Annotated in this window: 45 protein-coding genes and 1 pseudogene (2 of these 46 cut by a window edge); 28 read left to right on the top strand and 18 right to left on the bottom strand. The window is 58.7% G+C overall.

What is annotated here, in order from left to right:
* Together HOP53_RS16565 and HOP53_RS16560 are read right to left on the bottom strand one after the other, a co-directional pair.
* Positions 1-554: the start of a substrate-binding domain-containing protein gene (locus HOP53_RS16565; RefSeq protein WP_234271045.1), read on the bottom strand. 562 nt of this gene lie to the left of the window's left edge; the window shows 554 of its 1,116 coding nt (coding positions 1-554); it begins with the start codon at positions 552-554; its stop codon lies off the left edge, out of view.
* Positions 555-722: 168 nt separating this feature from the next.
* Complete coding sequence (locus HOP53_RS16560) at positions 723-1,802, bottom strand: NAD(P)-dependent alcohol dehydrogenase (protein ID WP_234271044.1); 1,080 nt, start codon at positions 1,800-1,802, stop codon at positions 723-725.
* A gap of 210 nt (positions 1,803-2,012) precedes the next feature.
* On the opposite strand from HOP53_RS16560, the gene HOP53_RS16555 reads away from it, so the two are divergent.
* Positions 2,013-2,456 (top strand): YybH family protein, encoded by a 444-nt coding sequence (locus tag HOP53_RS16555; protein ID WP_234271043.1) that lies wholly within the window; start codon positions 2,013-2,015, stop codon positions 2,454-2,456.
* 26 nt (positions 2,457-2,482) lie between these two features.
* Here the strand turns inward: HOP53_RS16555 and HOP53_RS16550 are convergent, their stop codons facing one another.
* Entirely contained in the window at positions 2,483-3,049 is a 567-nt protein-coding gene (locus HOP53_RS16550) for an NnrU family protein (protein WP_234271042.1), read from the bottom strand.
* A 200-nt stretch (positions 3,050-3,249) separates the two neighbouring features.
* On the bottom strand, positions 3,250-4,740 hold the full coding sequence (locus tag HOP53_RS16545) for an FAD-dependent oxidoreductase (RefSeq protein ID WP_234271041.1): 1,491 nt from the start codon (positions 4,738-4,740) through the stop codon (positions 3,250-3,252).
* Between the two features lie 229 nt (positions 4,741-4,969).
* Here HOP53_RS16545 and HOP53_RS16540 point away from each other — a divergent pair, with 229 nt between their 5' ends.
* A complete protein-coding gene (locus HOP53_RS16540; protein ID WP_234271040.1) occupies positions 4,970-5,461 on the top strand; it encodes a YciE/YciF ferroxidase family protein in 492 nt (163 codons plus the stop codon).
* A gap of 77 nt (positions 5,462-5,538) precedes the next feature.
* Here HOP53_RS16540 and HOP53_RS16535 read toward each other — a convergent pair whose 3' ends face one another.
* From HOP53_RS16535 to HOP53_RS16525, 3 genes are read right to left on the bottom strand one after another with little or no spacing between them, the layout of a single operon-like run.
* On the bottom strand, positions 5,539-8,421 hold the full coding sequence (locus tag HOP53_RS16535) for a type III restriction-modification system endonuclease (RefSeq protein ID WP_234271039.1): 2,883 nt from the start codon (positions 8,419-8,421) through the stop codon (positions 5,539-5,541).
* On the bottom strand, positions 8,405-9,109 hold the full coding sequence (locus HOP53_RS16530; RefSeq protein ID WP_234271038.1) for a hypothetical protein: 705 nt from the start codon (positions 9,107-9,109) through the stop codon (positions 8,405-8,407). The genes HOP53_RS16535 and HOP53_RS16530 overlap by 17 nt, the downstream gene beginning before the upstream one ends.
* Positions 9,109-11,001 (bottom strand): site-specific DNA-methyltransferase, encoded by a 1,893-nt coding sequence (locus tag HOP53_RS16525; protein ID WP_234271037.1) that lies wholly within the window; start codon positions 10,999-11,001, stop codon positions 9,109-9,111. Before HOP53_RS16525 ends, HOP53_RS16530 begins: the two co-directional genes overlap by 1 nt.
* 296 nt (positions 11,002-11,297) lie before the next feature.
* Between HOP53_RS16525 and HOP53_RS16520 the strand changes: the two genes are divergently transcribed.
* The 6 genes from HOP53_RS16520 to HOP53_RS16495 all read left to right on the top strand — a co-directional run bounded on the left by HOP53_RS16520 (position 11,298) and on the right by HOP53_RS16495 (position 18,042).
* Positions 11,298-12,740 (top strand): uracil-xanthine permease family protein, encoded by a 1,443-nt coding sequence (locus HOP53_RS16520; RefSeq protein ID WP_234271036.1) that lies wholly within the window; start codon positions 11,298-11,300, stop codon positions 12,738-12,740.
* A gap of 84 nt (positions 12,741-12,824) precedes the next feature.
* Positions 12,825-14,504, top strand: a complete 1,680-nt coding sequence (locus HOP53_RS16515) for a methyl-accepting chemotaxis protein (RefSeq protein ID WP_234271035.1) — start codon at positions 12,825-12,827, stop codon at positions 14,502-14,504.
* 154 nt (positions 14,505-14,658) lie between these two features.
* Entirely contained in the window at positions 14,659-15,186 is a 528-nt protein-coding gene (locus HOP53_RS16510) for a helix-turn-helix domain-containing protein (protein ID WP_086510900.1), read from the top strand.
* Positions 15,183-15,929, top strand: a complete 747-nt coding sequence (locus tag HOP53_RS16505) for an AzlC family ABC transporter permease (RefSeq protein WP_234238491.1) — start codon at positions 15,183-15,185, stop codon at positions 15,927-15,929. Before HOP53_RS16510 ends, HOP53_RS16505 begins: the two co-directional genes overlap by 4 nt.
* On the top strand, positions 15,922-16,260 hold the full coding sequence (locus HOP53_RS16500) for an AzlD domain-containing protein (RefSeq protein WP_234271034.1): 339 nt from the start codon (positions 15,922-15,924) through the stop codon (positions 16,258-16,260). Before HOP53_RS16505 ends, HOP53_RS16500 begins: the two co-directional genes overlap by 8 nt.
* Before the next feature lie 51 nt (positions 16,261-16,311).
* Entirely contained in the window at positions 16,312-18,042 is a 1,731-nt protein-coding gene (locus HOP53_RS16495; RefSeq protein ID WP_234271033.1) for an ExeM/NucH family extracellular endonuclease, read from the top strand.
* 78 nt (positions 18,043-18,120) lie between these two features.
* Here the strand turns inward: HOP53_RS16495 and HOP53_RS16490 are convergent, their stop codons facing one another.
* The 3 genes from HOP53_RS16490 to HOP53_RS16480 all read right to left on the bottom strand — a co-directional run bounded on the left by HOP53_RS16490 (position 18,121) and on the right by HOP53_RS16480 (position 20,025).
* A complete protein-coding gene (locus tag HOP53_RS16490; protein WP_010629537.1) occupies positions 18,121-18,357 on the bottom strand; it encodes a hypothetical protein in 237 nt (78 codons plus the stop codon).
* A 727-nt stretch (positions 18,358-19,084) separates the two neighbouring features.
* A complete protein-coding gene (locus tag HOP53_RS16485) occupies positions 19,085-19,612 on the bottom strand; it encodes a metallophosphoesterase family protein (RefSeq protein WP_234271032.1) in 528 nt (175 codons plus the stop codon).
* Between the two features lie 17 nt (positions 19,613-19,629).
* A complete protein-coding gene (locus HOP53_RS16480; RefSeq protein WP_234271031.1) occupies positions 19,630-20,025 on the bottom strand; it encodes a metallophosphoesterase in 396 nt (131 codons plus the stop codon).
* A 542-nt stretch (positions 20,026-20,567) separates the two neighbouring features.
* On the opposite strand from HOP53_RS16480, the gene HOP53_RS16475 reads away from it, so the two are divergent.
* From HOP53_RS16475 to HOP53_RS16420, 12 genes are all read left to right on the top strand, one after another.
* On the top strand, positions 20,568-21,038 hold the full coding sequence (locus HOP53_RS16475) for a hypothetical protein (RefSeq protein WP_234271030.1): 471 nt from the start codon (positions 20,568-20,570) through the stop codon (positions 21,036-21,038).
* 43 nt (positions 21,039-21,081) lie between these two features.
* On the top strand, positions 21,082-21,831 hold the full coding sequence (locus HOP53_RS16470) for an AAA family ATPase (protein ID WP_234271029.1): 750 nt from the start codon (positions 21,082-21,084) through the stop codon (positions 21,829-21,831).
* A 27-nt stretch (positions 21,832-21,858) separates the two neighbouring features.
* Complete coding sequence (locus HOP53_RS16465; protein ID WP_234271028.1) at positions 21,859-23,514, top strand: GTPase; 1,656 nt, start codon at positions 21,859-21,861, stop codon at positions 23,512-23,514.
* Positions 23,501-25,237 (top strand): LeoA/HP0731 family dynamin-like GTPase, encoded by a 1,737-nt coding sequence (locus HOP53_RS16460; RefSeq protein WP_234271027.1) that lies wholly within the window; start codon positions 23,501-23,503, stop codon positions 25,235-25,237. The genes HOP53_RS16465 and HOP53_RS16460 overlap by 14 nt, the downstream gene beginning before the upstream one ends.
* 232 nt (positions 25,238-25,469) lie before the next feature.
* A complete protein-coding gene (locus tag HOP53_RS16455) occupies positions 25,470-26,111 on the top strand; it encodes a DUF2201 family putative metallopeptidase (protein WP_234271026.1) in 642 nt (213 codons plus the stop codon).
* 62 nt (positions 26,112-26,173) lie between these two features.
* Entirely contained in the window at positions 26,174-27,187 is a 1,014-nt protein-coding gene (locus HOP53_RS16450; RefSeq protein ID WP_234271025.1) for a helix-turn-helix transcriptional regulator, read from the top strand.
* Between the two features lie 253 nt (positions 27,188-27,440).
* On the top strand, positions 27,441-29,858 hold the full coding sequence (locus HOP53_RS16445) for a type I restriction-modification system subunit M (RefSeq protein ID WP_234271024.1): 2,418 nt from the start codon (positions 27,441-27,443) through the stop codon (positions 29,856-29,858).
* Complete coding sequence (locus HOP53_RS16440) at positions 29,851-31,113, top strand: restriction endonuclease subunit S (protein ID WP_234271023.1); 1,263 nt, start codon at positions 29,851-29,853, stop codon at positions 31,111-31,113. The genes HOP53_RS16445 and HOP53_RS16440 overlap by 8 nt, the downstream gene beginning before the upstream one ends.
* A gap of 57 nt (positions 31,114-31,170) precedes the next feature.
* Complete coding sequence (locus tag HOP53_RS16435; RefSeq protein ID WP_234271022.1) at positions 31,171-33,006, top strand: GmrSD restriction endonuclease domain-containing protein; 1,836 nt, start codon at positions 31,171-31,173, stop codon at positions 33,004-33,006.
* A 63-nt stretch (positions 33,007-33,069) separates the two neighbouring features.
* The gene (locus HOP53_RS16430; RefSeq protein WP_234271021.1) at positions 33,070-34,311 is read left to right on the top strand and encodes a PDDEXK-like family protein; all 1,242 of its coding nucleotides are present in this window, start codon (positions 33,070-33,072) and stop codon (positions 34,309-34,311) included.
* Between the two features lie 102 nt (positions 34,312-34,413).
* Positions 34,414-37,785, top strand: a complete 3,372-nt coding sequence (locus HOP53_RS16425) for a type I restriction endonuclease subunit R (protein WP_234271020.1) — start codon at positions 34,414-34,416, stop codon at positions 37,783-37,785.
* A complete protein-coding gene (locus tag HOP53_RS16420) occupies positions 37,782-38,483 on the top strand; it encodes a M48 family metallopeptidase (RefSeq protein WP_234271019.1) in 702 nt (233 codons plus the stop codon). The genes HOP53_RS16425 and HOP53_RS16420 overlap by 4 nt, the downstream gene beginning before the upstream one ends.
* A 649-nt stretch (positions 38,484-39,132) precedes the next feature.
* On the opposite strand, the gene HOP53_RS16415 is transcribed toward HOP53_RS16420, so the two are convergent.
* The 7 genes from HOP53_RS16415 to HOP53_RS16385 form a co-directional block, all read right to left on the bottom strand.
* Complete coding sequence (locus tag HOP53_RS16415) at positions 39,133-42,171, bottom strand: DEAD/DEAH box helicase (RefSeq protein WP_234271018.1); 3,039 nt, start codon at positions 42,169-42,171, stop codon at positions 39,133-39,135.
* On the bottom strand, positions 42,161-43,999 hold the full coding sequence (locus HOP53_RS16410; protein ID WP_234271017.1) for an EH signature domain-containing protein: 1,839 nt from the start codon (positions 43,997-43,999) through the stop codon (positions 42,161-42,163). The genes HOP53_RS16415 and HOP53_RS16410 overlap by 11 nt, the downstream gene beginning before the upstream one ends.
* Positions 43,996-44,760, bottom strand: coding sequence for an OmpA/MotB family protein (locus HOP53_RS16405; RefSeq protein WP_234271016.1), 765 nt, complete (start codon positions 44,758-44,760; stop codon positions 43,996-43,998). The genes HOP53_RS16410 and HOP53_RS16405 overlap by 4 nt, the downstream gene beginning before the upstream one ends.
* Positions 44,760-46,730 carry an anti-phage ZorAB system protein ZorA gene (gene zorA / locus HOP53_RS16400; protein WP_234271015.1) on the bottom strand — a complete coding sequence of 657 codons (1,971 nt, stop codon included), beginning with the start codon at positions 46,728-46,730 and terminating at the stop codon, positions 44,760-44,762. Before zorA ends, HOP53_RS16405 begins: the two co-directional genes overlap by 1 nt.
* Positions 46,731-47,105: 375 nt before the next feature.
* A complete protein-coding gene (locus HOP53_RS16395) occupies positions 47,106-47,588 on the bottom strand; it encodes a hypothetical protein (protein WP_234271014.1) in 483 nt (160 codons plus the stop codon).
* A 63-nt stretch (positions 47,589-47,651) separates the two neighbouring features.
* A complete protein-coding gene (locus tag HOP53_RS16390) occupies positions 47,652-47,858 on the bottom strand; it encodes a hypothetical protein (protein WP_234271013.1) in 207 nt (68 codons plus the stop codon).
* 7 nt (positions 47,859-47,865) lie between these two features.
* Positions 47,866-48,678, bottom strand: coding sequence for a hypothetical protein (locus tag HOP53_RS16385; RefSeq protein ID WP_234271012.1), 813 nt, complete (start codon positions 48,676-48,678; stop codon positions 47,866-47,868).
* A gap of 421 nt (positions 48,679-49,099) precedes the next feature.
* Between HOP53_RS16385 and HOP53_RS16380 the strand changes: the two are divergent.
* Together HOP53_RS16380 and HOP53_RS16375 are read left to right on the top strand one after the other, a co-directional pair.
* Positions 49,100-50,177: pseudogene (locus HOP53_RS16380) on the top strand (IS3 family transposase).
* A gap of 81 nt (positions 50,178-50,258) precedes the next feature.
* The gene (locus tag HOP53_RS16375; protein WP_234271011.1) at positions 50,259-50,663 is read left to right on the top strand and encodes a hypothetical protein; all 405 of its coding nucleotides are present in this window, start codon (positions 50,259-50,261) and stop codon (positions 50,661-50,663) included.
* 68 nt (positions 50,664-50,731) lie between these two features.
* Here HOP53_RS16375 and HOP53_RS16370 read toward each other — a convergent pair whose 3' ends face one another.
* Positions 50,732-50,902, bottom strand: coding sequence for a hypothetical protein (locus tag HOP53_RS16370; RefSeq protein ID WP_234271010.1), 171 nt, complete (start codon positions 50,900-50,902; stop codon positions 50,732-50,734).
* Between the two features lie 477 nt (positions 50,903-51,379).
* Between HOP53_RS16370 and HOP53_RS16365 the strand changes: the two genes are divergently transcribed.
* The 6 genes from HOP53_RS16365 to HOP53_RS16340 all read left to right on the top strand — a co-directional run.
* Entirely contained in the window at positions 51,380-52,312 is a 933-nt protein-coding gene (locus HOP53_RS16365; RefSeq protein WP_234271009.1) for a cyclase family protein, read from the top strand.
* A 53-nt stretch (positions 52,313-52,365) separates the two neighbouring features.
* Positions 52,366-53,343, top strand: coding sequence for a TRAP transporter substrate-binding protein DctP (gene dctP / locus HOP53_RS16360; protein WP_234271008.1), 978 nt, complete (start codon positions 52,366-52,368; stop codon positions 53,341-53,343).
* A 61-nt stretch (positions 53,344-53,404) separates the two neighbouring features.
* A complete protein-coding gene (locus HOP53_RS16355; RefSeq protein ID WP_086510894.1) occupies positions 53,405-53,863 on the top strand; it encodes a TRAP transporter small permease in 459 nt (152 codons plus the stop codon).
* Between the two features lie 4 nt (positions 53,864-53,867).
* On the top strand, positions 53,868-55,184 hold the full coding sequence (locus HOP53_RS16350; protein WP_086510893.1) for a TRAP transporter large permease: 1,317 nt from the start codon (positions 53,868-53,870) through the stop codon (positions 55,182-55,184).
* Between the two features lie 57 nt (positions 55,185-55,241).
* On the top strand, positions 55,242-57,398 hold the full coding sequence (locus tag HOP53_RS16345) for a thiamine pyrophosphate-dependent enzyme (protein WP_234271007.1): 2,157 nt from the start codon (positions 55,242-55,244) through the stop codon (positions 57,396-57,398).
* Positions 57,391-57,671, top strand: the start of a protein-coding gene (locus HOP53_RS16340) for an indolepyruvate oxidoreductase subunit beta family protein (RefSeq protein WP_234271006.1). The gene runs 1,303 nt beyond the window's last position; 281 of the gene's 1,584 nt are visible here — the first part of the coding sequence; its start codon is at positions 57,391-57,393; its stop codon lies beyond the right edge, outside the window. Before HOP53_RS16345 ends, HOP53_RS16340 begins: the two co-directional genes overlap by 8 nt.

Raw genomic sequence — 57,671 nt, 5'->3', positions numbered from 1 at the left:
ATGCCCACCAGCGCGGAATGGCCACGTACCGTCACGCCCTGGCCGTGTTCGGGGTTCCACAGGTCGGCATAGCTGAGGTTGGCGCGGTCGATATCGACGAAGCGGCGGTGCCAGGTGATCGCCTCGGTGCCCCAGTCGCTGGGGGCGAAGTAACGCTGGCCATTGACCACACCGCCTACTCTGGAACCCTCGATGGCGCTCTCCAGCGCCCCGTCCCAATTGATGCGCGACTCGTCCAGCGGCTGCACCAGGTCGTAATCCAGGTAGCCCGGTACCCGGTCCACGGTGGGCATGATCACGTCGAAGCCCGAGCCGTCGGCGGCACGCAGCGAGTTCATCAGCTCGTCGTTGGTACCGTACGGAGTGAAGGTGGCGCGAATGCCGGTCTTCTCGGTGAAGTCGGCCAGCATCTCATCGGTGAAGTAGCCCGCCCAGGCATAGATGCGCAGGGTCTGCTCCTGAGCCAACACCTTGTTGATGTAGAACGAAGGGACGGTGGCAACCGCGCCGGCAGCCAGGGTGCCTTTGAGGAAACGGCGGCGAGTGAACGACATGACGAGCTCTCCATGAGGAACTTGCACAGGTGACAAAGGCGGGGTTCTGCCCCCGCCCCTTATCGCGTGACTTCATGACGAGAGGATGAACATTGAATGACCGTTCAATCCCATGTAACGAAGAGTAGCAGCCTGTGCAGAAAAGAGCGTATGCCGTTTCAACGCTATTCAGCTTGCTTGTATCGCCACCTTCAAGACGCCATCGCGCTGATGCGAGAACAGGTCGTAGGCCTCGACGATGTCCGCCAACGCATAGCGGTGCGTGACCATCGGGCCGAGGTCGATGCGCCCGGTTTCGATCACCTGCATCAGCCGCCGCATGCGCTCCTTGCCGCCGGGGCAGAGCGAGGTGACGATCTTGTGATCTCCAAGGCCGGCGCAGAAGGCGCCCAGCGGCAGGGTGAGATCGCTCGAATAGACGCCCAGGCTCGACAGGGTGCCGCCCGGCTTGACCACCCGTAGCGCGGCTTCGAAGGTGGATTGCAGCCCCAGCGCCTCGATGGAAGCATCCACGCCGCGCCCGCCGGTGACGCGCAGGATCTCCTCGACCACGTCGACCTTGCGGAAGTCCAGGGTCACGTCCGCGCCCATCTGCCGCGCCATGGCCAGGCGTTCATCGACCCCATCCACGGCGATGATCAGCCCGGCGCCGCGAAGCCTGGCACCGGCCGTGGCGCACAGGCCGATGGGACCTTGGGCGAACACCGCCACGCTGTCGCCTATCTTGATGCCCGCAGACTCGGCACCGGCAAAGCCGGTCGACATGATGTCGGGACACATCAGCACCTGCTCGTCGGTCAGTCCATCGGGCACCGGGGCGAGGTTGGCCTGGGCGTCCGGCACCAGCAGATACTCCGCCTGGGCGCCGTCGATGGTGTTGCCGAAGCGCCAGCCGCCCATTGGCTTGTAGCCGTGGGCATGGTGGCCGCCGTCCTGGGCGCAGCAGCCGTCCTGGCAGGCGTAGGAAGTGAAGCTGGGACAGATGGCGCCGGCGATGACCCGTTGCCCCTCCTGGTAACCGCGTACGTTGGCGCCCAGCTTCTCGATCACGCCGACCGGCTCATGCCCGATGGTGAGCCCGCGCTCGACCGGGTACTCGCCCTTGAGGATGTGCACGTCGGTACCGCAGATCGTGGTGGTGGTGACACGAATCAGGGCGTCATTGGGCCCGATGTCGGGTATCGGCTTGTCGTCGATCTCGATTCGACCGGGTTCGACGAAGATGGCAGCTTTCATCATGGCAGGCATGGCGTGGTTTCCTGATGTCGTCTGGTCGTTGACGAAGAGAGATTCCGTAGGAGAACTATCCGTCACGGACGGCCTGCACCCCTTGATACAGATCAAGGTAGCCATGATCGCCAAAAAATGGGGTCAGCCGGGAGTCGACCCCAGCGCCACTCGAACGACAGGAAAGTGCCAGACTGAGAATTGACCCAGGCGAACCGAGGAGAGATCCCCATGACGACTCATGCCAGCCTATCCGCCGAGGCTGCGGTACTGGAACAGTTGGAAAGCTGGGCGGCCGCAGTGCGTGCCCAGGATGTCGACGCCATCGTCGCTCACTATGCCCCGGACATCGTCGCCTTCGATGCGGTGATGAAGCTGCAATTCAAAGGGGTGGCGGCCTACCGCGACCACTGGCAAACGTGCGTGGAGATGTTCCCGGGGCCGATGGTTCTCGAATTGCACGAGGTGACGATCCATGCCGATCACCAGGTGGCCTTCTGCCATGCCCTGCAACGCTGCGGCGGCACCGACGCCAAGGGCGAGTTCCAGGCGGGATGGCTACGCTTGACCAGCGGCTACCGGCGCATCGAGGGCGAGTGGAAGGTGGTGCACGAACACTTTTCCGCCCCTTTCGACATGGAAAGCGACAAGGCATTGCTGCACCTCACCCCCTGAGGCCGGCCCCAAGAGGGTGATTCGCTCTACATCACCGGCATGCCGGTCACCCAAACGTGCAGGTGGAAGGCGAACAGGTAGTAGGCGATCAACCCGCCGACGACGGTGATGGCGGTGCCGACCGGACGCGGCGTCACCGCAGGCGCCGGCTGACGGCGCCTGGCGGCACGGAAGTCGATCACCGCCCACAGCAGGAAGGCGCCGAAGAAGATGATGTCGCCGAGGCGGCCGTTCGCCAGCAGGTGAGACAAGGCCCACACCTTCACCGCCAGCACCATGGGGTGACCCAGCTTGGCCTTGATGTGGTTGTTGGGCACGTAGGCCGCCACCAGCAGAATGAAGGCGGGGATCATCAGCAGCGCCACGGCATGCCGCAGGCCCACCGGCGGAAACCACACCCAGATGGGGTCGAGCCGCATGCGCCCGAACCCCCAGATCGCCAGCGCCAGACCGACGATGGAGACGACCGAGAACAGCGCCTTCCAGCGCATCTCCCCCAGGCGGCGAATCTGCTCGCTGCGCCAGTCCTCGGCAAAGATACGAACGGAGTGGGCACCGAGAAAAATCACGAGGCCAAGGATCATCACGAGCATGGGCGGCTTCCTGTGCAAAGCGTATTGGGGCGGCGAGCCTCACGGCTACCGACAATGAAACATGATGCAGCTTAACCATACTGATGGGTTACACCAAGTTCGCTTGGCTGTGGCGTGAAGCCCTGCGACCAGCTCTAGGGGCTACGCCGCCCACGGCCAAGCGCGCAGGCGAAGAAGGGGCTGTGGATGCATGAGGATCGTTAACGCGGTTCTTCCAGCCGCTCCAGCGGCCTGAAGGCTGGCCCTTCGATCACCTCGCCGTCGGTATCGAAGCGGCTGCCGTGACAGGGGCAATCCCAGGTGGCTTCGGCGGCATTCCAGTGCACGATGCATTTCATGTGCGGGCAGATCGCCGAGAGCACCTTGAGTTCACCGGTCGTACTACGGTGGATGGCGAGTTTCTCTCCGTCGACGGTCGCCACCCGCCCCTCTCCCGCCTTGACCTCGCTGAAATCCGCCAGCTTCTCGGTACCCAGGTAGTCCTTGAGCATGTGCTTGGTGACGGTGACGTTCTCCTTGGCGTACTGCAGCGCCGATTTGCCCGGCGTGATGCGACGCGCGCCGAAGCGGGCCTGCCAGGGGTTGTCGTTGCCCTGGATCCGATCGGCAATGATCCTGCCGGCCAGCGTGCCCCAGATCAGGCCGTCGGCACCGAAGCCGGTGGCCATGTAGAGATTGTCGCTGCCGTGCATGCGCCCGATGTAGGGCAGCCCATCGGGCGAGCCGTACTGCTGGGCCGACCATTGATGAGTGAACGCCTCGATATCGAACCGGCTCTGGAGGTACTCGCGCAGCAACTGGTAGTGATCGCCCTGATGCTCGCCGGTCTTGTGCTTCTCGCCAATCACCAGCAGGTATGGCTCGTCGCCATGGCGATAGCTACGCAGCGAGTGGAACGGGTCGAGCACCCAGACGATGCCTTCGGGATAGTCACCGCTTCTCAGCTTGGCGCATACCGCATATTCGCGGGATACCAGCATGCCGGCCTGAACCAGGCTGATACCCTTGGGGGTGTGGGTGGCCTGGACGATGTCCTTGGCGGTGATGGTGGCGGTATCGGTCTTGACCGTGCCCTTGCCGGCATCGATCTCGCGAACCGGGCTGTGCTGATGGATCAATACGCCTTCGCCGATGAGGCGATTGGCCAGCCCCTGGAGATAATGCAGCGGATTGAACTGGGCCTGATTGGCGATGCGCAGCCCCCAGCTGTCGAACGGCAGCCCGGGGCCGTCGCTCATTTCGGCACCCAGCCCGGCACTGACCAGCGCATCGAGTTCGTCGTTCAGGTTGTGCTGGGTATGCTGACGATCCTCGGTCAGCAGCCGGTAGGCCGGCTGACGCTGGAATTGGCAGTCGATGGCGTAGCGCTCGACCAGCGCCTCGATGTGATCGAGGGCCTCCGCGCGGGCCCGTACCACGTCGGCCGAGACCTGGTCGCCCCACTTGCGCCGCAGCGCGGCCTGCCCGGAGGCCAGCGTGGCATACAGGTTGCCGGTGGAACCGCCGGTCACACCGGCTCCCACCCTGCCCGCTTCCAGCACCATGACGCGCTGGCCGGCTTCGACCAGCGCCTGCGCCGTCGTCAGCCCGGTGATACCGGCTCCGACGATGACGACATCCACCTCGACATCTCCGGCAAGCGGCGGGTGTTCGGCCACGTTGCGGCTTCCCAGCGTCCATATCGCATCCATAACGACTCCTTTCGTGGACAACTCGCACTCTGCCCTCAGTTATAGAAGCCCCGGCGTGATAGCGCTAAGGGTTCTACCTGCCCGAGGTGAAGACGTGCCTGGCCATCGGCCGGTTTGCACACCCTCACATATCGTCGCCGAATGGAAATAAATCCTTGTCTGCGTACCTGCTACGTTAGAAAGGCCGTGAAGGAAGACGGCCACGGAAACGATCCAGAGGAGGAGCCTCATGATGATCAAGGATGCACAGGAACTGTTCATGCGCCTGCTTTCGGAAACCAACAGCGCCGAGAAGCAGATGACCCGCGCGCTACCGAAAATGGCCCGCGCCGCCGACGACCAGAAGCTGGTCGAGGCCTTTCAGCATCACCTCGAGGAGACCCAGGGCCAACTGGAGCGCCTCGAGCAGGCTGCCGACTCCATTCCCGACATCCGCATCAAGCGCCTCAAGAGCCACGCCATGGAGAGCCTGATTCAGGAAGGGGAAGAGCTGATCGACTCCACGGAGAAGGGCCCCGTGCGCGATGCCGGCCTGATCGCCGCGGCCCAGAAGGTGGAGCACTTCGAGATTGCCGCCTACGGCACCCTGTGCGAACTGGCCGAGCAACTGGGCCATACCAAGGCCAAGGAGATCCTGGCCGAGACGCTCAAGGAAGAGAAATCGACCGACGACAAGCTGAGCAAGCTGGCCAAGCAGAACGTCAACAGAAAGGCTGGCTGAGCACGCCGCTAGACGAAAGGGAACCGGCCGGCGGAGATACCGGCCGGTTTTTTGTCTGGCGCCCCCGCTGGATGGCGTCACGCCCGCTCCACCTGTTTCACCGCATCCATCAATTCATCGAAGTCCGACACCACCAGATAGCTGAGCTCACCCTCGTCGCTGTCGCTGTCGCTGTCGCTGCCGATGGCATCGAAGAATTTCCGGGCGCACTCGACCTTTGCCCGCTCGATGTCACGCAGCGCCGTCAGCGATGGGCTGCCCTTGGTTTCGACCACGACATGGCGATGGGCACCGCTGCCTTCCCCCAAGCAGATCGCCCAGTCGGGGTTGTAGTCACCCATCGGGGTGGGGATGCGATAGCCGCGCGGAAGCTTGGCATAGACCGTCACGTCCGCGCTGGCCTCCAGCGCCTGGATGAATCTGCGCTCCACCTCGGAGTCGACGATGGCGTAGTCGTAGACGTGCTTATTCAGCCGGGACGTGGCACGGGAGAAGTCCTGCCCGCTCTGGGCAGCGGTGAAAATCCCCATGTCATAGCGTTCATCCACGGCGGCATAGGTGAGGTGGCGGGCGGTGATCGCCGCCTTCTGCTCGTGAATCAGGCGCGCCGCCTCGGCGATGAAGTGCTCGGGATTGAGCCGGTACTGCTCGAAGACGGCGGGAGCAATCCGCTGCAGAATGCCGGCCACGGTTCGGCGCGTGAGCCGAGCGCGCTCGGCCAGCCTGCCGAGCAGGTCGTAGCTGACCTGGGCGGGCGCGGCCTGCGCCCACTCCGTCACACTCTCCATCAGCGAGAAGCCTTCCCCCTGGCGCAGCGTCTCGTCGCTGAGGTCGTCCCGCTGAACGCCCCGCCGCACGCCGTACTGCAAGGAAGTGACCCGCAGCTGACGGTCGAGGGCCTCGGCGCACTGGCGGATCAGGGCGTCGGAGTCGAACTCGACGCGATAGACCGCCTGACGCCCGATGCGCCGCCACAGCGCCTGGAATTCCGCCGTATCGAAGTTGGCATTGAGTGGATTGGCTTTCGGCTTGCGCCCATCCTCGACCCTGGGCAGCTGCGCCTCGACGAACTCGCCGGGGCGCCCCGTGAGGGTATCGGCGATCTCCCGCTGCAATCCGGTAACGAAATCCTGATAGCTCTCGCTGGCGACCACGGTGAGCACGTTGATCTCGTGCACCACCGCCGGCGCGTCGATCCGCTCGCCCTGCTGGTCGACGCAGAGGCGCAGGCCGCGGCCGACTTCCTGACGGCGGGAGATGCTGTTGTCGCTGTGCTTGAGCATGCACATGACGAAGACGTTGGGGTTGTCCCACCCCTCCCGCAGCGCCGAATGGGAGAAGATGAACCGCGTGGGCTCGGTCAGCGACAGCAGACGCTCCTTGTCCTTGAGGATCAGATCGTAGGCTTCCACGTCGTCGGATTCGACGCTGCGCGCCCCGACGGCGGGATCCTTCAGCCGACGGGTTTTCCTGTCGATGGCGAAGTAGCCGCTGTGGGTGGCGGCGACCTCGACGCCTGCCAGATAGTGGCGATAGGCAGTGTTGTCCAGGGCCAGCTCAGCGAAATACTCGTCCTTGAGCTGCGCATACTCCTCTTCGAAGATGCGCGCGTACTCGCCCTTTTCGTCGGCCCGAGCGTAGTCGCGGTACTTCGCCACCTCGTCGATGAAGAACAGCGAGAGCACCTTGATACCCTGGGCGAAGAGCTGCTTCTCCTTGTCCAGGTGCGCCTTGATGGTCTCGCGAATCTGGATGCGGCGGATGTCGCTCTCGGCGACGTCTCCCCGCGCCTCACCGGCCTTCACCACCAGGCCGTTGGTGAACCCGACCGTGTCGCGATGACAGTCGATCTCGCTGATGGTGAAGCCGTCGCGATACTGTTCGAGCCTCCCAGAGGCCGCGAACAGATCGTCACCCAGCGTCAGACGGCGCAGCTTGCGCACGATGGCACCCGATTCCTGGAGCATCTCCAGCTCGATGCGCGCCACCGGGGCCGACCTGGTGACCTCGATGCCCTCGAGATAGAGATAGGCGTGGGTGCCCGCCAAGCCACGGGTCTGAATGCCGCGCACGGCGATCTTCTTGACCAGTTTCTGCTGGTAGGCATCGAGCGCATCGAGACGGAAAACCCGGTTGTGGCGGGTTCGGTGGGTGGCCGAATAGCGCAGAATCATCAACGGCTTGAACTGCGGCAGCGCCTCCAGGGTGGCCGCCCCTTCCATCTTCTGCGGCTCGTCGAGAATCAGGATCGGTCGGTTGGCGGCGATCACGTCGATGGGCTTGCGCGACTGGAAGTCGTCCAGCTCGTCGTAGATGCGGCGGTTGTCCTTGCCCCGCGCATTGAACGCCTGGATGTTCATGACCATGACGTTGATGCCGGCGTCCGACGAGAAACTCTCCAGTTCGTGCAGCAGCTTCGAGTTGTAGACGAAGCAGCGCGCCCTCTTGCCGTAGCTCTCGGCGAAATGTTCGGCGGTGATCTCCAGCGACTTGGCGACCCCTTCGCGAATGGCGATGGTGGGCACCATGACGATGAATTTGGACCAGCCATAGCGCTTGTTCAGCTCGAATATCGTCTTGATGTAGCAGTAGGTCTTGCCGGTGCCGGTTTCCATCTCGACATCGAGGTGCACCCCGGTGGCCGCCAGGGCATCGCGCCGGTAGGCCGGCTTGACGGGGACGAGCTCGCCCTTGGCATCCAGGGTGGTGAAATCGGTGAGCGACGACGGCACAGGCAGGTTCTGGCGCCGCGCCACCGCTTGCACGTTCGCCAGAATGCGCGCCTCGTCAATGGCGAAGTCGGCATTGGCGACGACCTCGTCGAAGGCCGGTGAGCGAGCCCCACGCCCCAGCTCGAAGCCGGGGAACCGCTCATCGACCCGGGGTTGACCGGCGAAGCAGTCGACCACGGCCTCGACGGCGCTGGTCTGATAGGGCTGAACTTTAAATCGGATCTTCATGTCGGCTCGCCAGGAGGTGCTCGGGTCGCTGTGAGAGAAGGAAGGCGTAGAAATCTTCCAGGCTTCCGGTCTCGCGGGAGTCGTCGTCGAACAGCACGTAATGTTCGATGGCCTTGCCCACCCGAACCGGCACGGGCTGGTAGCACTGGTTCGGGTCGGGCCGGATGAACACCAGCTTTTCGCTGGGACGGGCGTAGTGCAGGCAGATCCAGACGTGCTGCTCCGGGTGGTGCTGGGCATAGCTCAGCTTGTCGGGCCTGACCCAGTAGTCCGTCCCTCTTCTCACCTCGGTGCCCGACACTTCCAGGGCGCAGTAGGTCTGCCCCGACTGCTTGCCGCGAATGCTCAGATCGGGTTTGCCCGGCTCCTTCGGGTGCTCGGGAATGAAGTCGTTGGAGTCGGCGCCGAAGCCTTCCACCAGTACCTCGAGGCCCGAGAAGCGGGCCTCGATGATCGCCTTCACCCGCGCGATGCGCACCTTCTCCTTCTTCCAGGCCGCTTCGCCGTAGGCGTGCTTCCAGTGAAACGCCTCCCGACGCTTGATCTCGTCGCAGTCGATCCGCTGGCCCAGCTCGATGCCCAGCGCGGGAAAGGTGCGCTGTCTGACGCTGGTACAGTAGGCGCCGTCGACGAAGAGGCGGTATCGCCCGGCCTTGGCGTCGTAGCGGATCTCGGTCACGACGGGCATCAGAGCACTCTCAGCTCCGTGGCGGGAGAAAACTGCCGCAGCTGCTGCTCCACGTTGATGCGCATGGCGTCGGAATCGAAGGCGCTGTCGCGCAGTACCAGCCTGCGCGGCTTGTAGCCCGCCAGCTCCTCGATCAGGGCTTCCGTTATCTCCAGGTCGAAGCAGGCCAGCAGCGCATCGTCCGCCACGCGATACAGCGTCTTGCCCTGCACCTGCGCTCTGGCGATGGGCAGCGTCAGGTCCAGTCCCCAGTCCACCAGTACCTGGAACAGCAGGTCCTCGGCGCTGCGGCCGGGTTTGACGCTGTCCACGGCATCGAGCAGGTCGCCCTGGGCGAGCGCCTCCGGGCGTTGCCGCAGCTCCTTCATGTTGGTGCCGTCCACCTTCAGCACGCGAAAGCCCACGTCGCGGCGCCACTCGTCATGGCACTCCCCCTCCAGCACCTTGGCCGCCGCTCGCCGTATGCGCTCTCGGGACAGCTCGGCGATGGTGTGAAAGCCGCGCTTGGCCGCCTCGGAGCGCTCGTCGAGCGCCTCCGGCAGCTGCACCAGGATGTAACGGCGGTTGCCGCCGTCGCTGGCGTTGCACTCCATCACCGCCTGGGCGGTGGTGGCAGAGCCGGCGAAGAAGTCCAGCACCAGGGCATCGCGGGAGCCACCCTGCTCGATCAGGGCCTTGATCAGATCCACCGGCTTGGGGAACGAGAACAGCTTCTCGCCCAGCAGTTCCTTGAGCGCCCGGGTGGCGGCGCTGTTCATCGGCGAGACCAGAGTGCTCTGGCCGTTGCCGGCACCGGGCCGCTCGATCCACGAGGAAACCGGAATGGTCGGCTTCATCGCCTCCGCGGCGAACCGCTTCAGCATGGGGGTGCCGGTGGCCTGCTTGGGGAAGATCACGCGGCCTTCGGCGATCTTCTGGGCCATGGTCGTGCGGCTGTAGGGCCAGTAGCGCCCCTTGGGCGGCCAGAACTCATTGCCGGTGGCGGGGTCGCGAATGGCGTAATGGGTGTCGCCGCCCGGCTTGCCGGCGCTCAGGTTGTCCGAGATCCACGGCCCCCGCGGGTCGTCGTCGGGGTTGGCGTATTTCTCGAAGGTGCGCTCCACGCCCTTCAGTGTCGCCTTCGCCTTGGCGTACACCAGCACGTATTCGTGGTCTTCACTCAGATTGGTGACGGCATCCATGGCGCCGCTGCGGCGCTTCCAGACGAAGCAGCCGAGGAAGTTGCCGCCACCGAAGATCTCCTCGCACAGCTTCTCGAGGTTGGCGCGCTCGTTGTCGTCGATGGAGATGAAGAGGATGCCGCTTTCGGCGAGCAGCTGGCGCGCCAGGCGCAGCCGCGGGTACATCATCGACAGCCAGTCGGAGTGAAAACGGCCATTGCTCTGCAGGTTGGCGACCAGCCTGCCGCCCGCCTCGTCCACCTGGCCGCTCTTCACCAGGTACTCGTCCTTGGCCATGATGAAGCGGTCGTTGTAGATCAGGTCGCTGCCGGTGTTGTAGGGCGGGTCGATGTAGATGACGTCGACCTGACCCAAATAGCTCTCGCGGAGCAGCTTCAGGGCATCGAGGTTGTCGCCCTCGATGAACAGATTGCGCGTCTGGGCGAAGTCGACGCTTTCGCGCTCCGCAGGGCGCAGCGCCATGCGGATCGAGGCGTTCGCTTCACGCAGCGCGGCGCGCTTGCCGGGCCAGTCGAGCTGATAGCGCTCCTGTTGCTCGTCGGCTGCTGCGTCGCCCAGCGCCTGGCGCAGCAGAGAGAAGTCGATCGTCTGCTGAAGGCGGCCATCCCGATCTCGCGTTTCCGTGAGCACGTCCGGCACCAGCTCCGCGATCGCGCGCGCCAGCTCGAGCGACAGGTCGTCGGTCTTCGTCTTGAGTTTTTCGATGCTCATTTCATGCCCAGTCCAGATACGCCATCAGCCCCTGCCTTGCCACTGCCTCGGCCTCCGCGCTGCTCTCTCGTCAGCGGCCTTGCAGCCCATTCGCCAGCGACCTTGCGGTAAGTGGCGACCCTCATCGGCACGCCGCCAACATACTACCAGCGTTGCCGGTCGAGGGCAGGATCGAGTCCAAGGGAAAGATGCCATTCCAGATCTGGAAAATATTTCCTGTATACAATTTAATGAGATACTGTAGACATCCAAGGAAGATGAAGTAATACAAATCCAAGAGCCGATCGGAAGTCCTCATGCCCAAGCAAGTCAACGCATCCATCTTTGACTTTCATGGCAGGCCGAGCGTAGGCAAGGCCCTGCCCCTCTCGCTTCAGCATGTGCTGGCGATGATCGCCGGCGTGATCACCCCACCCATCATCGTGGCGGGGGTGGTGGGCGCCAGCGTGGAAGAGCGCCTGCTGCTGATCCAGATCGCGGTGCTGGCATCGGGCGTCAGCACGCTGTTCCAGCTCTACGGTGTATGGAAGTTCGGCGCCCGCCTGCCGGCCATCTTCGGCGTCGGCTTCGCCTACGTGCCCACGCTGGTCGCCGTGGGCGGCCAGTTCGGCATCGCCGGCATTCTCGGCGCGCAGCTCATCGGCGGCATCAGCATGATGGTGGTGGGCTACTTCATTCAGTACATCCGCCACCTGTTCCCGCCAGTGGTGGCCGGCACGGTGGTGCTGGTGATCGGGCTGTCGCTCTACGACATCGCGGTGCGCTACATGGCCGGCAGCGGCAACGTGGAAGCCCCTGGCTTCGGCGAGCCGCTCAACTGGTTCGTGGCGTTCGCCACCCTGACCACGGTGCTGATCGCCTCGCAGTTCGGCAGGGGCGTGGTGAAGCTCTCGGCCATCATCGTCGGCATGCTGGTGGGCTACATGCTGGCGCTGTTGCTGGGCATGGTCAGCTTCGAGGCCGTGGCCGAGGCCGGCTGGGTGGCGGTACCGCAGTTCATGCCCTTCGAGCTGGAGTTCCATACCTCGGCGATCGTCGCCATGGTGATCATCTGCGTGATCAACTCCGTGCAGACCATCGGCGACCTTTCGGCCACCACGGTGGGCGGCATGAACCGCGAGCTGAGAACCCGCGAGCTCACCGGCGGGCTGCTGGGCAACGGCCTGACCACCACCCTGAGCGCTTTCTTCGGCGCTCTGCCGACCGCCACCTTCAGCCAGAACGTCGGCATCGTGGCGATGACCCGTGTGATCAGCCGCTTCGTGCTGGCACTTGCCGGCGGCTTCATGCTGCTGGCCGGGTTCAGCCCCAAGTTCGGCGCCCTGGTGACGACCATCCCCTATCCGGTACTCGGCGGCGCCACCGTGATCGTGTTCGGCATGATCACCATGACCGGCATCAAACTGCTGATCAAGGACGAACTCTCCGCTCGCAACATGACCATCGTCGGCCTGGCGCTCGCCCTTAGCCTGGGTATCGCCCAGGTACCCGAAGCGATTGCGCTGCTCCCCGACTGGATACAGAACGCCATCGGTGGCGCCCCCATCGTGGTCGCGGCCATTACCGCCTTCACCCTCAACCTCGTGCTGCCCAGGGTCACCCTGGCCGACGAGGAGCGCGAGCGCGAACGCATGGCCTGCGCCGACGAGGGCACCGACTGCAGCACCCTTCAGGATCGGGAGGCCTCACGTCGCTCCCATCGCCAGGAAGGCTCGGCTGGCAACGCCAGCAGCAGCTGAGGCCGGCTCGGTCCGATTCGGCCGAGCCCCTCGTTTCATCGCGATGCAATTCGAGCCCTGCCCCGGGGCCGCCAGGAGCCACAAGTGAAAAGCCTGAGCCACCTTTCCGTCAAAATGAGTTGGACGCTGGTCCTGCTCGCCTTTCTCTCCCTGCTGATCGCCTTGAGTGCCATGGGACTCTATGCGGTCAACCACAGCCAGCGCAGCTTCGATACCTTCAGTGCGGTGAACGTCACCCAGCAGGCCGCGCTCAACCGCGCCAACTCGGTACTGCTGAGCACCCGCATCGACATGGCCGACGTTTACCAAGGGCTGCTCGAGCGCTCCAGCGGCGCTTTCGATACCGCCCATGACGCCGATATCCAGGCCCAAGCCCAGCATCTCAACGCACAGCTCGACGAGATGGCCGACATCTTCGAGCTCTTTCTCGAACTGCCGGTACGAGCCGAGCATGCGGAGCTGATGGGCCCCATCGAAGCCAGCTTCAACGCCCTGCTGGAGAACAGCCTGAGGCCGCAAGCCGAAGCGCTTGCCGGGGGCGATCTGGCCACTTACCAGGCGCTGCGCGAGCGGGCCGCCGCGGAGAATGCCAGCTTTTATCAGGCCGCCGTCGGCTTCTTCCATCGGGTGGAGGCCGAAGGGGCTGCGCGGGCGGAGAACTTCGGCTCGGTGGTAACGACTGCCCAGCGGGTGATCGTCTTCGTCTTACTCGTCGCCCTGGTGGTGATCGGCATCGTCTACCGCGGTGTGAGCGCCAACCTGATCCGGCCGCTGGACCGCATCGTGCAGCACTTCCAGCGCATGGCCAGCGGCGACCTCTCTTCACCGGTCGAAACCCACGGCAAGAACGAGATCGGCAAGCTCTTCACGGCGCTGGCCACCATGCAGCAGGGCCTCTCGGCCACCGTCGCCACGGTGCGCGACAGCAGCGCGGAGATTCTCGCCAATTCACGCGAGATCGCCAGCGGCAACCGCAACCTGGCAGCACGTACCGAGCGCCAGTCCGCCTCGCTGACCGAAACCGCCTCGAGCATGGAGGAGATGACCTCCACCATGGAGCGCAACAGCGAGAACGCCTCGCTGGCCAGCGACATGGCCCGCGAGGCGGCCGAGCGGGCTCAACAGGGCGGTGAGGTGGTGGCCAACGTGGTCACACGGATGCAGGAGATCCGCGACAGCTCCCAGCAGGTCACGGAGATCATCGGCCTGATCGACTCCATCGCCTTCCAGACCAACATCCTGGCCCTCAACGCCTCGGTGGAAGCGGCCCGGGCCGGCGAACACGGCCGCGGCTTTGCCGTGGTGGCCAGCGAAGTGCGCCAGCTCGCCACCCGCAGCGCCGACGCCGCCACCGAGATTCGTCAGCTGATCGAGACCTCCGTGCGTCAAGTCGAAGCCGGCACCCAGCAGGCCGACAGCGCCAGCAGCACCATGGCCTCGATCATGGCCTCGGTGCAGCGCGTGAATGAACTGATGAACGAGATCGCCGTGGCCTCCAACGAGCAGCGCAGTGGCATCGGCGAGGTCAACACCGCGGTCGGCGACATGGATCACACCACCCAGCAGAACGCCGCCCTAGTCCAGCAGGCCAGCCTGGCCGCCAGCCAGTTGCAGGCCGAAGCGCAACGCCTCGACGAAGCCGTCGCCAGGTTCAAGCTGGCTGACATGACGCATGAGCCGGCGGATACCGCGGCGGCCCTGCCAGCCGGCCATGCGAGCGATGTGCCGAGGCTGACGGACCAGACCGGATGGGCAACGGCCTGAAGGCCGAATAGAAGCTCGAATAGCAGTACGTGACGCTTGTCGCGGCTCGGATGAGCCGCGACATCTTTTTGTGGCTTGGCTGCACGATGAGGTTGACAGCTACCCGTTCCTTTTATAGAACGTTCGTTAAAAGGAACAATCTGAGGCCATCCGCTTGGACAAGCTCTCCCTCGGCACCCTGGGCCAGCATCTGCAGACCCTGCGTCAGGCGCAGGGCTTGTCGCTGTCGCAGCTGGCCGCCGCCGCCGGCATCGCCAAGTCGAACTTGTCTCGCCTCGAGCAGGGCAACGGCAACCCCACCCTGGACACCATCTGGCGCCTGGCGGTGCAGTTGAAGGTGCCCTTCGGCACGCTGGTGGCGCCTATCGCCGTGCCCCTGGGCGAAGACGGCGTGGAGGTTCGCCTGCTCGACCAGGGCAAGGACCATCCTCAGGTCGATGCCTACTGGATGCGCTGCGCACCGCATACCCTGCGGCGCGCCGAGCCTCATACTCCCGGCGCCCGTGAAACGCTCACCCTGATCAGCGGTACGCTGGAGGCCGGCCCGGAAGGCGACACCCGCACGCTCTCGGCGGGTGAGTCTCTCACCTTCGCCGCGGACGGCCCCCACCTTTACCGCACCGGAGATAGCTGGGCCACGCTGCTGCTCAGCGTCGTCTATCACGAGGAACAGAGCTCATGAACCTGCAAGCCGCCTCCTCACCCAGCCGTGCCTGGCTGACCGGCATGAGCGAGGCCGTCCCGCTGCTCGGCGGCTATGTGCCGGTGGCCATCTCCTTCGGGCTGATCGCCACCCAGGCCGGCTTCAGCGCCTGGGAAGCCGTAGCGATCTCGACGCTGATCTATGCCGGTGCCTCGCAGTTCCTGTTCGTCGGCATGGTAGCCGCCGGCGCGCCGCTGTGGCTGGTGGTGGCCATGACGCTGCTGATCAACCTGCGCCATGTGGTATACGCCCCCAACCTGGCCCCCTGGCTGACACCCAGCCGCCTGTGGCCCTGGCTGATGCACGGCCTCACCGACCAGATCTTCGCCCTGGCCCACGCCCGCCTGCCGCAACTGCCCGCCGCCCAGCGCCTCGGCTGGTACACCGGCGCCGCCCTGCTGGCCTGGTTGAGCTGGATCGGCGGCACGGCGCTGGGCGCCCTGGTCGGCGGCGAGCTGGTCGCGCGCTGGGCCATGATGGGCGAGATCCTGCCCTTCGCCCTGCCCGCGCTCTTCCTGGTGCTGGTGGCACCGCGCTTCACCTCCCGCCGCTGGAGTCTGGCCCTGGGCCTGACCATTCTCAGCGCCCTGCTGCTGACGCTGCTCGGCCTGACCAACGTGGCGATTCCCCTCGCCGCCGTTTGCGGCGCGCTGTGCTTCCAGCTCGTCAAGTTCGGTCACACAGCGGAGAGAAAAGACGCGCAAGGAGAGCGCCATGAGTAACGCCCTGTGGATCGCCGTGCTCGCCTCGGCGGCGGGCACCCTGCTGATACGCCTGCTGCCGCTGGTGTGGATGCAACGCCGCCTCGCGCGGCAAGAGAACGACGACAGCCTCGAGGCCATGCCCCAATGGCTGAGCCTACTCGGCCCGCTGATGATCGCCGCCCTGTTCGGCGTGTCGTTGATGCCGGTGACCCCTGATGCCATCTCCTGGCTGGCCACCGCCATCGGCGTTCTGGCGACCCTGGCCGTGTGGTGGTACAAGCGTACCCTGGGCTGGCCGGTGGCCGCGGGCGTGGCGGCTTATGGAGCGGTGATGATGCTGCTCGGGTGAGCGCTGTTACTCTTCTCATTTAGCCAAGACAGCCTTTACCTTGGAGAACGCATGACCCTCACCGCCCAGCCGCGTACTACCGGCACGCGCCGACACCCTGCCGTGACCCGCCGTGCAGGCTCCTGCAGCCTGTTGCTGGCCCTGCTGCTGGTGGCCCTACCGGCGGCAGCCAGCTGCCCCGAGACATCCAGCGCAGACCTTGCCGCCATCAAGGGGATGGGTGAACGCGCGGCCCTGCCCGCCGACCGTGAGGTGATCGTCGACGGCGTGGTGACCGGCGAGTTTCTCGGCCGCGAACGACTAAATGGCTTCTACTTGCAGCAGGACACGGAGCATGGCCCCGTCGGCCTGTTCGTCTACATGCCCGGCGCCACGCCGAGCGATGGGGTGCTCATCGCACCCGGCACACATCTGCAACTCCACGCCCGTACCGGCGAGTACCGCGGCCAGATCCAGCTGCAGCGGGTCGAGCGGATCGAGACCTGTGCCCGCGATCGACTGCCCGAGCCGCTTGCGGTCGACTGGCCGCTCAGCGAGGAGCAGCTGTCACGCAAGGAAGGACTGCTGCTGACGTTTCCGCAGACGCTGACCGTCACCGGCAACTACGAGCTCGCCCGCTACGGCTCCTTGAGACTGGCCGCCAACCGCCTGTTCCGCCCCACGAACTCGCCCGGCGAGGCCCAGCAGCGAGACATCCTCGAGCTGGACGACGGCAGCTACCGTGCCTTTCCGGACCCCATTCCCTACCTGGATGCGAATGGCACTCGTCGTGTCGGCAGCACCGTTCAGGGCCTGACCGGAATTCTGACCCACGCCTTCGACGCCTACCGCCTGCACCCGATCATCGAGCCACGCTTCGAGGACACCAACCCGCGCCCGGAACCGCTGCCGGCACCAGGTGAGCGGCTACGGGTGGCAACCTTCAACGTCGAGAACTATTTCATCAGCCTGGGCCAGCGCGGCGCCGCCAACGCTGAGGAGCTGGAGCGCCAACGGGCCAAGCTCGCCGCTGCCGTCGAGGGGCTGCAGGCCGACATCCTAGCCCTGGTGGAAGTGGAGAACGACCCGCGCGCCCTGGCCGACCTGGTCGAACAGCTCAGCGAGCGAACCGGCATCCGCTATCGTGCGGTGGCTGGAAATGCCGACCGCGGCAGCGATGCCATCAAGCTCGCCTTGATCTACCGGCCGGACCGAGTAGAGGCCGTAAGCGAGCTCTACGCCGACAACGCCTCCACCCATCATCGCCCGCCGCTGGCGGCCTTCTTCCGCAGCGTGGACGGCGGCCCGGACTTCGGCGTCGTTACCGCTCACTACAAGTCCAAGACCGGCTGCCCGCCCCGCGGCGACATCGACCGCGGCCAGGGCTGCTGGAACCAGCGCCGGGTGGAGCAGTCGCAGGCCATGAACGCCTTTCTCGAGCGCCTGGCGGCCGCCGAGGGGCACCAGCGCCTGTTGCTGACCGGCGACCTCAACGCCTACGGCGCCGAGGACCCGATCCTCACCCTGACCCGCGAAGGACTCGTGGACCTGATGGCCCGCGAGCTACCGCCGGAGCGCCGCTACAGCTACGTGTTCCGCGGTGAATCGGGCTACCTGGACCATGCCTTGGCAAGCCCCGAACTGGCCGCGGCAGTGGCAGAAGTGAGGCCGTGGCCCATCAATGCCGATGAGCCGCCCTACCTCGGCTACGATGGGCCGGACAACGCAGCGCCCCACTTCCGCCCCGACCCCTTCCGCTCCTCGGACCATGATCCCATCGCGGTGGACCTGGAGTGGCGTTAGCAGAAACAGGGCAGCTGACGCATCCGGCAATGATGGAATGATGCTTTCGATTACTGGGAAGCGCTCTCTCGTCGTCAATCAGCGACGCCGGCGTCCCAGGTCGATGTCATCACGGGTGGTGGCCGCCCCGGCGGCAGCGCCCAGGCCGCCACCGATCACCGCCCCTCTGGTCACGCTGCCGCCTGTCATGGCGGCGGTGCCGGCGCCGGCGGCTGCCCCCAGGCCGGCGCCACTCAGCGCTCGCTCGCCAGTGGTGGTACCGCAGCCAGCAAGTCCCAGGGCCAGCACACCGCTCAACAGTCCGATAGATAGCATTCGCATGGCATTTCCCTCCCGACAGGGTCAATTACGACCAATCATCCAGTTTGATTTCTTTGGCAACCAAGCAACCGCCCCGGCTTCGGCATCCACTCGACGCCTTGGCCGGAGCGCAAGTCATCGAAACCGCGCAGCGCAGCATCAGATCGCATGTCATGGAGCCACTGGTTGCCGTTGCGCTGTATCCCTTATACAGCCTCGGGTGGAAGAGGGTTCATGCAGCGAATAACGATCCACACTCTTTGAGAATTTCAGGCACTTGAGTATCAAAATGACGACAGCTGATCGCCTCCGGGTGGCGAGCTGTGAGGTGATGGCGAAACGGCTCGGGCGAGCCTCCAACCTGCAATTGGACGGAGGATGAACCAGCAATTGGACGGTGCTGAACGCTGGCCAAACGGGCCGCGAGCGCCCGACCAAGACCACCGTCGACTCACCAAAGCTTATGGCCGAAGTGTCAGGCTGCGACACCGTACCTACTGGTATACGGATGGAGAAAAGTCCGGTCAGCAATTTCAGCGAGGCCATATCAGGCGCTAACTGACCAGTGCCTGCAAGTTAAGCCGCAGAGGATAGAGGAAGGTAACAAAGGATGGTGGGCCCAGCTTCACTCGAATAAACGGTCACAAGGCACTGGTAATACTACATATTTACCAATTTGAAGAATGGATATGCCCCCATACATGCCCCCAATAACGAACCCCTTCTCCTTACCTGTCTCGCCTCATGCTGTCACCCAAACAAATCGGTCTTTTGAAAGCACTTGCTCGCCGTCCCAGCGGTAGGCACACAGCTTACCCTCATCGGAGCCGCGCGAGTGGCCTGCAGCGATACTGAAATCCAGGCAGGCAATGTACTGATTAAGCGGTTCCGGCTCGCCAGTCAGCCAGTAGTGGCCAACGAACAGCGGCTTGTCGCCAGGATAGCCGGGCAGGACGTCCTCGGGTATCGGCTCATGGGGAATGGCCTCGATCTGCTCGGATGGAACCATGGCCAAGTCACGGTAGGTCATGCGCTCCAGCTCCCACCAGCGGGTACAGATATGCCGCCGCAGGTTACCGTCCTTGTCCGAGAACTCAATTCCGTTGGGTAGCGGCACTTCCAGCCCCTTGAGAGCCGTTTCCAGGGCTTCAAATGGCTCGCTGCCCTTCTGGCATAATGTAGGCCAAGCATTTTCCAGAATGCGATTCTGGTTATCGGTGTGATCTTTCAGGATCTGCAGCGAGGGCGGGTGCCAGCAGGCATGGATCACACGTAGCCCTTCGAGATCTAAGTGAAGCGGAAGAGTCTTGAACCAGTCGATATGCTGACGGTGGAGCTCGCTACCCTCCCCCACTTGATCGAGATATGCCTGGTGCTGCCCAGAATTCTTGTCGCTGTGGACGCGAAGGAACTGGTCAGGTTGCTGCGGATCGGGCGTTGCCAGGCCACGGCATTGAATTCATGATTGCCCATTACCGCAAGGGCTTGGCCGGCTTCCACCATGGCCCGGGCGATACGCACCGTCTCGACCTGTTTGGGGCCACGGTCAATGAAGTCACCGAGGAAGATCACCTGACGCTCAGCATGCGACCAGAGGCCATCCCTCTCCTGATAGTCCAGCGCTGCCAGTAGGCGCTCAAGGGCATCGGTATGCCCATGAATATCACCGATCAGATCGTACATCGCCGCTTCCTTTCAATCAGTCGAATTAGTTCTACCCTCGCCTCTAGGCCAACACCATAGCAAGATTACAAAGCTGATTGCCGACCATGGCACTTATCGCCTGATCAAGGTCTGTCAATTGAGTCTCGGCGACCAGCTCGCTGCCAAACCAATCCCGAAGAGCGGATCGTAGGGCTTCCGAAGGTCTCTCCCCTCCAGCCATGCGCGTAGCCATGGTAACGGCGACACTGTCGTACTCACCATAAGCATCATTTTCAACACAGCAGGTGCGCATGGGGTCGTGTGTAAACAACAGCTGGGAAAGCCAGGGGACCAGAATATCTAATCTATTCAATGCAAACTCCCGGCACATTGAAGAAAAGCAATAAAAGTACGTCCTACGTTCCAGTAGAAAGCAGGTTACTTAGCCAATGCGACATACTGCGTCGCAAGCACTCCAGCTCGGCCCACGGAAGATCCATTGCTACCCGGCCGACGCAATCCGACACGTTTTGTCGTATCGCCAGATGACCATGAACCAAGTCTCACCACGAGGGAACGTCATGAGTCATATCGCAAGCTGTGTTTCCTTAAGCTGGATCTCATCCAATGTTGACGCCGCACAGGTAAGTGCCTGGCAGCAGGATCATCATGTCTGGTTAGCCACCAAGCCTGTCACGGCAGCCCTAGCAGAGACGCTGGAGGTGGTGGCAATTGACGACGGCCGGCTGTCTTCGGCCATGACCGACGGTCGTTATCAGATAATCAACCCACCTGAAGGCGCGAAACGATCTTGCCCAGCAGTAAATGCCCCCCTTGCCAAGCAGCTGCCGGTCCTACTCAATCAAGCCCCTACACAGCAAAATGTGCAGAAACGGCTTTTTTTTCAGAAAACACTAAAGCTCTGCATGCTTAGGCCGATATTTGTGCTAACAACCAAATGTAAAATGATGAATGTAATATGCTACGAGCCATATTGTTTTCCTTTCAAGCAGAGATCTTCAGGTGAAAGCTCTACATCCTGCAGCGACTGAATTTAACATTAAATACGGAACATAAAAATTAAGCGAGGGCATGGTGAACAACGCACAGGACTTTTCTAAGCTATATCGCAATGTAGAGCTACAAGTATCTCAAGCTTTGCTAGATATCTCTAGCGTTAAAATTTCTCACCCCACAGGAAACGCACACCTCGAAAGCATAAAAAGCCAATTAAATGATATAAAAAATAGATTCAATAGCGAAATTAACTATTTGGAAGAACATGCCGAATGGGAGAAGTTTACGATTGCCTTCTTTGGGGAGACAAATGCAGGGAAAAGCACCCTAATAGAAAGTCTGAGGATTATTTTCAACGAGCGTCAGCGCTGCTCCTTAATTCAAAGCAATCGCTCAACCACAGAAGAAATGAGAGCCTCATTTAACGAAGAGACTGACGAGCTAATAGAAAATTTATCAGCTCGCTATGCTATTTATGAACGACAGATCACCTCATTGGCCAGTGACGTTGCACGACTCACCGATATTGCAAAAAACCAAAACGAAGCACTTCAGCGGAATGGCGAGACGCTCCTGGAAGAAAACGCAGCTCTACAGCATGCGAGCAAGGCACTTCGACAGGACCATGCTTCCCTAACAAGAAATATCGAGAAATTAAAACAAGAAAAAGAAACTCTTAAAGCCGAGCATGATGCTAATCTTCTCAAAGAGAAAAGCAATGCACTACTTAAACAGCGTCGAGCCAAGCGTCAGATGATAATTGGAATAACGGCCGCCGCTACCATAGGTTTTTTTACTGGGGTATTGAGCATTACTTTAATGGTTTGATGAAAGGCATACACAGGGATAGGCGCTATGAATCAGACGACAGCTACAACTGGTGTGCAAAGAGGGGGTTTGTCAAAGGCTCTTTCCAGCTCACTTCCTAGTTTATTAAAAATGCAGCGCAAGCTCAGAACCAGGGAGCTATCAGACTACTGCGTTGATGGGATTATTATCGGCACTGGAAAAGCAGACTTCACACAAAATAATGTCGTGTATCGTCTCAATTATAATAATAAAGAATTTCAACTAATCGATGTGCCTGGCATAGAAGGTAATGAATCAAGATACGAAGCAATGGTTCAAGAGGCTATCGCTAAGGCGCACCTAGTTTTCTACATAAATGGCACGAACAAGAAGCCTGAAACAGAAACGGGTCGAAAAATCAAACAGTACCTCAATCGTGACGCTGTCGTTCACGTTATCTGCAACGTTCGAGGCAAGGCAGATTCTTATGAGTTTGACGAAGATAGAGTTTCTTTAGAGCAGACGCACCGAGATGCTATAGTCACCTTAGAACAAACCCAAAACGTCCTCGGAAACATCCTTGAGCCTGAACTGCTACAAGGGCTGCATCTTGTGCAAGGACTCATAGGATTTTGCTCTATGGCATTTACTGACAACATGTCAACCACCATTAATCCGGAACGAAGAGATTTAATTAAGGCTCAGCTAGCTTACCTGAAAGATTTCAAAAACAAGGAAGAAATGCGGCGGTTTAGCCGCATAAGAGAAATAGAAGAAATCATACATGATCAATGCTCAAACTTTGACAGAAACATAATACTAAGCAACAAAAGAAAAGTAACAAGACTGTTAGAAGAAACACTAGAAATTCTGAAGCAGCAATTAATAGCACATGAAAAGGTCGCCAAAAATATCCGAAAAGAAACTTCTGGATGCGCAAAAGAAATTGATTCGGCTTTTTCTAACTTTGCCACCTCTTTTTCTCGCAAGAGAGGCAACCTTATCAATGGTTTTTTCGAGGAACTACATGAAGTAGCACACAACAGCATCGAGACCCACTTCAGCGATAAAAACTTAATAGAAAAAAGCATCCAAGAACATGCGGAAAAGCTCCAGAAGAAAGTCAAATTTAATTTTATGCAGATGCAGAAGAGTGAACTGGCAACTCTCTCTGAGAATATAGACAGATCGGTAAAACGCTTGCAGGAAAATGTTAAGCGTGTGAAATTCGAACATGAGCTTAACACAGCGAGCATGGACTCCACCAAATGGAAAGGAGACATGGATTCAGTTAATTTCAGCATCAATGAACTCGGAGGAATGTTTCTTGGCATAGGGGGATATGCACTGAGCGGTTTAGCTATTGGTAGCGTTTTTCCTGGAGTTGGCAATGCAATAGGTGTGGCTGTAGGTGTAGCGGTTGGTGTTGTTTCGAATTTACTCAAATATTTTTTCAGTGGACGTGGAAAAAAAATCCGAGAAGCACAGAAAAAAGTTGCGCAGACTATAGAGAAACAACGCGAACTGCTAAAGGACGAAACGATAGATGCAGAAAGAAAATTTTTGGAAAATATAAGAATCGATATCAAAAAGAAAATTGTCAACGAACTATATCACGAAAACAAAAAAATGGAAGATGTCGAAATTGTTTTAAAAGAAAAGATAATAACTTTGTCAGAATTAAAATATCGGATGGAGGAGAATCCCGATGGAGCAGTTTAAAAATTTTGATGCCGAAAAGTCTGCTGTAGTTGACTCCCTTAACAAATTAAGGGGGCTGGTGGCGACGCTTGGAGATATCGGTCTAGATGTTGATGAGGATATTTCTAAGATCCAAAATGCCATAGCGGATATTGAATCCGACATTCTTAGGATAGCTCTGCTAGGCGCCTTTTCAGATGGAAAAACTAGCGTCATTGCGGGCTGGTTAGGTCAAGTCATGGATGACATGAAAATTGACACGGACGAATCTTCTGATAGCTTAGCAATATATCGCCCTGAAAATTCATCAGGAAACTGTGAAATAGTCGATACTCCTGGATTATTTGGAGACAAAGAAAAAGCAAATGGCAACAACATTGTCAAATACGGCGACATTACCAAAAAATATCTTTCCGAAGCACATCTCATTTTTTATGTTGTAGATGCAACAAACCCATTGAAAGAAAGTCATTGTGATGTGGTAAGGTGGATACTACGCGACCTTAACAAACTGTCCTCTACTATCTTTGTCATTAATAAAATGGACGAAGTAGCGGACTTACGTGATGCCGAAGACTATGAAAACCAAGCTACCATAAAAAAACAAAACCTACTTGAAAAGCTTCAGCGATTCGTAGAACTTAGCGACAGTGAGCGGCTAGCTGTAAATATTGTTTGCATTGCTTCAAATCCAAATGGGCGTGGGCTGAACTTCTGGTTTGAAAAAAAGGAGGCGTATGAAGAGCGCTCGCGCATTAATAGCTTAAAGGAAATAACTTCTTCGATCATCAACAGCACTACACGCAATGAGTTAGTCAAAAAAACAGGGCTTGATGTTATTAGCGACGTAATGATAAATAAAATATCGCTCGCTGAAGCGCAATTCAAGAATTTTGAATTATTGGCATCCAGTTTGATGGAGAATAGTCAGCGTATCAACGAGGATATCGAACAAGGGAAGAAAAATGTACTATCTGCCAAATCAGACCTTTTTGAAGAGCTTAACAATGAAGAAAAAAGACTTCTCGGAAGGTTGCGCACGGTGTCAAGAAATGAAGTGGCAGACTTTCTTGAAGATGAAATTGGCTATACTTCTAAAGATATTGGCTACAAACTCAGAATTAAAATCGAGCAATCTTGCGAGCGTTGCTTTCAACAGTCGTCTCAGGTAATGAGACAAATATCTGTTGGTATAGAAAGGCAGCTGGAAAGCTCAGAAAAATTTGCAGACGCAGTAAAATCTTCAGCTTTTTCATACTCTCAGAAGGCTGCTGTGGCCTTGAAGTTTGTTAAAGTTGATAATGCTGGAGTACTTGCTGCTCGTGATGTATTGGCCAAAGTCACTGGATATACATTTAAATTTAAACCATGGGGAGCTGTCAAACTCGCTGGCAACATAAGCAGGGCTCTTCCCATTCTTGGAGCTGCTCTTCAAGTGCTTGGCGATGTTGTTAGTGTTGCTCAGCAGCAGAGCGCCGAGAACGAGTTGGCTGAGATAAAAAAAGAGCTGGGAGAAATCATTAAAGGTCACTTTAAAGAAGTTTACGACATCCTTTCCGATAACGAAAAGGTTTTTGAAAATTTTGCCCCCCAGATTAAAAGCTTTCAAGCAATCCTCAGAAATCAAAACGATGAACTTGAAGAGTTATTATCTCGTAAAGAATCGCTTGGAGCAATCAAGCAAGAATTGGAAGTTTTTACCAGAAAAGGAGATATTATTGAAGGAGAATTCACAGCAGCATAGTCGTTGTTAAAGGGTAAAGGAAAGAACTAAACAGCCGCATGCCGCCTTTCAGTAAGGTAGGCATGCGAACTGTTAGGCCTCACCTGTGTTGCGGATTGTAACAGGTACGATCAGCGTAATTTTCCAGATCGGAGATGGGCGGAAGCCTCAAAATGGAGATGAAAGCTGCACGCGACACCGAATGTCGCATAGGTGAATGACCATGACGCTAGTCTCACCACGAGGGAACGTCATGAGTCATATCGCAAGCTGTGTTTCCTTAAGCTGGATCTCATCCCGTGTTGACGCCGCACAGGTAAGTGCCTGGCAGCAGGATCATCATGTCTGGTTAGCCACCAAGCCTGTCACAGCAGCTCTGGCCGAGCCGCTGGAGGTAGTGGCAATTACTGACGAACGGCTTCCCACTGCCACGACCGACGGTCGCCGCCTGATGATCAACCCCACCTGGAGTGCCATGCTGAACGAGTCGCAGCGGCGCCGAGTGCATGAGCATCTGGTCTGGCATGCGGCCGCCGGTGATTATCGACCGCACTACGGCAAAGACTCGCACCGCTGGCACCTCGCCTGCGATCACTCGATCAATGCCCAATTACTCCAACTCGGTGGTGGCATCCCACTGGACTCCGTGATGTTTCCGCTAGCGGCTAGCTGGCGGCGCGAAGAGGTATACAACTGGCTATCGGGCCATCCAAGACTGGAAATGGAGCAAAGCCCGGACCAGTTGACCTGGCAGGCAGGGTTTACCACGTCAAACGCTGATCTCACGGAGCTAGATATCCACTGGCAGCAGCATATCCGAAAAATTGTGCAGAATTTTCTCGGCACACCGTGGTTGCCGGACAGTGTCGCTTCTTGGCTGCTTGGTAACAGATGATTTGGAAGCGTAATTCCCTTAGGCTGCCATTTTCGAGCTTTGCGACACAACACGGAACGCCCATGTCCGAGATACGCGACACCCTATTCCGCTACCTGACCATGCTGCAGTTGATCCCTCGCAGCCCAGGTCGGATCAGCACCCCGGTACTGTTGGAGAAGCTCAGCGAGCGAGGATTCAACATCGACGCACGCTCTCTTCAGCGTGACCTGCGCGACAAGCTGGCTTTTCATTTTCCACTCGGCTGCGACGATAGCCAGAAGCCCTACCGCTGGTACTTTGATCGCGATTTTCACTGCAACCTGCCAGCTCTCGATATACCAAGCGCACTCACCCTGGTGTTGACAGAAGAGTATCTCAAGGGCCTGCTCCCCCCAGTAGTAATGGGCCAGCTCTCCCCTCAGTTCCGTGACGCTAGGCAATTACTAGACAACCTAGAGCAGAATGGGCTGAGTCGCTGGGCGCGAAGGGTGCGAGCTATCCCCAACGGAAAGGCACTGGTTCCCGCTCCGGTGAATGAGGTGACTTGGCAGACCGTGGCCCAGGCACTGCTGGAACAGCGAGCGCTGGACGTGACCTATCTGTCGCGAAGTCGGGAAGAACACAAGAAATTCACGCTGCATCCGCAAGGCCTGGTGAGCCGACACAGCGTGACCTACCTGCTGGCCACTGTGAACGACTATGAAGATATCCGTCAGTTTGCCCTGCAGCGCGTCGAAGCCATAGCCTTCAGTAAATTGCCATGGCGGGAATCTGCCGGCTTCAACCTGGACGACTATATAAGCAGCGGTGCCTTCGGCTACCCGCAGAGCACAGGGAATGTCCGGCTGGTTGCTCATGTCGAGCCACAGGTTGCCTGGTTGCTGGCGGAAACACCGCTGGCCGAGACGCAGCGCATGTCACCTCTCCCCGGCTCCGATTGGCAGCGGCTGGAAGCCGAAGTACCGGATGACCAACAGACGCTCTGGTGGTTGAGGGGGATGGGTGCCAGTGTAGAAGTCATCGAGCCGGTGGTGTGGAGAGACGACATGCGTGCAAATGCAGAAAGGATTCTGGCGCGTCTAAACAAGGTATAAAGCGGGGGTCTCGGCTGAGGACACCCGTTCAGCCTACACCGAGTGCCGCTATGAGATCGGCATGTCAGACAAGACCCAAGCCGAGGGCCGGCAGCTCATGAACTATTGCATGGAGCGTCACGGCTTACGGCTGCGCCGATAGTGGATTTGGCCAAAGATTTCATGGTCTTCCTGCGCCAAGTTTGGTGAGATAGTCATCAGCCGTTACGGCTGATAGCAACAACCGGCTCATCGATTCAGGGAACTGCAGTACATGATCCTCACCCTCAACCAGCTGGAGCGGCACCTGTTCAAGGCCGCGGACATCCTGCGCGGGCGCATGGACGCCTCGGAGTTCAAGGAGTACATCTTCGGCATGCTCTTCCTGAAGCGCTGCTCGGATGTCTTCGAACAGCGCCAGGAGGAGGTCCGCGCTCAGCTCAAGCAGGCCGGTGCCGGAGAGATCGATATCGCCCATCAGGTCGAGTTTCCCGACTGGTATCGCGCCACCTTCTACGTGCCGCCGCAGTCGCGCTGGTCGCATCTGCTGAAGGAGGCCCACCAGGGCGTCGGCAGCGCCCTCAACAAGGCGCTCGCCGGCCTGGAGGAGCACAACCAAAGCCTTAACGGGGTGCTTGAGCACATCGACTTCACCCGCAAGGTGGGCTCCACCACCCTGCCGGACAAGAAGCTCCGGGACCTGATCGTCCACTTCAGCGAGTACCGGCTGCGCAACGAAGACTTCGAGTTCCCCGACCTGCTGGGCGCGGCGTACGAGTACCTGATCCGCGACTTCGCCGACTCCGCCGGCAAGAAAGGCGGCGAGTTCTATACCCCGCGCCCGGTGGTTCGCATGATGGTTCGGCTGATGGACCCCCAGGAAGGCCACAGCGTCTACGACCCCTGCATGGGGTCGGGCGGTATGCTGATCCTCTCCAAGGAGTACCTGGAGGAACAAGGCGGCGACCCGCGCCGGCTCAACCTCTTCGGCCAGGAAGCCTCCGGCTCGGTGTGGGCCATCGCCAAGATGAATATGCTGCTACACGGGGTGAGCAGCGCCGACCTGCGCAACGACGACACCCTCACCGACCCTCAGCACGTGGACGGCGGCGAGCTGGTGCGCTTCGACCGCATCCTCACCAACCCGCCGTTCTCGATCGGCTACGCGCCGAGCCAGCACTTCCCGGAGCGCTTCCACTACGGCAGCGTGCCGGAGGGGGCCAAGAAGGCCGACCTGATGTTCCTGCAGCACATGGTCGCCTGCCTCAAGTCCGACGGCCGCCTGGCCACCGTCATGCCCCACGGGGTGCTGTTCCGCGGCGGCGACGAGAAGCGCATCCGCGCCGGCATGCTGGAGGACGACCTGGTGGAGGCGGTGATCGGCCTGGCCCCCAACCTCTTCTACGGCACCGGCATCCCGGCGAGCATCCTGGTGCTGCGCGCCAAGGGCGCCAAGCCCGAGGAGCGTAAGGGCAAGGTGCTGTTCATCAACGCCGACCGCGAGTTCTTTGAAGGCCGCGCCCAGAACCACCTGCTGCCGGAGCACATCGAGAAGATCGCCAGCACCTATGACGCCTTCGAGGACGTGCCCGGCTTCGCCCGGGTGGTGCCCATCAAAGAGCTGCGCGACAACGACTACAACCTCAACATCCGCCGCTACGCCGACAACACCCCGCCGCCGGAGCCCCAGGACGTGCGCGCCCACCTCAAGGGCGGCGTGCCGGTTGCCGAGATCGACGCCAGGCGCCCGCTCTTCGACGCTCAGGGCCTCGACCCCATGGCGCTCTTTATCCACAGGGCGAACGATCCCGACTACGTGGATTTCGCCGAGCCCCTGAGCGAGAAACGCGACCTCAAGCCCGCCATCGAGGCCGACGCCGGCCTGCGGCACAAGGAGGCCAGCGTGATGGCCGCCTTCGAGGCCTGGTGGGCCGAACACGGTGGCAGCATCACCGGCCTCACCGGCAACGGCGGTCGCCTCACCCAGCTGCGCGACGAGCTGCTGGGCAGCTTCACCGCGGCCCTGGAGCCCACCGCCATGCTCGACCGCTTCGCGGTGCGCGGCATCATCGCGGGCTTCTGGTTCGACAACAAGAACGAGTTCCGCACCCTGCAGGCCCGCGGCTGCCTGGGCGTGGTGGACGCCTGGCGCACCAGCATCGTGAGCCTGCTGGAGGACGAGCAGAGCAAGGCCAACCCGCTGGATCACCGCCTGGTCCACTTCCTGCTGGAGGAGTACGTGGCCGAGCTCGAAGAGCTCGCCGCCCGGAAGGCGGAGCTGGACGCCCGGATCAAGGCCGCCGAGGCCAAGCCCGAGGGCGATGACGGTGACGAAGCCGATAGCGGCGAGGATGACGACGCCCCGACGCCGGAGCAGATCAAGGCCTGGAAGAGCCAGCGCACCCAGGTGCGCAAGCAGCACAAGGCCAAGGTGGCCAGCTTCGAGGAGCACCTCAACGCCGCCGTGGACGCCCTCGACGAGCCTGCCGCCGCTGAGCTGGTCGGCACCATTCTGCATAACGACCTGAAGGGCATCCTCGAGCGCTATATCCGCCAGCAGCGCCAGCAGGTCATCGCTGCCTTCGAGACCTGGTGGGACAAGTACCGGGTAACGCTGGCCGACATCGAGGCCGAGCGGGATGCCGCTGCCCAAGAGCTGCAGCAGTATCTGGAGGGGCTGGGGTATGTTTGAACTATTAGCGCTCGGCTCGCTCGTTGAAAAACAGCAAGGGGGAGGCACTCCTCCTCGCAATGATCCGGCTTTCTGGCACGGTGATATTCCTTGGGCGTCCGTTAAGGACTTCAAGGATGATCAGCTAGAACTGAAGGCTACCGAAGAAACCATTACGAGCTTGGGGTTGAGGTCAAGCACTAGCAGCCTCATTCCCCCCGGCACCCCTATGGTCTGCACCAGAATGGCTGTTGGAAGGTGTGCTGCTAGCCAAACACCTACGGCAATTAACCAGGATGTTCGGGCTCTCTACCCAAAAAAAGGGGTCAATCACAGGTATCTTCTTCGTTTGGTTGCAAGTCTGCAGAGGAAAGCTGAAAGCCTGTCAGTTGGCTCGACAGTAAAAGGAATACGCTCTTCTGACTTTCTGGCAATAAATACCCATATTGCTCCTGAAAATGAACAGGGTGCTATCGCCCACATCCTTGACACCCTCGACACCCAGATCCAGAAGACCGAGGCACTGATCGCCAAGCTGGAGAAGGTCAAGGAGGGCCTGCTCCACGACCTGCTGACTCGCGGCATCGACGTGAATGGCCGGCTCCGCCCCAGCCCCGAGCAGGCGCCGGAGCTCTACAAGGAGTCGCCGCTGGGGTTGATTCCGCGAGAGTGGGAGGTGGTGGGATTTCTAGACGCTGTTGAACTGCCATCGGGCCAAATCAGCCCGCTAATAGAGCCTTATGCTAGTCTGCCGCTAATAGCCCCTGACCATATTGAAGCAGGCGTCTCTAGGCTGATTAGGGTAGAAACGGCTCGTGATCAAGGCGCGATCAGCGGGAAGTATATCGTTCGTCCAGGTGATGTCGTATATAGCAAGATACGCCCCTATTTAAGAAAAGCATGGCTTGCCGATATTGACTCGATATGCAGTGCTGACATGTATCCTCTAAGGCCGAAGCTTTTGACGTCAGCGATACTGCTCAGGATTGTGATGAGTGAAAGCTTCTCCACCTATGCTAACGCTGCCTCCATGAGGACTGGGATTCCGAAAATAAACCGAGATGAGCTTTCCGGATATACATTCGCCTTGCCCACCATTCAAGAGCAAGTGCGCATGGAGAATATATTCCAAGGCATTGAGAGAAAAGCTGATAAAGAAAGGGAGGCGTTGAGCAAGCTTGTCTTTGAAAAAATTGGCCTGATGGACGACCTCCTTACTGGCCGCGTCCGCGTCACCCCGCTGCTCGACCAGGCCCAGGCCACTACCCCGGCATAGACCGGGGCGCTTACAAGAACATCGAAACATCAGGACCACATCGCACAGGGAACCGCCATGACCACCTTCGACAGCACCAAGCGCTCGCTGCCCGAGCTTCTCAAGGACATCACCACCGGCAAGATCCAGCTCCCCGACTTCCAGCGCGGCTGGGTGTGGGACGACGACCACGTGCAGAGCCTGCTGGTCAGCATCGCCCGCTCCTTCCCGGTGGGGGCGGTGATGCTGATGGAGACCGGTGGGGAGGTGCGCTTCGAGACCCGCCCGGTGGAGGGCCTCGACCCGGACAGCGTGACCAAGCAGCCGGACCAGCTGATCCTCGATGGCCAGCAGCGCCTCACCAGCCTGACCCAGGCGGTGGGCCTGGATGCCCCGGTGAACACCCGCACCGCCAAGGGCAAGCCCATCAAGCGCCACTACTACTTCGACATTCGCACCGCCCTGGAGGGCGAGGATCGCCTGGAGGAGGCGGTCATCGCAGTGGATGAGAACCGCCAGACCCGCAAGAACTTCGGCCGCGACGTGGATCTCGACCTCTCCAGCCGCCAGCTGGAGTGCGAGCAGCTCTACTTTCCCTGCGACAAGCTGCTGTCGCCCAACGACTGGGCAGGCGACCTGTTCAAGTACAACAAGGACGAGATCGGCACCTACTTCGAGTTTCAGGAGAAGATCATCAGCGCCTTCTCCGCCTACCAGCTGCCGGTGATCGAGCTGAAGAAGGAAACCTCCAAGGAGGCGGTCTGCCTGGTGTTCGAGAAGGTCAACACCGGCGGTGTGCAGCTCTCGGTGTTCGAGCTGATCACCGCCAGCTACGCCGCCGAGGGCTACAACCTGCGCGATGACTGGTTCGGCTCCGACATCCGCGACGTGCCCTCCCGCAAGGCGCGCTTCGAGGAGCACGAGCTGCTCCGCGACGTGCAGAGCACCGACCTGCTCCAGGCCATTACCCTGCTGCACACCCGCGAGCGCAAACTGGAGGACCTCAAGGCCGGCAAGACCGGCAAGCAGGTGCGCCCAGTCAGCGCCAAGCGCGCCTCGGTGCTGGATCTCCCCCTCGAGGCCTACAGGCGCTGGGCCGACGCCGTGGAGAAGGGCTTCGTCGAGGCGGCCTACTTCCTCAAGGGCGAGTGCTTCTACAGCCGCCGCGAGCTGCCCTATGCCACCCAGCTGGTGCCCATCGCCGCGGTGATGACCCTGCTCGGCAACCGCTGGCGCGAGCCGCGCATCCACGCCAAGCTCTCGCGCTGGTTCTGGAGCGGCGTGCTGGGCGAGCTCTACGGCGGCGCCGTGGAGACCCGCATCGCTCTGGACCTGGAAGAGCTGATGACCTGGTTCGAGGACGACGCCGAGCTGCCCCGCACGGTGATCGATGCCTCCTTCGACCCCACCCGCCTGGAGTCGCTGCGCAGCCGCAACAGCGCCGCCTACAAGGGCATCAACGTGCTGATCCTGCGCGAGGGCGCCGAGGACTTCTTCTGGAAGGGCGATATCCAGGCGCTCGACCAGCAGGGGGTGGAGCTCGATATCCACCACATCTTCCCCCGCGCCTGGTGCGAGGCTCAGGGGCTCTCCTATCGCATCTACGACTCGATCATCAACAAGACGCCCATCTCCGCCAGGACCAACCGCATGATCGGTGGCGATGCGCCCTCGGCCTACCTGGCCCGTCTGCAGGAGCATCAGCAGGTCCAGCTTGGCGATGAAGCGATGAACGCCCTGCTCGAGGGCCACCGCATCCCCGCCGAGACCCTGCGCGCCGACGACTTCGACGCCTTCTACCAGCAGCGCAAACGCCGCCTGCTGGAGATCATCGAGAAGGCCATGGGCAAGAAGCCGCTGCTGGGCTCCGACGAGGGCGCACCGGTGATTGAGGCAGAGGACAGGGATGAATGATTGCACGAATATTGCGAGCGTCCCTCGCCCAGCGATTGCAACTCTGGATCAAGGGAGAATCCGATGCTCAATGACTTGCACATGACTGATGCGCTCATGGAGGTAGTCAGCAACGCCCGTGAGAAGGCCAACAGGCATGGGGAGCGCTTCAACATCTTCTCCATCCTAAGAGTGCATCGAAACGAAGCCGAGACCCACTCCAGGTTCCTGCATGAGCTGCTGAAACCTCTGGGTCGTCATGGCGAGGGACGAGCTTTTCTTCAGCTTTTTCTCGAGAACATCCTGGGCCTTCAAGCGTCCGGTGAAGGTCGCTATCGGGTCAGCCGTGAGCTAGCCACAGAAGAAAAGCGTCGAGTCGATATCGTCATCGAGTCTCCCGATACCATCGTTGGCATTGAGCTAAAAATTGATGCGCTCGACCAGATGGCACAGCTTTACGACTACTACCATGAGCTTGAACGGCGTGCAGGCGGTGAAAAGCGAATCGTTCTGGTCTACTTGACGCTGGATGGGAAAAGCCCGTCGGCCATGAGCCTGAATGGGTTGGGAAAAGAGAAGGTGGTCTGTCTTTCTTTTGCTGAAGACGTCTCACGCTGGTTGCAGGGCTGCATCGAGAAAAGCCAGCATAAGCCGGCTTTGGCTCACGCCATCCAGCAGTACCAGCAGTTGATTAGCAATCTTACAGGCAGGGGAGGAACGATGAACGATCTAGTGGCGGGCGAGCTGAGCAGTGACCTGGAGCGGTTCAAGGAAGCTCTCGAGGTCGAGAAGTCACTTCCCAAAGCCAAGGCCTCCGTGCAACAACTGTTCTGGCAAGAACTGAGAGAAGCTCTCGAGGCTCAGTTCGGCGTTACTCCGAGCGTTTATGGCGGCAAGAGCATCGCTGCCATCACCAAGGATTACTACACGAAAAACAGAAACAACAAACATGTCGGTCTCAAGATACCTATTTGTAGCCTGGGCGACCTAAATATCTGTCTCTACGTCAATCTCTATCATGCCATTCATTATGGCCTCAGGGTGGAAGATACCTCAGGCATTGCCGTCTCTTCCCCGGACCTGAAGGGTGTAGTCCGCAACGAAATGGGTAAGGGAAATGCTGTTGCTGATGGAGAGGCCGACTGGCTGGTCTGCTATTACTACAACCCGGTGGCCGGCGATGATGAAAAGATCATCAACTTCGACAACTTCAGCAGCGCCGCCATTGGCCTACTGGATGACGAGGTACGCCGCACATTGATTGCGGACATGGTGGCGCACCAGGTTGAGCTGGCTGCGCAAGCCAAAGCGTTGTGTAGCAGATAATAGCAATAGATGACGCGAATGCCGTAAATGGCTCGCGGAACAGGACCATCTTGAAATCGTTTTCTGCCAAGGCTGAAGGCGATGAGTAGGCAGGGGTAGCGCATGGCAGGTCCCGAGTATACAGAGGTCGAAAAGCCCTTCATCGATCAACTGGTCGGTCAGGGCTGGGAGTTCCTGGCCGGATCGGTGGACGATCCCGGCGCCACCCACCGGGAGAGCTTCGCCCAGGTAGTGATGGAGCCCTTGCTGCGCGAGCGGCTGCGCCGGATCAACCTGCGCGACGGCGAGCCTTGGCTCGATGAGGCGCGCCTGGATCAGGCAGTCGCCGCCATCACCCGGCTGCCGGCCAGCAAGGTGCTCGAGGCGAACCAGCAAGCCACCGAGCTGCTGATGAATGGCCTGCCGGTGGAGGGGCTGGGGGGCTGGGACGGCGGCCGCGGCCAGACCCTGCGCTACATCGACTGGGAGGAGCCCGCTAACAACGTCTTCACGGTGGTCAACCAGTTCAAGGTGAAGTGCCCGCCCGGTCACGATGGCGCCAAGGGCCACGTGATCCCGGATCTGGTGCTGTTCGTCAACGGCATCCCGCTGGTAGTGGTGGAGTGCAAGAGCCGCAGCGTGCCGGAGGGGATCAGCCAGGCAGTGGACCAACTGCGCCGCTACCACGACCAGCGCTTCCTGGAGGGCGAGGTCGGCGAGCACGAAGGCGCCCCGGCACTGTTCGCCACCAGCCAGTTCCTGGTAGCCAGCAACTTCGACGAGGCCCGTGTCGGCACCATCGGCGCCCGCTTCGCCCACTACCTGAGCTGGAAGACGGTGGCACCGATGCGCGAGGCGGAGGTGGCCATCGTTCTTGGCATGGCGGACCTCTCCGCCCAGCAGCGCCTGATTGCCGGCATGCTCACCCGGGCCAACCTGCTCGACATCGTGCGCCATTACACCCTGTTCATGAACGTCGGCGGCCAGACCATCAAGCTGGTGTGCCGCCACCAGCAGTTCCGCGGCGTCACCCGGGCCGTGGAGCGCCTGAAGAGCGGCAAGACGCGCCGCCAGGACGGCGAGGCCGACCGCCGTGGCGGCATCGTCTGGCACACCCAGGGCAGCGGCAAGAGCCTCTCCATGGTGTTTCTGGTGCGCAAGCTGCGCACCGACCCGACGCTACGCCGCCTCAAGGTGGTGGTGATCACCGACCGCAAGGACCTGCAGGCCCAGCTCTCCGCCACCGCCGAGCTCACCGGCGAGAGCGTCGAGAAGGCCGGCAACACCGCCCAGCTCAAGAAGCTGCTGGGCCGCGACGGCCCCGGCCTGGTGTTCGGCACCATTCAGAAGTACCGCGACCCGGACGCCGACGACGAAAACGAAACCGGAGAGACGTATGCGCGCGACGAAAGTGGGCTCGATAGCGGTCGCCGTGATGCTGCCGAACGGGGCGCCTCAGCTTCCTCAAGCTCGCCGAAGAAGCCCACCCTTAGTGAGCCCTTTGAGGTGCTCAATACCAGCGAGGATATCCTAATCCTGGTGGATGAGGCCCACCGTACCCAGGCCGGCGACCTACACGCCAACATGATGCGCGCCCTGCCCAACGCCGTCCGTATCGGCTTCACCGGCACGCCGATCATCATGGGTGACAAGAAGCGCACCCATGACATCTTTGGCGAGTACATCGACCGCTATACCATCAAGGAGGCCGAGCAGGACGGCGCCACGGTGCCGATCCTCTACGAGGGGCGCACCGCCAAGGGGGCAATCAAGGACGGCGCCAGCCTCGACGGCCTGTTCGAGGACTTGTTCCGCGACCACAGCAAGGAGGAGCTGGAGGCGATCAAGAAGAAGTACGCCACCAAGGGGCAGATCTTCGAGGCGCCGCAGCTGATCCAGGAGAAGGCCCAGGACATTCTGCGCCACTACGTCACCCACATCCTGCCAAACGGCTACAAGGCGCAGCTGGTGGCCTACAGCCGCCGGGCGGCCCTGCGCTACTTCGATGCCCTGGAGGCGGCCCGTGCCGAGCTGCTCGAGGAGGCGCTGGCGCTCTCCCACGAGAACAAGGCCCTGGACGACACTCAGCTGCTGACGCGCCCGCCCCGGGTCAAGGCTGCGATCCAGGCCTGGCGCTATCGCAAGGTGCTGGGCGAGCTGGAGTTCGCGGTGGTGTTTAGCAGCGGCAACAACGACGACGCCACCTGGGCCAGGTGGAGCGACCGCGCCGCCGTGGAGAGCCACATCAAGCGCTTCAAGAAGCCGCTGCCGCCGCTGGACGGGACAGTGCCCAAGGACCCGGCCAAGCACGATCCGCTGGCCTTCCTGATCGTCAAGAGCATGCTGCTGACCGGCTTCGATGCCCCTATTGAGGGGGTGATGTACCTGGATCGCTCATTGCGCGAGGCGGAGTTGCTGCAGGCCATCGCCCGCGTCAACCGCACCGGCCACGGCAAGACCCACGGCATCGTGGTGGACTACTTCGGCGTGGCCAACCACCTCAAGGAGGCGCTGGCCGCCTACAGCGAGGAGGACATCGAGGGAGCACTCCAGAGCCTCAAGGACGAGATTCCCCTGCTGCGCGATCGACACCTGCGTGTGATCGACGTGCTTCGAGGCCAGGGGGTGGACGACCTGGATGACACCGAGGAGGCGGTGCAGGCGCTCGCCGACGAGCGGGTGCGCGCCGAGTTCGTGGTCAAGCTCAAGGAGTTCAACCGCGGCCTGGATGACGTGCTGCCGCGCCCCGAGGGGCTCGAGTTCGTCAACGATGCCAAGCGACTGGCATATATCCATGCCCTGGCCCGGAACCGCTACAAAGACACCCCGGAGCTCGGCCGAGACATCGGCAACAAGGTGCGCAAGCTGATCGACGACTATGTCATCTCGCTCGGTATTGACCCGCGCATCCCGCCGGTGCAGCTCACCGACGCCGAGTTCGATGAGCACCTGGGACGCCAAGTGGGCGACCGGGCCAAGGCCTCGGAGATGGAGCACGCGGTACGCTCCCACGTCCGCAAGCACCTGGACGAGGACCCGGTAAAATACGGCCGGCTCAGCGAGCGCTTGGAGGAGCTGCTGGAACAGCTCGATGGCCAGTGGGCCGAGCAGGTGGAGGCGCTCAAAACGCTGATCCAGCAGCTGCGCGATGGCGCCCGGGTAGAGGGGGAAGAGATCCCCGAGATGCCGGCCCACGCCGAGCCCTTCTGGCGGGAGCTGGTGGCCAGCAGCGGCCGATCGGTGGAGGAGCTGGACGAAGCCAGCGCCCAGAGGCTGCTCGAGGCCACCGAGGAACTGGTTGGACTGATCCAGCAGGAGATCGCCATCCCCGACTTCTGGAAGCCCTCTCATATCCCCGATCAGGAGGCCCTGCGCCAGCACCTCTTCACCACCCTGATGATCAAACGCCTAGTGCCCTTCGAGCTGGCCAGCGAGGTGGCTCAGCGGCTGCTCGATCTCGCCCGCAGCAATCACGACAAGCTGGTGAATGCATGACGCTACTCGCCGTGGACGACCTCACACTCGAGGTGCGCGAGAGCTCGCGCCGCAAGACCCTTGAGATTACTGTGGATCGCGACGGCGAACTGGTCATCGCTGCGCCCACCGGTACCGACGAGCGGCTCCTGCGCGATTTCGTGATCGAAAAGCGGCTTTGGATCTACCGGAAACTGGCCGAGAAGGCCGAGCGCCGCCGCCGGCTGCCCCGCAAGGAATATGTCAACGGTGAGGGCTTTCTCTACTTGGGCCGAAGCTACCGTCTCAAACGCGTGGTCCAGGAGGAGCAGGACGCCCCGCTTAAGCTCGTTGCCGGACGCTTCCAGCTGCGCGAGAATGCCCTGGCCGACGCCCGGGAACACTTCATTCGCTGGTACAGCGCCCGCGCAAGCGACTGGCTTACTGCCAGGGTGAAGGAGCACGCCCTCCGAATGGGAGTAGAGCCTGCCGGCGTGAAGGTCCAGGACCTCGGCTACCGCTGGGGCTCCTGCGGCAAGGGCAACCGGGTCTACTTTCACTGGAAGACCATTTTGCTGCCTCGTCATATCGCCGAGTATGTGGTCGTCCATGAGTTGGTTCACTTGCACGAACCCCATCACACCCCCGTCTTCTGGCGCCGCCTCGAGCGAGCCATGCCGGATTATGAGCAGCGCAAGGCGTGGCTGGCCCGGCATGGGATAGAGGTGGAGGGGGTTTGATGGTGGCAGTGAAAAGTGTCCCGTATGAGGTGTGATGGTATTTACCTGACAGTTGGCCGCGCAGGCACTGGGTGTTGACACGCTTCGACGATCCTGGCTTTGAACTCGGCTGTAATTCGGCGGCGCCTTCGAGGCGCTTCCCATATGCTTAACTCACTAAAGTTAGGTGCCCACTAAGCACTAGGTGGACACCTACCTCACCGAATTCGAGACTCAGCGGAGGTGTATTCACCGGACGCTTACTTTATGAAGAACTTCCTGTTCGGAGATCTGAAAATAGCGTAGTACTCATATAAATTACAAATGAGCGTGAGCAAAAAGAGCACAACCAATTATATGCACCAAGGAGCTCAGTAGATGAGGTGGGGTACGTCGAGCAGGACAATCTGCTACACAACGTGACTAATCGCAAGGTGACCAAGTCGAAAACTGAAAAAGCTGAGCAGGTGTTAAGCTAGCAGAACTGCTGGTCGCCAACGCGTCATTGACCACACGTATATGTTCAAGGATCTGCTCAAGACCCTTTGGCTTGCCAAGGACATGGTTACCCCCTGAAAAATTCAAAAAAGTAGTATAATATGAGATCAGCACTAGCGTCGAGCCTTCGGACGACTCGCTAGTCCTACACGGTGCGATAACCTCAATATGCCTAATCAAGGCCCAGCGATTTCATCACCTCACTCTCACTGACCACGTCTGTAGTGACAACTGCATCCTTCAAGAGTAGTTTACCACTAAGCAGCCTGTCGAGATGGACGTCAAATGAATCAAATTCAGGGTGCAAGGCAGTTGGTATATGAATAGAGACAGCCCTCTTCTGCCCGATACGGTAAACCCTGTCAGTAGCCTGTGCCTCCTTGGCCGGGTTCCAGTGACGCTCCAGATGAATGACGTGGTTAGCACCCACGACTGTCAGGCCAACTCCCGCAGCGACAGGCGACATGATGATGATATTAAATCCTTCAACGGATTCGAATTGCTCTATCAGCCCCTTCCTTGTCAGACTATCACTTTTCTTTTCTACCGCAGATGTATCTCCATTGATGACATTAACGTCAAGCCCATAAATTCTATCGAGCCAGACCTTCATGAAGCGTTGTACATTTTTTGAAAGAATGAATACTATAACTTTCTCACGCGCGGCTTTAATTTCATCAAGAATATCCAGCATCACACTCATTTTTGCCGATTCCAGCATAATCTTTCGATATGAGTCAGGATCAGAAACAAGAGACTTCAGAGGCTCATTAGCACGCGGATGAAGAGATATCGCCCTCAGGTTCTGAAGCGTCGACAGAGCAAAGCCACGAACATCTTCTTCTTCAGCTCGACGCTTTCGATACATTTCAATCGCCTCATTATAAGCCAAGAGCTGGTAACCATTCATGGAGGAAGACAGCTTTGGGTTATAGGAGGCGCCATGGGTGGCAGTGGGAACACCACTAAGAATGCTCTTCGGAGGCAGGGCTTTTAGCTGATCTTCCTTGATACGACGCAGCATGAACGAACCAGCAGCTCTGCGTAAATCCTGCCCAACAGACTCACGAACAGAATTCCTCTCATCTTCACTGGCCCGAAGTATCGGAGTTACCCAGCGGTCTCTGAAATACACCCAGTCGCCCAGAAGTCCAGGCTGAGCGGTATCCATAAGGCACCAGAAATCACCGAGGGAGTTTTCCACAGGCGTGCCAGTCGCCAATATCTTGATGTCGCTATTGAGGCCTTTTGCCGCATGGGTCTGCAAAGTATTAGGATTTTTCAGGTTTTGTGCCTCGTCAAATATCACCATACCCCAGTCAACGAGACAGAGAGAGAGCTGATAGTCTCGAAGTGTTTGATAGGTGGTAATAACCAAGCGTCTATTTATATCCAGCCTCTTCAAGCCTGCGTCGGGGCCCACATGGAGTGCAAAGCGAATCTTGTCCTTATCCATCTGCCCCTCATCGTCCAGAAGGCCAGACGCCTGTACAGATTCTCGCTTCTCTCCCTTTTTCTTGAATTCGGCCAGGTCTCTTCCAGCCTGCAAGACCTTGACATCCTTGAAAGGAATGCTCTTGTAAGTCAGCGAAACCTCCTGCTCCCAATTCTCCAACAGGCTAAGAGGGGCAACGATCAGGATGGGTTTTTCTGTAAGTCCAGTATGTTTCCTATGAGAAAGATACTCATTGATGGCGACAAGTGACATGTATGTCTTACCCAGGCCCATGTCATCGGCTAGAAGTCCGCCTTGAATGCGCTCAAAGTTTTCACTATCGTCAAGAGCGCTTAACTCAACCAGCCGCAGCATCCAGTTCACACCCTCCGCCTGATGGGGGAAGGGTTGTCTGGCATAAGCCTCCCAGTCAGGCTGAATCTGCAGGTTGTGGCTATTGATCTTGGCTAATAATTCCTCGCCTATATCATCAGCATCTTTTACAATGACACCAACCTGGGTATCACTTTTCTCGGCAGATTCTTCAGTAGCAGCTATTGTCCCTTCTGGCTTCTCAAGTGAACTAACTATATTTGCAAGAATACTCTGCACATTACCCGAGTCGGATATATCGATGCTCTCTCCCTGAAAAACAACTGTCTGTGCTCCCTGCGAGTAAGCCGAATCAATTTTATCCTGAAGTTCAGCAAGCTCCTCATGGCTTTTAACTAATTTGTTTATGATTTCAGGTGGTGAAGCCGAGCTTTCGACACCGAACCAGTCGCTATCACCTTGACCCAAACCTCCAAAGTCCATGTGCTTTATCTTTCCTATACCAAGCACACGAACGGAGAAGCCGAGGTCCAGATTAACAAGGGAAGCATCAAGAAAGGCAGAGGGAGATTTTATAAAATCGGCAACACTATCTGCGGGAATTCGCCGATTATTCATGACCTCCTTGACAGCACTCATTTTCTTCTCGTCAAGTATTATAATATTATTTTTTATTCTAATTACGCCACCACGATCATCCAGATCCAGCTGTCCTAATCGCCCCTCTATCTCATCAAGCCCATAACCATCACCTACACTGGGGAAAAGCTCCAGACTGCCATCGGGCAACTGCTTTGCAATAACACCGACATCTTCGGCGGTTTCCACATTGATTCTTTCAAAGTGGCTAAGATCAATATTCATGCCACTGCGCTTTGACAGTTGCAACGTTGCCAGAAGCAAAAGGTTCTCACTGCTTGTCTTCAATGCTTCGGGGAGCTGTGAGTGCCTCTCCACAGCCTGAAAGGCTTGCAGCTGTGGCTGATCCAGAAGAAAGCGATTAGCAGACCCTATTTCCATCAACGCGCCTTTTATACTGCAACGCACCTGACCACCACCATGCTCTGGAAATATCTTTACAGAGAAAGACTTGCTGTTCGAGTGCCCATTAATGGAAACCTTGAACTCACCAGAAAAACGAGGTGGTAGTCCCAGAATTTCTGCCTGTTCATTATCAAGAGAGGCAGCCACACTCGCCTCGAGGCTGAAGCCATTAGGAAAACGCGAGGCCAACCCCTGCTCTTCAAGCATACGTAGCACAACGCCCTGCAGGTTAACGTTGGGCGCGCCTTCACCGGAAAGGAATCTGTCAAACTCCGATTTTTCAAGGTATAGCTTGACACCATCGGAATCAAACCTAACCTCAAAGTCTTCTGGACCGCCTTGACGGCCATCAGCATCAGGAAGAATCCTCTTGATGATTTCAGTAAGCCTATTTTTCATCACCCATCACCCCGCTATTTTTCAGCACCCTCTCGCCTTCGCCCGAGTTGATCCAGTTGAAGTTGGAGGCTTGTATGCAGTACCCTTGCAAGTCCGAATGAAGTACATGGTTGATAGCTTTTAAAGGAAGACCCAAATGCCTGGAAATATCCCTTGCCTTGCTATCAGGGCGCCTATGAAGATAGAGCAATATCTGAATAGCCAACGGTGAAAGCACACTATTAGAGCGACCGACGTTTAAATGGTTTTCTTTTTGATCAGCACCATCATCACTGGAAGCTTCACGAGATGACCGTGCTACATACCTTTTTGCCGGCATCACTACAGGAAGCCCAAACCGAGCAACATACCTTCTGTAATCCTCTCTGCTTAGGAGGGACTCTACATCCAAGCTGATTCCATTTTCCGCCAAAAAATTAAACACTTTATTCTGCCAAGCCGAAGGACTATGAACAACGGCTGTATACTCGAGACTAGGGTAGTCTTTCTTGTAAGAAGCAGGCACCATATTTGTTAAATCAAAGTGGGACAGGCTCGTCACTTCATAGCCCACATACTTACGGCTTGGCGGAGCCAGATATACCCAAAGCTTGAAGCTATGCGAGCCTTCAATCAAGTGGAAATCCCCACAGTCCAGATAGATAATTGCTTTGTCGGAAAGCTGCCCATCTAACTTTATGTAATTTACCTTCAACTCATTCTTTAAAATGTTTCTGACTGAATACTCGGCCTTGCTTCCAAGCATCAGCCTGGTACTCTTGATCAACTTGAGACGAAAAAGCCCTTCCAAGAAGGTTTTTCGGGCAGGGAACATCCTCTTCAGCTCAGTGTTGTCTGTAGCTTCACCATATTGCTCAAGCGCCTGAAGAAAGAGGCGTAGGTCCTGCTTGGAAAACCAACCCCGCACCTTTTCTACCCTTTGCTCACCAAGGGGTGCCCACCACTCCCGATAGCTCTTGACCCTGCTTGAGACACGAGGGTCGCCGGCTAAGCTCAGCATGAAATCCTGCCAGGCTTCACTAGCCTCCGTGGCACGGTCAATCAGCACCTCTAGCGCAGCATGGCCTACTCTTTTTCCTTGACTACCATATGGAGCCTTGGAGACATCGTGGTGCAACAGCTCATCGAAGATAGGAGACCACTCTTGCTCATCTATCTCGTGAAGTGTTTCTATATAGTAATGAGCACGACAGACATCAGCATATCGACCGCTATCAAACCCCTTCAAGCCAAACTTATATAATGCCTCCTCCAGCGTTATATCATTTTTAATGGAAAACTTGACAAGCTGTGCCGGCCCGTCAATCTTTAGAATCCAGTTTCCCTGTTGCTGGACGATTGAGACAAGATCGTCAGCAACCAACTCCTCATCAGGGATCTTTACTTTTTCTATCTGATGAACAAGCATACTCTCAAAGGCCTCTCTCAAGGCGCTATCATTTTCCCCAGAAATACGATCCAGATTATCAAACTCATTAAAGTAGAGCTGGATCATATTGAGAAGCGGCACCCTGCCTAGCCTGGGTTGTTGAGCGTCAACAATGATTTCAAGTAGCTTGGGGCTCATCAGCCTCTTTAGCACGTCTGGGTCATCAAGCCACAGTTGGGTCAGGGCCCGAACGGCTACCCTTTTCTGGAGCAGAGCCGGTAACACCCCAAAGTTTCGACTCCTTATCACATCTAGCAGCTTCTCTTCAGCCTTGAGGTAGGCATCGCCCCGGCCTACATCTGCCTGAACCTTTCTTGTCGATTCAGTAAGCTCGACCCATGGTTCAAGAGACAAAGAATTCCAGCTTATTTTGACAAGCTCGAGAGGGGGCAATATCACTGTGTATCACCTACAAATGCATCTTGAACTGCCCGATAATCTTCCACCGTGGGACGACGGATGGTAAACCTTATATCAATTCGCCGGTTAGCTCTGAGCTCTGCTTCGGTGTCTTGGAATTCTGTAACAGGCCGTGTTTCAGCATACCCACTGACAGAAAATATCGGCTGCCCGTCCTGATTTATCAAGCTATCCAGCCGCCGCCCCTCTGGTAGAACCTCTAACCAGTGCTGCCACAGGGAAATGGCACGGAAAGCCGAAAGCCCCCAGTTCCCCTTGCCCATCATTCCCTGATACGGTCGATTGTCGGTATGACCTTCAACAAAAATGGTATCTAAATATTCCACCCGGTCACCTTGAAGTATTACGTCCGCAAGAACATTTCCAATTTGAGTCGCTGTGTCCTGATACTGGGGTCCAAGATCAAATTCAGCTGTCTCAAAGCCGAGAATATCATTCGGTATACTCAGTACTGTGTCGTTCTCGCTGACCGAAACACGTATTCCCCTACGCTGCAGCTCCTCGGCTGCTTCATGCAATATCGTTCTTCTCACTTCTTCAGCTTGTCGCAGCATTTGAATTTCTTCAGTAAACTCTTGCTGCTGCTCCTCCAACTGCTCCCTGATCTCCATTAGCTGCACAATAAGCACGACTGACGCCAGAATGAAAATTATTAGCAGCACCGACATGATATCTGAAAAAGACATCCAATATGGATTCTCTTCGTCTACCTGGGGCTTTCCACGCCTATAAAAACTCATTAGCGACGCTCCAGGTCATCCACAACACCACTTATTGCTGTGACGGTCCTCTTCATCTGATCGGCAAACGATAGCGTGTTGGTATTCCAGGCTTCCATTCTCTCCGAAACTTGCTCGCGAACCTCCTGGCTATATGCCTTAAGCCACGCTTCAGCTTGCTTCTCAATGTTTTCTACCTGCTCACTCAGTGAATCACCCAGCTGCGTAAATTCATCACGCAACTTACTGATAAATTCTTCATTACGGTTCCCAAGCTCGCTGAAACCTTCATTAGCAAATTTAGCAGCAGAATCAAGCTGACGCGCAGCGTCGCTGATCGTCTCCTGCATGCTCGCAAGCGTCCGCGCGTGCTCGGAGATACCGGTTAGCACTTCACTATTCTTGGTTGACACTTTCTCCAAACTTTCCGTGACGGAACTGACTCTTTCATCAAGAAGCACTGTGGCCTTGTGAAGATTGGCCGACAAGGTTCCTAGCTGGGTAGAACTATTTGCCATGTTCTGACTACTACGTTCGGCAGAACTCGCCACCTCACTTAGCGAAGTAGAGAGCTTTTCGTATTGGGATGATATGCTTGTCAAGTGCTGGTTGGCACTTCTGGATGCCTCACCAACCTGTCGCATCAACTCTTGTTGTTCATTGACAAGCTTTTCTACCAGATCACCGAACCGTTTTTCGATTGCCTTTTGCTGCTCCTCAAACCGAGCTGCGCGCACCTGATCCCGTTCCTCTGCAAAGGCAACCTGGCGTGCAAGCGCCGCAGCCTGGCCTTCAGATATCTTCTGTAGACTTTCTTCATGTGTTCGCTTCCGTTGCTCATTCAGCTCAGATGCCTGATGGAACTGTGTATCCATCGACTCTGTCATGCGTTCCATGAAGGATTCAAACTTCTCCGCCAGCGCAGACTGCTGCTCCACGGCTGTCTCGCGTTGCCTGTCAAGGTGCTTGGATAGCTCGCGAGATGTGGTTTCTACATGCTCACCGCTTTTCTGTTGCTGCTCAGTTAGCTTCGTGAAGAGTTCGTCCATCCTTGTACTCATTGAGCTTACTGCCTGATTCACCTCTTCAGCAGCAGTTCCAAGTGCCTTGGTTTGTTCACTCCCTGCCGTCTTCATACCCTCCATGAAATTCGAAACAAGCTTTTCAAGGACCTCATTTGATTGATTGCTTGCGTTATCAACCAGGGCCTGTATGGCCGGAGCCATGACATTGTTAAGCGAGTCTGAAATAGCCTGCTGCATGGCCTCGCTCATCCCCGAAACGGTTTCCTGAAGCCTGTCTCCAATACGCTCGTGAAGTTCCTGAAGTGCCTCCTTGCTTGCCTGACTGGACTCAGCAATATGGATAAGGGAGTGCTCAGCTGGCATTCTTTGATAGAGAAAGTCAATAGTATGCTGGAGATTGTTGATACGCCTCAGAGCACTTCTTTCCACAAGCTTTTCGATAACATTAAGTAGCAGGCTCAGCCCAATGCCCCATACTGATGTCAAAAAGGCAATAGCGGCTCCATTTATCATGCTCGCGATACCCACCCTGAGGGTATCGACATCATCAGCATCGACCTGGAGTCCCCTCAAGCCAATTGTTAAGCCAACAAAAGTACCCAGAACACCAATCGCAGTAAGAAAAGTTGGTGTTGCTGCCAGCAACCGGCTTGACGTCAAGCCGTAGGCTAGTGTTCTTCCGTTGAAGAAATGGTCAGCATCCAAAGTATTGTAGAGCTTATCCTTATCAGGAGAATAAACCAGGCTTTCGTCAAATTCTTCCCACAGCTTTCCAGCATTGACGCCTGATTTTTGCGCCTTTTTCAGGATTTCCTGCCGCTTCCAGGCCAGCTCTTCTCGCGTCTGCCCTTTTATCAAGCTTTCAACTAACCTGACACTTTTACGATACTTCATGTAATAGTGAAAAAGTGACAAGACAGCGATAATCATGATCGCCATCATACCCAACCAGAACCAGTCGCTCACCACAAGCTCCTGATACCGGGATATATTCATGGCATTAAAATTGGGAAGAAGATGCGAAACTGACTCAATCATAATTTACACTACCCGATAACTTTAATGAAAAACCACCCAACATTGATGCGCAGTATCGGATTGCTGACACCCTTCTCGAACCGCCCTGACTCATCCATGCCCTTGTATCTATGCCTCTAGCATGCCAGCTGCGGGAAATCCATATTAGTACTGAGGATTGAGTATTCTTCATCCTTGCGAGCCCCCCTTCATGCAGTGACCTGCCGTACCAACTGGTGTAAGGTCTGACAGCAGGTAAGGTGCTTGGCGTACTAGCCGAGTTAGCGCATCCTTATAGTATTAAAATTAATTACCAACAAATCATCACCCCTTATACTTCTTACTTGACTGCCATAGAGGCATATCTCTAATTTCTCTCCAGGACTTGTAAAAAAGCGGTAAAGCAATAAATGAAATTGGCGCATAAAACCAGCTGGGTTTTAAGAATGTGTTTTCTTTAGATGAAAAAGGGATCCAACTTTCCGTCACTACCACTTGAGAAGAAGGAAAGGCATGAGGCAAGAACATACCCACAAAAGTGACAGCAAACCCAGACATGATAAAAATCTCACTCTTCCAACCCATGAAATTCCTACCTTTTGCTGCCAATGCATAATTGAAGGTAGTCATAGCCACTATATAGGCAAACAATATTGACAGCGTCCTGGCTGTGCTTGGAGGGATAAGCTTTCCTAACTCCTCGTTCTGAATCACCACGATCCCAGCAAATAGAACCATACAAGAAAACGCCGCCAATGAAAAAAGGCGCAAGACAAACCCTGATCGCTTAGTAACATCTAAGCTCATCTCTCACCCTCTTCAAATTTTCTCTGAGCGCCTTTCACCTTTAGCCATGCGCGTAAAAATTCTTTAGCTAAGAAAAAAAAAACATCCCAATGCCAACAGAGGCCACAAGCTCACAGCAGTTTTTCCCATCTGATCAATCATTCCATTTAATGAAAAGCCTGTAGCAAAAATCAAACCGGTGAGTGCTAATACACCTTGCCACCTGCGTAAAAGCAAAGCTACTGATCTTCCAGCCGTCACAAGCAATGGCAAAACAATCGGGACTGCCATTTTTAAGTCACCTTTTTCTGGTAAAGTTGTTCAAAAAATCCCCCCTCGCTACCCAATAGTCCTCCTCCCGATCCGCGCGGAAGAATGATGTTTGGGACTCCACTGTGGATTCCCAGGGGCCGTTGGGGGCTTGATAGGTCTTGTGGACCACGCTTTCTTGCACGGTATTGAGATCGAATAGCTTTTTCTGGCGGTCGGGCAGCGCATCGACCTGCTTCAGGGGCCATTGCCAGAGCGCGTACCAGCAGTCCAGCAGGAGCTTGAGGCGCCGGTAGGGCGCAGCGCTGCGGGCGCTGTTATTGAAGATGCCCCGAGCGCGGATGTAGTCCTTAGCCTGTATTCTAGTATGTCGCTCCTCGACCTCCCCTTGGCCCCACAGGGCGTGGGTGTCCTGGGTGAGTTGACACCGGTCCTGGGCGAGCATCCCAATGTGTTCGCGCCACAGGCGATCCACGGCATCACGGAGTGTCTTCAGGGGGCGGGGCTCGTTGTTGCCCAGTGGGGCACAGAAGGCCTTATTCCACTTCTTGATCGATCTGAACGTCACTGGGCGTAACTGCCCGGCCCCCTTATCGCTGTAAACGACTATGCCGGGGTCGGGGAGCAGGCAGTGGTAGATCTCCCCTTCCATTCGGGCCCCGATCAGGCTGTTGCCGCTAAAGAGCTGGTAGCAGAAACAGGGCATGCTATGGCCGCCGGTGAGTGATTTGAGCCACAGCGCGACCTCGGCCAGTCCCACTTTGATGGGGCCGGCCCGGTGAATAATCCATTCGGAATCGCTTATGACCACCCGCGCACCGGGGGCGTACTGCGCCTGCATACCACCTCTCCTGAGCCAGAGCGCTATCGAGGATGAGGTGGCCATGCTGGCAAGCGACCCGACATCCCATACGTACGTTTTAATTCGTTATTGTCAGGGTTGTGACCCATTTTTACTTAGCTTAACACTCGTGCCGTTTTCCTCCATAGCCTACGACACCATCCCTTAGTACTAGACAGATGCGTCATCACACCGAAGCGCTGCGACTCCCGAGATCACCCCAGCGTCGTCTAAACCCCAGTAGTATCCGCTGGTCTTGAGAACCAGCTTAGGGAGGTCGTGCGACAATTTGTGTCGCTATAGACTTTCGAGCGCTGTGTTGCCGGCCAGACCTGAGGCGCTCTGACCTTTCCCCCAGAAACCGGTCCACCGTCGATGTGAGATTTCCGCTACGTTTACCCTGATAGCAGGAGATCTCGCGATGAAGCGTAACCGACATACCGAAGAGCAGATCATCAGCATACTCAAGGCCAACGAGCGCGGCGTCTCGATCGCCGAGCTGGCTCGACAGAACGGCGTGACCGAGCAGACCATTTAGCGCTGGAAGGCCATGTACAGCGGCATGGAAGTCTCGGAGGCCAAGCGCCTGCGCGAGCTGGAGCCCGAGAACGCCCGGCTCAAGAAGCTGCTGGCGGAAAACGCTCTCGATAATGCTGCCCTCAAGGAGATCGTTTTGGGAAATCGGTGACGCCCGAAGCGAAGCGGCACGCGGTGAAGCACCTGGTGACAGGCGGCTGGCTCAGCCAGCGAGGTGCCTGCCGATTGCTGGGCCTGGCAAGGTCGGTAGCCCGGTACCAGGCGATGCCGCGTGACGATGCGCCGCTTCGGCCCGCCTACAAGCCTTGGCGACCTGCTATCCCCGCTATGGCTACTTGCTGCTGCATGCCTTGTTGCGCCAGGAGGGTTTGGTGATCAATCGCAAGCGTACCTACCGGCTGTATTGTGAGCATGGCCTTCAAGTTCGGAGCCGGCGGCGCAAGCGGCTGATTCGGCAAAGGACACCGATGCCACTGCCGGCCCGCCCCAGCCAGCGCTGATCGATGGACTTCGTGTCGGATCAGTTGGCCTCGGGGCGTCGGTTTCGCGTGCTGAACATCGTGGACGACTTTAGCCGCGAGTGTGTCGGGCAACTGACGGACACGTCCATTTCAGGACGTCGGCTGGCCCGGTTCCTCGACGAGATCGCGCAGCAGCGCTCACTGCCAGCCTCGATTGTTTGCGATAACGGGCCGGAGCTGACCAGTAAGGCAATGTTCTTCTGGTCACGTGAGCGGAAGGTAACACTGGCGTTCATCCAGCCGGGCAAGCCGACGCAGAACGCCTTCATCGAGAGCTTCAACGGCAAGTTCCGAGACAGCGGCCTCAACCAGCACTGATTCCTGAGCCTGGCGGATGCACGACACGAAATCAGTCGATGGAGAACCCACTACAACCATGTCAGACCGCACAGCTCGCTGGGCTATTTGCCACCCGTGGCCTATGCCCAGCAATGTGCCTGACGGAGCGGTTCCTCACATTGATGACGGACCTAAACCAGGGAGAAGGTCAGCTTCGATGACGACAAAGGGTAAGGGGGAACAATGGGTATCAAGAACAAGGCCACCACGGGTATACAGGTAGCCGTAACGATCTTGGAAAAGTGGGGTGCCACCGTTGAACAGGGCACAGCGATCTTACGCGTCTCTCCCGATACCTATGCCCAGGCAAAGCAACAAAATCCAGAATGGCAGATCATTCTGGATGAGGATCAGCTTGCTCGCATCAGCTACGTACTGAATATTCATGCGGCGCTACGAGTACTGTTTGACAATCCTGACAACCTTTATGGCTTCATGGCGATGCCCAATTACAACGAAGGCTTCGATGGCCGCTCTGCCCTGGAAGTCATCGCTGCCGGCGACATCGGTGCACTACGCGAGACGTGGCTGCACGTGAACATGGAGCGTCCAGCGGTCATCAATGATGAAGGCCGGGTTAGGCTCTAACCATGGAAGGTTCGGGGTCATCAACTTAACCCATGCTATCCGGCCGATCAGATCCATTCCCGCAGGGCCTACCGCTCATCGCCCAACTCCTTTCGCAGTTCCCATAGCTCCTGGGCGACCACCTCTGTGGCATGCGCTGCCTCGGGGTCGGAGCTCGACAACCGCTCGCTCAGCGCCCGCAAAGTCTGCGCGTGATCGTCAAGCTCGCTCATGATGTGCTCAATATCGATAGTGGCCACTGCCCTCCTCCTCTATCGCTCTCGACCAGGTGAATACCGATACCACTAGCCCACCGACTGATGGCATATGAACTGACCAATGCCGGTGGGGGCTATCTACGCCTCTCCAGCATGCCCCATTCCAACCCCCCTGGGAACGCTGTTGGTCATGGTCCTAAATTAGTTAGCAGGCAATGTATTCAAGCTTGAAATTTCAAGCTTGAAATATATGGCCATTGTTTCTAGGCTGAATCAGGAAGGTGCTGGTAAGAACAGCACGTCTCCTCTTGAGGGGGGAGACGCCATGAACCATTACGAACAACAAAAAAGGCAACAATGACAATGACATCCCGCGGGATACTGCTGCCAGCAGCAGTAGGCCTAGCAGTCCTGAGCTGCTCGGTCACCCTAGCAGCGACACCTGACGACCATCGAGCCCACCTGGAGAGCGTTCCTCAGGTACCGCTCCCCCCTTGGCCGGATGCGGACGAAGCCGGCATGGGCAACACGCAGGGCAACGGCACCTGGCAGCGCTGTGCCTTCCACCTGATGCAGCCCGAGGCAAGGTCCTACGAGCTCTCGTATCCACGCACTGGAGCGATGCCACAGTCACCGTTTGCTGAGCCGGAGAGCTACCGCTTCGATCCCTCCAGCGGCATTCCTGGTACTCGCCACGGCTTTAACACCGAGTCGACCAGCGGCAATATCGGCGGCCAGGGCACCCAGCTCGACGGCCTCGGCCATTTCGCCTACCTGCCCGAGCCCTGGAGCGGTGAGGGGGAGTTCCCTGCCGAAGCGCTGCAGTACTACGGCGGCTTCACCCAGGACGAAGTCAAGCCTGGCCCGGATGCCCCGCTCGCAAGGCTCGGCCTCGAAAACCTGCCACCGATCGTCTCCTCCGCTGTGCTGCTGGATGCCGCGGCATATTTCAACCACGGCGAGCCGCTGGCCGCTGGCGACCTGATCAGCCGTAACGACATCGAGGCCATGATCGAAGCCCAGGGGCTTGCCTGGCGCGGCCTGCTGCCCGGCGACGTGCTCTACATCCACACCGGCTGGGGTGAGCACTGGGACGGCGAAGACTCTCGCTACTACACCCAGGGTCCTGGCCTGGCCTACGACACCATGGCATGGCTGGAAGAGCAGGCCATCGTGCTGGTCGCCCTGGACAACCCCTTCACCGACCCCGCCCCGGAAGGAATGTTGACGGGCGAGGCGATTCCCGACGGGGTACCGGACGGCCTGCCTTTCGCCATCCATCACCATAATCTGACGCAATCGGGTATCTATCAAATCCAAAATGCGCGGCTCGCGGAGTTGGCCGCTGACAAGGTCTGGACCTCTTGCACCATGATCCTTCCCACCCTGACTCAGGGAGCAGCACAGGCACCGGTCAGGCCCGTGGCCATCGGCACCCCTGCTAGCCGGTGAGACTCGCCCCTGCAATCAATAACCGATCACGACAAAAACAAGGGAGTTACGACATGAACGACAAGCTTCGCTGGACCACCACCATTGGCGCCGCCCTGGTCTCCCTAAGCCTGGTGACGCAAGCCGCCGCCGACACGGTGACACTGAGAACCGTCAGCTCCTTCAATCCCGGCACGGCGATACCACACACCTTCGAAATGTTCCTCGAAGAGATCGCGAACGATCCGGACGCCCCGGTTGAGATCAACTTCATCGGCGGCCCTGATGCCATGCCGCCCTTCCAGGTAGGCAATGCGGTGAGCAACGGCGTGGTCGACATGGCGTTCGTCACCTCGGCGTTCTACACCAGCTCCCTGCCGGCGGCCCATGCGCTGAACCTGACGCGCTACTCACCCGAGGAGCTCCGCGAAACGGGCCGATTCGAGCAGTTGCAGGAGATGTGGCGCGAGCAGATGAACGTCCACTACCTGGCCTATACCAACTACGGCAACCGCTACCACCTGTACCTTAACGAGCCCATCGAGAGCCCCGATCTCAACGGCCTACGCCTGCGCATCACGCCGGTGTACCGCGCCTTCGTCGAGGCCCTGGGCGGCGAAGCGGCCCAGACGCCGCCAGGCGAGGTCTATACCGCACTGGAGCGCGGCATCGTAGACGGTTACGGCTGGCCGGTTCAGGGCATCTTCGATCTCGGCTGGCAGGAGCATACGAGTTACCGCGTCGACCCTGGCTTCTATCACGTGGAAGTCGGCGTTCTGGTCAACCAGAACACCTGGGACAACCTCACCGATGAGCAGCGTGATTACCTCACCGAGAAGGCCATCTGGCTGGAAGAGCTCAATGGGCTCAACGAGGAGATCAATGCTGAGGAGGAGCGTCGTCAGGCCGAGGCCGGTATCGAAGTGATCGAGTTCGAGGGCGAGGATCGCGAGCGCTTCCTCGAAATGGCCTATGAAGTTCAATGGCAACGCCTGGCGCAGGAGCACGCCGAGAACACCGAGCGACTGAGAGAGATTCTGGACAGTGAATGACACGGCACTCGTCAATAACGAGAAAGTGGCACGCTCGCCGTTACAGAAGACATATCACTACATGATGCAAGCCTGCGGCCTTGCCGCAGGTCTCATCATCGGTGTCGTCTCAGTGGTGATCGTGCTCAACGTGATGAGCCGAAACCTGGGTTTCGGCTCGATCTACGGCACGGTGGAGGGCAGCGAATATGCCATCGCTGCCGCGACCTTTCTGGCCGCCCCTTGGGTGCTCTATCACGGCGCCCACGTGCGGGTCGACCTGTTGCAGCAGGCCCTGCCGAAAGCACCGCGCAGATGGCTCGAAATGGCCATCAACCTGCTCGGCGCCTCGATCAGCCTTTGCTTCGGCTACTTCCTGCTGTCAACCGGCTCCGACTACCTCAGTCGGGGCACTATGGTTTACAAGTCGTTCGTGTTTCCCGAGTGGTGGAACTTCGTACTGCCGAGCCTATGCTTCGGCCTGTTGACCCTCGAGTTCCTGCGCCGCCTGTGGCGCCTCATCCTGACGCGAGAGGGTTGACGGCATGGAATGGCATTCTGCTCTGCTGTTGCTGGTGGGTGGGCTCATCCTGCTCATGGCGCTGGGCCTCCCGGTGGTGTTTGCCTTTATTGCGATCAATCTCGTCGGCGCGTATGTCTTCATGGGCGGCGAGATGGGCATCATGCAGATGGCGCGCAACAGCGCCGAGGCCATCACCAGCTTTTCCCTGATTCCCATACCGCTATTCGTGCTCATGGGCGAAGTCCTGTTTCATACGGGCCTTGCCTACAAGGCGATCACCGCTATCGAGCGCCTGATCAAGGGCGTGCCCGGCCGCCTGAGCATCGTCTCGGTCCTCGGCGGCACGGCTTTCGCCACGCTCTCCGGATCGAGCATCGCCAATACGGCCATGATGGGCAGCTCCCTGCTACCCGATATGCTCAAGCGCGGCTACCACCCCTCCATTGCCATGGGCCCGATCATGGCAGTGGGCGGCATCGCCATGCTGATTCCCCCTTCGGCACTTGCCGTCACCCTCGGCAGCCTGGCCGGCATCTCCATCGGCCAACTGCTCATCGGCGGCATCATCCCGGGCATCCTGATGGGTATCTCGGTGTTGCTGTATGTGATGATCCGCTGCGCACGCAACCCTGAGCTCGCCCCGGCAGACGAGGGCAATCCCAGCCTCACTACCTGGGAGCGCTGGCAGCCGTTCTGTGTCTACGTACTGCCGCTGAGCGGTATCTTCGTGGCCGTAGTGGGCAGCCTGCTGGCCGGCTGGGCCGAGCCCACGGAATCGGCTGCATTCGGCGCCGTTGCCGCCACGGTCGCCGCGATGTGCTATCGCTGCCTGACTCGGCAAGCCCTGGTCACGGCCCTGATGGAGACGGCCAAGGTCTCGGTCATGATCCTGTTCGTGCTTGTTGCCTCGACCACCTTCTCCCAGTTGCTCTCCTTCTCGGGTGCTACGCGCGGCCTGCTACAAGTGATCACCGCCTGGGATCTGACACCGCTGATGATCGTGCTCGGCATGCTCCTTGTGCTGCTGGTGCTGGGCTGCTTCGCCGACCAGATCAGCATGATCATGATCACCCTGCCGTTCTTCATGCCGCTGGTATCGAGCCTGGGCATCGACCCGATCTGGATCGGCGTGCTGTTCCTGGTGGCCATGGAGATCAGCTTTCTAACGCCACCTTTCGGGCTGCTATTGATCGTGATGCAGGGTGTGGCGCCTCCCGGCATCCGGCTGACCCAGGTCTATCAGGCCGCGCTGCCCTTCCTGCTGCTGCAGCTACTGGTGCTGGCCCTGGTGGTCGCCGTGCCGTGGCTTGCCACCGGCCTGCCCAACCTGATGCGCTGAAACCAAACAACACCACTCACGGCAAGGGCGGCATGCCCGAGCGGCGAGGAGAACAAGATGGCTGAAAGAACGTTTGTCGAGGAGGTCAAGAAGCTGCGCCTTGGGGAGGGGGAAACCTTCCAGGGCGAAGGCATCCTCGCCGTCACCAAGGCGCTGCTGCAGTCGGGAGTCGCCTACGTTGGCGGCTATCAGGGTGCGCCGATCTCCCACCTCATGGACGTACTGGCGGATGCCCAGCCGATCCTCGAGGAACTGGGCGTCCACTTTGAGAACAACGCCAGCGAAGCGGCCGCCGCGGCCATGCTGGCCGCTTCGGTCAACTACCCGCTGCGCGGCGCCGTGGCGTGGAAATCCACCGTAGGCACCAACGTCGCGTCCGATGCCCTGGCCAACCTGGCCTCGGGCGGCGTGACCGGCGGCGCGCTGATCATCGTCGGTGAAGACTACGGCGACGGATCGAGTATCATGCAGGAGCGCACCCATGCATTCGCCATGAAGAGCCAGATCTGGCTGCTCGACCCGCGCCCCAACCTGCCCTCCATCGTCAAGGCGGTGGAGCACGGCTTCGCCCTCTCGGAGGCCAGCAACACCCCGGTGATGCTGGAACTGCGCATCCGGGCGTGCCATGTCCACGGACGCTTCCAGACCCAGGCCAACCGCTCGCCCGACTTCACCATCGATGACGCCCTGGCCAACCCGGTACGAGATACCAGCCGCATCGTCCTACCGCCGGCGAGCTTTCAGCACGAGCACGAGAAGGTCACCACACGCTGGCCGGCAGCGGTGCACTACATCAAGCAGCACGGGCTCAACGAGACCTTCCCCGGCGCGCATGACGAGATCGGCCTGATCCTGCAGGGCGGGCTCTACAATTCGGTCATTCGCGGACTCGAGCGCCTCGGCCTGGCCGACACCTTCGGCAACAGCCGAATCCCGCTGTACGTGCTCAACGTCACCTACCCGCTGGTCGACGACGAACTGGAAGCCTTCTGCGCCGACAAGCGTGCCGTGTTGATGATCGAAGAGGGTCAGCCCGACTACCTGGAACAGGCCCTGGCCAGCATCCTGCGTCGCGCCGACATCACCACGCGTATCCATGGCAAGGACGTGCTGCCCAAGGCCGGCGAATACAACGGCCAGGTGATGCTGAGAGGCCTGCGCGACTTCCTGTCCGCCGCCGCGCCGGACCTGCTGCCTGCGCCGGAGGCACAGCCTACTCTCGACATTCCGCCGCCGGCCCTACCGCCTCGCCCGCCAGGGTTCTGCACCGGCTGCCCGGAGCGGCCGATCTTTACCGCCATGAAGCTCGTCGAGCGGGAACTGGGGCCACGCCATGTCAGCTGCGACATCGGCTGCCACCTGTTCTCCATCCTGCCGCCCTTTAACATAGGCAATACCACCATGGGCTATGGCCTGGGCGCTTCGGCGGCATCGGCCTTCCATGGCTCCAAGGGGGGCCGCGCCATCAGCGTGATGGGCGACGGCGGTTTCTGGCACAACGGCCTGACCAATGGCGTCGCCAATGCCGTCTATAACGGCGATGACGACGTGCTGCTGATCGTCGACAACTACTACTCGGCGGCCACCGGCGGGCAGGACCTGCCCTCCTCGCGGGCCAAGAACCCCCTTCGCCACACCAACATTCCCATCGAGCAGGCAGTGAAGGGCGTGGGGGTCAAGTGGGTGCGGGTCGTCGATCATACCTATGACGTGCAGCGCATGAAGAACACCTTGACCGAGGCACTGACCACCCGGGAGAAGGGCCCCAAAGTGATCATCGCCCAGTCGGAGTGCATGCTGAACAAGCAGCGACGCGAAAAGCCCAAGGTGCGTCAGGCCCTCAAGGAGGGCAAGCGTACCGTGCGCCAGCGCTTTGGCGTCGACAGCGATACCTGTACCGGGGACCACGCCTGCATCCGCATTTCCGGCTGCCCGTCGCTGTCGATCCGCCCCAACCCCGACCCGCTGCGCGAGCACCCCGTGGCCCAGGTGGACAATACCTGCGTCGGCTGCGGCCTGTGCGGCGAGGCGGCCCACGCTGCCGTGCTCTGCCCCTCCTTCTATCGCGCCGATGTGATCAGCCATCCCAATCGCTGGGACCGTCTGCTGCATCGTTGGCGCCAGGGCCTCATCCAGCGCCTGCAGGCATGGCGCGAAAAGCGCCTGGCCCAGTTGCCCCCCTCCGCGCATCTCACGGGAGAACCTCATGCCTGACGTGAATATCGCCACACGACCGATCACACTGGCGATCATGGCCATGGGCGGCCAGGGCGGCGGCGTGCTCTCCGACTGGATCATCCACCTGGCCGAGAGCAATGGCTACCTGGCTCAGGCCACATCGGTGCCCGGCGTCGCCCAGCGAACCGGAGCCACCATCTATTACCTGGAGCTGTTTCCCGAAGACGAGGCCCAGCGTGCCGGCCAGGCCCCGGTACTGGCCCTGATGCCCTCGCCCGGCGACGTCGATATCGTGCTGGCCGCCGAGTT

This window comes from Billgrantia ethanolica, from assembly GCF_021404305.1.
Lineage (GTDB): Bacteria > Pseudomonadota > Gammaproteobacteria > Pseudomonadales > Halomonadaceae > Halomonas > Halomonas ethanolica.
This window is presented reverse-complemented; position numbering and strand designations above follow the sequence as displayed.

Excerpts from the sequence above, each read along its gene's own strand:
- HOP53_RS16560 (WP_234271044.1), bottom strand. The coding sequence starts at position 1,802 with ATGCCTGCCATGATGAAAGCTGCCATCTTCGTCGAACCCGGTCGAATC.
- HOP53_RS16555 (WP_234271043.1), top strand. The coding sequence starts at position 2,013 with ATGACGACTCATGCCAGCCTATCCGCCGAGGCTGCGGTACTGGAACAG.
- HOP53_RS16550 (WP_234271042.1), bottom strand. The coding sequence starts at position 3,049 with ATGCTCGTGATGATCCTTGGCCTCGTGATTTTTCTCGGTGCCCACTCC.
- HOP53_RS16545 (WP_234271041.1), bottom strand. The coding sequence starts at position 4,740 with ATGGATGCGATATGGACGCTGGGAAGCCGCAACGTGGCCGAACACCCG.
- HOP53_RS16540 (WP_234271040.1), top strand. The coding sequence starts at position 4,970 with ATGATGATCAAGGATGCACAGGAACTGTTCATGCGCCTGCTTTCGGAA.
- HOP53_RS16535 (WP_234271039.1), bottom strand. The coding sequence starts at position 8,421 with ATGAAGATCCGATTTAAAGTTCAGCCCTATCAGACCAGCGCCGTCGAG.
- HOP53_RS16530 (WP_234271038.1), bottom strand. The coding sequence starts at position 9,109 with ATGCCCGTCGTGACCGAGATCCGCTACGACGCCAAGGCCGGGCGATAC.
- HOP53_RS16525 (WP_234271037.1), bottom strand. The coding sequence starts at position 11,001 with ATGAGCATCGAAAAACTCAAGACGAAGACCGACGACCTGTCGCTCGAG.
- HOP53_RS16520 (WP_234271036.1), top strand. The coding sequence starts at position 11,298 with ATGCCCAAGCAAGTCAACGCATCCATCTTTGACTTTCATGGCAGGCCG.
- HOP53_RS16505 (WP_234238491.1), top strand. The coding sequence starts at position 15,183 with ATGAACCTGCAAGCCGCCTCCTCACCCAGCCGTGCCTGGCTGACCGGC.
- HOP53_RS16500 (WP_234271034.1), top strand. The coding sequence starts at position 15,922 with ATGAGTAACGCCCTGTGGATCGCCGTGCTCGCCTCGGCGGCGGGCACC.
- HOP53_RS16495 (WP_234271033.1), top strand. The coding sequence starts at position 16,312 with ATGACCCTCACCGCCCAGCCGCGTACTACCGGCACGCGCCGACACCCT.
- HOP53_RS16490 (WP_010629537.1), bottom strand. The coding sequence starts at position 18,357 with ATGCTATCTATCGGACTGTTGAGCGGTGTGCTGGCCCTGGGACTTGCT.
- HOP53_RS16480 (WP_234271031.1), bottom strand. The coding sequence starts at position 20,025 with ATGTACGATCTGATCGGTGATATTCATGGGCATACCGATGCCCTTGAG.
- HOP53_RS16475 (WP_234271030.1), top strand. The coding sequence starts at position 20,568 with ATGAGTCATATCGCAAGCTGTGTTTCCTTAAGCTGGATCTCATCCAAT.
- HOP53_RS16465 (WP_234271028.1), top strand. The coding sequence starts at position 21,859 with ATGAATCAGACGACAGCTACAACTGGTGTGCAAAGAGGGGGTTTGTCA.
- HOP53_RS16460 (WP_234271027.1), top strand. The coding sequence starts at position 23,501 with ATGGAGCAGTTTAAAAATTTTGATGCCGAAAAGTCTGCTGTAGTTGAC.
- HOP53_RS16455 (WP_234271026.1), top strand. The coding sequence starts at position 25,470 with ATGAGTCATATCGCAAGCTGTGTTTCCTTAAGCTGGATCTCATCCCGT.
- HOP53_RS16450 (WP_234271025.1), top strand. The coding sequence starts at position 26,174 with ATGTCCGAGATACGCGACACCCTATTCCGCTACCTGACCATGCTGCAG.
- HOP53_RS16445 (WP_234271024.1), top strand. The coding sequence starts at position 27,441 with ATGATCCTCACCCTCAACCAGCTGGAGCGGCACCTGTTCAAGGCCGCG.
- HOP53_RS16440 (WP_234271023.1), top strand. The coding sequence starts at position 29,851 with ATGTTTGAACTATTAGCGCTCGGCTCGCTCGTTGAAAAACAGCAAGGG.
- HOP53_RS16435 (WP_234271022.1), top strand. The coding sequence starts at position 31,171 with ATGACCACCTTCGACAGCACCAAGCGCTCGCTGCCCGAGCTTCTCAAG.
- HOP53_RS16430 (WP_234271021.1), top strand. The coding sequence starts at position 33,070 with ATGCTCAATGACTTGCACATGACTGATGCGCTCATGGAGGTAGTCAGC.
- HOP53_RS16425 (WP_234271020.1), top strand. The coding sequence starts at position 34,414 with ATGGCAGGTCCCGAGTATACAGAGGTCGAAAAGCCCTTCATCGATCAA.
- HOP53_RS16420 (WP_234271019.1), top strand. The coding sequence starts at position 37,782 with ATGACGCTACTCGCCGTGGACGACCTCACACTCGAGGTGCGCGAGAGC.
- HOP53_RS16415 (WP_234271018.1), bottom strand. The coding sequence starts at position 42,171 with ATGAAAAATAGGCTTACTGAAATCATCAAGAGGATTCTTCCTGATGCT.
- HOP53_RS16405 (WP_234271016.1), bottom strand. The coding sequence starts at position 44,760 with ATGAGTTTTTATAGGCGTGGAAAGCCCCAGGTAGACGAAGAGAATCCA.
- HOP53_RS16395 (WP_234271014.1), bottom strand. The coding sequence starts at position 47,588 with ATGAGCTTAGATGTTACTAAGCGATCAGGGTTTGTCTTGCGCCTTTTT.
- HOP53_RS16390 (WP_234271013.1), bottom strand. The coding sequence starts at position 47,858 with ATGGCAGTCCCGATTGTTTTGCCATTGCTTGTGACGGCTGGAAGATCA.
- HOP53_RS16385 (WP_234271012.1), bottom strand. The coding sequence starts at position 48,678 with ATGCAGGCGCAGTACGCCCCCGGTGCGCGGGTGGTCATAAGCGATTCC.
- HOP53_RS16375 (WP_234271011.1), top strand. The coding sequence starts at position 50,259 with ATGGGTATCAAGAACAAGGCCACCACGGGTATACAGGTAGCCGTAACG.
- HOP53_RS16365 (WP_234271009.1), top strand. The coding sequence starts at position 51,380 with ATGGGCAACACGCAGGGCAACGGCACCTGGCAGCGCTGTGCCTTCCAC.
- dctP (WP_234271008.1), top strand. The coding sequence starts at position 52,366 with ATGAACGACAAGCTTCGCTGGACCACCACCATTGGCGCCGCCCTGGTC.
- HOP53_RS16355 (WP_086510894.1), top strand. The coding sequence starts at position 53,405 with ATGATGCAAGCCTGCGGCCTTGCCGCAGGTCTCATCATCGGTGTCGTC.
- HOP53_RS16350 (WP_086510893.1), top strand. The coding sequence starts at position 53,868 with ATGGAATGGCATTCTGCTCTGCTGTTGCTGGTGGGTGGGCTCATCCTG.
- HOP53_RS16345 (WP_234271007.1), top strand. The coding sequence starts at position 55,242 with ATGGCTGAAAGAACGTTTGTCGAGGAGGTCAAGAAGCTGCGCCTTGGG.